This window comes from Bradyrhizobium acaciae (assembly GCF_020889785.1).
GTDB lineage: Bacteria > Pseudomonadota > Alphaproteobacteria > Rhizobiales > Xanthobacteraceae > Bradyrhizobium > Bradyrhizobium acaciae.
Genome location: NZ_JACMYK010000003.1, coordinates 113,916 through 171,586, shown reverse-complemented (window position 1 = coordinate 171,586; position 57,671 = coordinate 113,916). Strand labels below are relative to the sequence as shown.

Here is a 57,671-nt window from a genome sequence, read left to right as displayed (position 1 = left end):
GATGCTCCGCCGCCTCCCCGCGAGCGCAGGGCCTTTGCGCATTGCCTGCCTCCGCAGGGGCGCACTGCAAAATATCGAAAACAACCCCATGCAAAGGAGCCGGCGGCGTGCCGGCATTCGACATGGCGACTTGACATGTCGGGCAAATCAGCGATCTAATTCTATTAATCCGAAGCCTTGCGAGGCACTTCAGAAACCCAGCGCCAACCCGTCCTTGCGGTGGTCGGAGGCGCCGAACAGGACACCGCGCGCGTGGTCGATGCGGATCGCCTGGCAGCCGCCGATCGGCTCCTCGGAGAAGCGGGCCTCGTGACCACGGGCACGCAGCTCGTCGCGGATATCAGGCGATATCGTCGTCTCCAGCGATAGAGCGCCATCGAAGGCAAAGGAGCGCGGCGCCTCGGCGGCCGCCTGGATGTCCATCTTCAAATCGAAGATGTTCGAGATCAGATTGGCATGGCCGGCGGCCTGGTAGTGCCCGCCCATCACGCCGAACGACATCACGGTCCTGCCATCCTTGCGCAGCAGGCCCGGAATGATCGTGTGCATCGGGCGCTTGCGCGGCCCGAGCGAATTCGGATGTCCCGGCCTGGCGCGGAAGCTCCAGCCGCGGTTGTGCAGCAGGATACCCGACTTCGGCGCGTAGATGCCGCTGCCGAACGGATAGAACAACGAGTTGATCAGCGAGACGGCGTTGAGGTCACGGTCGACCACCGTGACATAGACGGTATCGCGATGCTCGATATCGTCCCAGGCCGCGGGTGCGGAGGCGCGGCCCATGTCGACCTTGCTGCGGATCCTGCCGATATAGTCTTCGGCCAGGAATGCAGCCGGATCGACCTTGCTGGTCGTTGGATCGCAGAAGAAGGCGTCGCGCGCGCGGTAAGCGGCTTTGGTCGCTTCGGCCAGCAGATGGATCCGATCGGCCTGCGCGAGTGCTGCGACATCGAAGCCTGCCAGCGTCCGCAGGATCATCAGCGCGGCCAGACCCTGCCCGTTCGGCGGACACTCGACCACGTCGTGATCATGGTAACGCGCCGAGATCGGCCGCACGTAATCCGAGCTCTGCGCCGCGAAATCGTCGGTGCTGTGGGCTCCGCCCAGGGCGCGCAGGACGTCCACCATCTCATCGGCGGCCTCGCCCGCATAAAACGCCTCGCACCCGTGCTGCGCGATCCGGCGAAGGGTGCGGCCAAGCGCAGGTTGGGTCCGGATGTCGCCGACGTCGGGCGCTTTGCCGCCTGGAAGGAACTGCGCCGCCGCATTGGGATCGATCTCGATCCGGGCCCGGAAGCGGCGCCAGTCCTCGGCGACGCGCGGCGTTACGCAAAAGCCCTGCTCGGCTGCCGCGATCGCCGGTCGGAAGATCTCCTCCAGCGACCTGCTGCCGTGATCGGCGACCAGCCGGCACCACGCGTCGATCGCTCCGGGCACAGTCACCGCCTCCGGAGCAGTCGGCGGAATGTCGCGCGCCCCGCTTGCGGAATATTTCTCGACATCGGTACCGGCCGGCGTGCGGCCGGAGCCATTCAGCGCGATCGGCTCGCCGGCTTTGGGCGAATACAGCGCAAAGCAGTCGCCGCCGATCCCGGTCATCTGCGGCTCGACCACGCCCTGCACCGCGATCGCCGCCACCGCGGCGTCGACGGCATTGCCACCGGCCTTCAGCATCTCGACTGCGGCCAGCGTCGCCTGCGGGTGCGAGGTTGCGGCCATGCCACGCTCGGCAACCGCCACCGAGCGGCCGATGGCCATGAAATCACGCATGTCGAATCCTCTGATATTGCGCGCGGCGGCCGCTCGCCAACATTGTCGAATACGACATCGGTCCTTGGGGGATTCTCGGTTGGCCGTGCGGTGAGCGGCAATCCACCTAACGGTGGATCGGGTGGATGCGCTGCGAGAATGCGGATGTATGATTCACCGGGCGTGCCACACACTCAAACGTCGTCCCGGCGAAGGCCGGGACCCATTACAACGAATGCGAATAGTTGCGCGGCGCCGTAGCCACAGCGTTCTTCAACAACACAGCCCTGTGGTTATTGGTCCCGGCCTTCGCCGGGACGACGTTGGAAAGAGCCGTGAACCCGCGCCCTAATGCGGCCGCGACATCAGCGCTACGACGGCGGAGCGGGTCTCGACGCCGAGCTTCTCGAAGATGTGGATCAAATGCGTCTTCACCGTCGCGAGACCGATGCTCAGGCACTCGCCGATCTCGCGGTTGGTCCGGCCGCAGCATAACAGCTCGACGACCTCCATCTCGCGCGAGGTCAGGCCGTAGCGCGGCGGTTCGTCGGCGCTCGGGGACAGGCGGCTGGTCAGGTTGAATTCGAGATAGTCGTGGATCTTCTCGGCAATGTTCATACTGCCGTCGGGGATGGTGCAGCCCGGCGCCCACAGCACGCTCATGCCGGCCACGATCCGGTCGTTGCGGCGGAAGAAGAACTCGATCATGTCGGCAACGCCGCATTGACCGGCGAAGGCACGATAGGTCGCCGCCTCCTGGGTCGCGCATTGACTCAGCGCGACGCTCAGCCGGGCAATCGGCCGGTTGCTCGCCGAGCGCGGATGCAGCGGATCGAGCCGGTTCATGCCGGCGAGATACTGGTCGTGGAAGCTCGGCGGGACGTTGCTGCTGAGCACGAACCGATTGAGGGTCAAATTGCCGTCGACCTCGTAGAACGCGGTCGCGGATCCCTCGAGAATTCCTCGCGCGAACTGAATGGCTTGCGTGGTTGCCGGATCCGGTCGGCCCAGAAGCGCGATCATGACCTACCTCCCGATGTTTCCCGATGGCGAACGTCTGCGCGTCGCGTGCCCGTCACGCTGGGGCAGCCGCAGGCCATAGTCAAGCAAATTGCGGGCCAAGCGCACATCCTGAAACGGTTACGCCGAAGTAACCCGGGGCCCCCCTCCACCATCCGGTTGATTGCGAGTGACACGGCGCATGCGGAACTTTCGCACGTCCCCCAATGGCATCGCTGGAACAAGAATGAATTCGCGTCGCATCATGGCCGCCTTCCCGTCAGCGGCCGACGAACAGGTCACGCTCGCAAACTGGCGTCAGCATCCGTTCAACGAATGGGCATTCCGCAATGTCCGCGAACTGCTGCCGACCGCGAACATCGCACGCGCGGCCGCACCCGCCCCGCTGTCGTTCGCACCGCGCTATCTCGACGACGTCAGCTTCGCCGACCCGCGTGGCGAGACGGTTGATGTCGCAAAGGCGCTGCGCACGAGCCACACCGACGGCATCGTCGTGTCGCATCGCGGCGAGATCGCGTTCGAATGGTATGCGCACGGCCTGACCCCGGACACGCCGCATCTGATCTTCTCGGTCAGCAAGTCGGTCGCCGGCACGCTCGGCGGCATCCTTGCCGATCACGGCAAGCTCGAACCCGACGCGCCGGTGACGCGCTATATCCCGGAGATGGAAGGATCGGTCTATGGCGGCAGCTGCACGGTGCGGCATCTGCTCGACATGAGCGTCGGCATCCGCTTCGACGAGGACTACATGGCGCGCGATGGCGACGTCATGAACTACCGGCGCTCGACCGGCTGGGAGCTACCGGATCCGGCCGTCCCGCCGAGCAATCTGCGCGACTATCTGCGCACGCTGCGGCCAAACGGCGCGCCGCACGGCGAGACTTTCCACTACGTCTCGACCAACACCGACGTGCTCGGCTGGGTCTACGAGCGCGCCTGCGGCATGTCCTATGCGAAGATCCTCTCGCACTATCTATGGCAGCCGATGGGTGCCGAGCACGACGCCTACATCACGGTCGACTCGCGCGGCGCGGCGCGCGTCGCCGGCGGCATCTGCGCGACGCTGCGCGATCTCGCCCGGTTCGGAGAGATGATGCGCAATCACGGCATCAGCAACGGACGCCAGGTCGTGCCCAGCTGGTGGGTCGACGACATCAGGCAGAACGGCAATGCCGAGGCCTGGTCGCGCGGCGACCTGACCAAGGTGTTCCCGAACGGCAATTACCGGAACAAGTGGTACACGCTCGACCGGCGCGAAACGCCGTTTGCGGCCGTCGGCATCCATGGCCAGTGGATCTACGTCGATCCGGCCAGCGAGACCGTGATCGCGCGCGTCTCCTCGCAGCCGCTGCCGATGGATCTCGATCTCGATCATATGTGGATGCGCGGCTACCGCGCGATCGCGGCGAGGCTCAGCGACAAGGCCTGACGGCTTGCGACGGGGGCATCAGCGACGACGCATCACTCGATCGGCGGCCGCCGTGTGTGCCAGTCCGTCGCCGACTGGAACGCGACGCCGGCGCGGACCAGCACGTCTTCCGAGAGGTGCGGGCCGACCAGCTGCATGCTGAGCGGCGTCTGGTCCGAGGCCATCCCCATCGGCAGCGTGATGGTCGGGCTGCCCGAGAAGTCGAACACCGCCGTGAAGCGCAGGATGTTCAAGAGCACGTTGGGGTCGGCGCCGTATTCGCTCATCTTCGTCAGCGTCGGGATCGGCACCGGCATCGTCGGGATCAACAAGAGATCGATATCCTCGAACATCGCAGCCAGGCTGCCGCTGAACTTCAGCCGCTCGTGATGGATCGCGGCAATGTCGACGCCGCTCGTCGCCCTGCCCTGCTCGATCAACTGTGCGAGATCAGGTCCGTATTCCGACTTCCGCGACGGGTAAGTGTCCAGATGCGCCTCCGCCGTCTCCACCGAGCACATCGCAATCCATTGGCTGACGAGCTTCTGGTAGGGCGGGAAATGCACCTCGCGGATGTCGGCACCGAGATCGGCGAGCGTGCGCTCGGCTTGCACCAGGGCGGTCACAACCTGCCGGTCTATACCCTCCTGGGTGTATCTGCGATCGACGCCGATCCTCAAACCCCGGATGCTCTCACCAACGCCGGCCAGATAGTTCGGCACCGGCGCCTGCAAGGCGGTCGGGTCGTTGGGATCTGCGCCTGCGATGACGCCGAGCATCGCCGCGGCGTCCGCAGCGCTGCGGCACATCGGTCCGACGTGATCGAGCGAGTCCGCCAGCGGGAAGACGCCGTGCCGGCTGACGCGGCCCCAGGTCGGCTTGATGCCGGTCAAGCCGCAGGTCGCCGACGGAAACCTGATCGAGCCGCCGGTGTCGCTGCCGATCGACCCGTAGCAAAGACCTGCCGATGTCGCGACGCCCGATCCGCTCGACGACGAGCCGACCCAATAGTTCACATTCCAGGGATTGAGCGGCGCCTGAATTGACGGATGGTGGCTGGTATAGGCCCCCTCCGTCATCTTGAGCTTGCCGAGCGTCACCGCGCCGGCGAGTTCGAGCCGGTCCACGATCGTGGCGTTGAAGGACGGCACGAACCTGGCGTGGATCGCGGTGCCGCCCGCGGTCGGCGCGAACGTGGTGTAGCAGAGGTCCTTCAGCCCGATCGGAACACCATGCAGCGGACCACGCCAGATGCCCTTGGCGATCTCCGCGTCGTGCTGCTTCGCCTGGCCCATGGCCCGCTCCGCAAGCACGTGCGCGTAGCCGCGAAACTGGCCGTCCAGCTTCGCGATCCGGCCGAGGATCGCCTCCGTGATCTCCGAGGATTTTGCCTCGCCGCGGCGAATGAGCTCGGAGATCTCGGTGATCGACTTGTAATGCAATGGATCCGCTGACATGTCGCTGTGGCCCCGCCTAGAACTGCACACCGCGCGTCAAGGCGCCGTCGACGACGAGGTTGGTCCCCGTGATGAAGCTCGCCGCCTTGCTCGCCAGGAACACCGCTGCGTTCGCCATCTCCTGCGGCGTGCCCATGCGGCCGGTCGGGTTGAGCGCCAGCGCGGTCTTGTACAGTTCGGGATTGCCGTCCTTGATCATGTTCCAGACGCCGCCCTCGAAATAGGTGTTGCCCGGCGACACCGAGTTGGCGCGGATACCCTTGGCCGCGAGCTGATAGGCAAGGCCCTGGGTGTAGTGGATGATCGCGGCCTTGAACGTGCCGTAGGGACCGCTGGCGAAATCGACCTCGCGCCCCGAGACGCTGGAGATGGTGACGATCGCAGCGGCGCCGCTCTTCTCGAGATACGGCATCGCCGCGTTGACCAGCCGCACCGTGCCCATCATGTCGGTGGAGAATTCCTTCTCCCAGCTCTCCTCGTCCTGCCCGATCGAGAGCGCGCTGACATTGGCGACCACGACATCGATACCGCCGAGCTTCGACGCCATGTCGGCCACCCAGGCCTTCAGCGCCGGCCCGTTCGAGACGTCGACGGCGCTACCGAACGCCGCCACGCCCTTGGCCTTGATCGCGGCAACCGCCGTGTCGACATCCGCCTGATTGCGCGCGCAGATGCCGACATTGGCGCCCTCGGCCGCAAACGTGTCGGCGATCGCCCTGCCGATGCCCTTGGTGCTGCCGGTGACGAGAACCTTTGCTCCCTTGAGTCCCAGATCCATATCCATTCCCTCCGTTATTATCGATTATGGAACGCGTACTTCCTCACCAGGTGGCGCGGCCGATCACAGTAACAGCTGCGCGCGGACATTGTCGGCATTGACCTCCTCACCGGCCAGCGATCGCATGATCTTGCCCTTTTCCATGATGTAGCAGCGCTGGGCGATCTCCAGGATGGTGTCGAGATTCTGCTCGACGAACACGATCGTGGTGCCGAGCTCGGTGCGGAACGACTTCAGCGCCTCGCAAATGTGCTGCACGATCGACGGCTGGATGCCCTCGGACGGCTCGTCGAGGATCATCAGCGCCGGATTTCCGATCAGCGCCCGGCCGATCGCAAGCTGCTGCTGCTCGCCGCCCGACATGGTGCCCGCGATCTGCCGCCGGCGCTCCTTCAGGCGCGGAAAATACGCGTAGACCAGCTCCGGCAGCTTCTTGCCGTCGGGGCCGCCGATCAGCTCGCCGACCTGCAGATTCTCCTCGACGGTCATTTGCGGGAACACGTCGCGGCCCTGCGGGATGTAGCCGAAGCCGGCACGTGCCCGCGCATCGGCCTCGAGCTGGGTGACGTCCTGGTCCATGAAGCTGATGGTGCCACGCCAGGTTTGCAGCAACCCGATCAGGCAGCGCATCAGGGTCGATTTGCCGACCCCGTTGCGGCCGATCACACCGACGGTCTCGCCGCGCGAAACCGACATGCTGACGCCCTGCAGGATCGGCGTCGCGCCGTAACCCGCCCAAAGTCCCGATACATCCAGAATGCGCTCAGTGGGCATGGGTCTTACCCAGATAGATTTCGGCGACCTTCTCGTCTTCCAGAATGGCGTCGAGGCTGCCGCGCGCAAAGATCTTGCCGAGATGCAGAACGGTGACGCGTTGCGCGACCTGACGGACGAACGCCATGTCATGCTCGACCACCAGCACCGTCATGCCCTCGGCATTGAACGACTTGATCAACTCGCCGGTCTTGTAGGTCTCCTCCGGCGACATGCCCGCGGTCGGCTCGTCGAGCAGCAGAAGCTGCGGCTGCAACGCCAGCGCCATCCCGATCTCCAGCCATTGCTGCTGGCCGTGCGACAGCGCGCCGGCGAGCTTGCCGCTGTCCTCGGCCAGATTGAGCAGCGACAGCAGCCGTTCTTCTTCGGCCGCGCATTCCGCGCCCGAAAGGCGTTCCTGCAACGCGATCTGGATGTTCTGCCGCACCGGCAGTTCCTTGAACACGCTCGGCGCCTGCATCTTGATGCTCATGCCCCGTTGGACCCGCGCAAACGGCCGTTCCGCGGTGATATCGATGGAGTCGAAAAGGATGCTGCCCGCGGTCGGCGGATAGAGGCCGACGATCAGCTTGAACAGCGTGCTCTTCCCGGCCCCGTTGGGCCCGATCAGGCAGTGGACCTCACCGGCGTTCACCGTCAGGTCGACCTCGGAGACGGCGGTCAATCCGCCGAAACGCTTCGATACGCCTTTCACCTCGACGAGTGCCATGGGTCAGGTCTCATCCGATTGCAGACGGCCGGTATCGGCCAGCGCGGGGCCCTCGTCGCGCCGTCGGCGCCTGGTCCACCAATCGACCACGAGCTTGCCGATGCCGAGCACAAATCCTTGCGGCGCCAACATCACGGTGGCGAGCAGAAGCACGCCCATCAGCACCAGCGCCGCCTGCTGGCTGTAGACCGTGATGGTCTGGAAACCGAACAGCAGCAGGAAAGAGCCGACCAGCGTCGCGGTCAGATCGTTGCGTCCGGAGAACGCGACCCACACGATCGGCATCGCCGCCGCCGGCAGGCCGATGCTCGACGGCGTGATGAACTGCCCCCAGGACGTGTACAGCGCACCGCTGAGGCCGGCGAGGCCGCTGCCGATCACGAATGTCAGGAGCTGATACTTTCGGACGTCATAGCCGAGCATTTCGGCGCGTTGCGGATTTTCACGCGTCGCCACAATCACGTTGCCGACGCTCGAGTTCACCAGCATCCGCAGCGCGATGTAAACGATCACGATCAGCGCGATCATGAGATAGTAGAGCGCCGAACCCTCGATATCGAAGCTGCCGACGGTGAGCGGGTCCATTCCCTTCATGCCGTTGAAGCCGTTCAGCCGCGCCGGACCGATATGCCATTCGGGTCCGGCGGTCTGCCCGAGGAAGAACGCAAGCACCAGCGTCGCCGACAACGTCACGATGCCGAAAAAGATACCGCTGATCCCACCCCAGATCATGAAATAGCCGAGGATTCCCGCCGCGATCATCGCAATGACCACCGAGAGGACAAGCGCTGCAATCGTGGCCGTTCCGCCGCCCATATCGATGGCAAGCACGCCATAGCCGTAGCCGGCGATGCCGAAGAAGAAGGTCTGGCCGAACGACAGCATGCCGCCGTACCCCCACATCAGGCACAGCCCAAGCGCCATGAAGATCCAGATCAGGAAGTAAGCGAAATTTCCGACATCATAGGAATCGGCGAACAGCGGATAGATCAGCGCGCCCGCCAGCACGGCCAGAAAGCACGACCAGAAGATTTTCCCGCGTCCGAGCGTCTGCGGGCCGTCGAGCAACTTCAACATCAGAAATTCCCGTTTAGCGCCCACGACGAACCAGCACGCTGGAAAGCCCTTCAGGCAGCACACGTATGATCAGGATCACGGCAAACAGCATGCCGATCTGCCCGATGATCTGGCCATAGCTCGCATTCAGCGCCATCCGGATCATCGCCAGGAACACCGCGGCCGGCGCGGTTCCGAGCAGAACATTGGCGCCGCCGATCACCACGGTGACAAAGCTCTCGACCACGAAGGTCGCGCCCATGGTCGGGATCAGCGTCATGGTCGGCGCGTAGAGCGCACCGCAGAGGCCCGCCAGTGCGGTGCCGATCCCGAAGCTGATGGAATAGATCCGCCCGGTTCGTGCTCCCAGCGCCTTGGCCATCGCCGCGTTCTGCATCGTGGCGCGCGCAACCACGCCGAAGCGCGTCTTCATGAAGATGATGTAGAGCCCGGCCAGCACCGCCACCGCAGCGCCGAACAGCACCAGGCGGTAGGTCGAGAACGTGTAGCCGCCGATCGCAAAGCTTCCCTCAGGCGTGCCGATGCCGCGCACCGCGGAGCCGACGATCAGCAGCATCGATTGCGTCACGATCAGGCTGAGGCCCCAGGTGGCAAGCAGCGAGTCAAGCGGACGCTTGTAGAACCGCCGCACGATCAGCAACTCGACGATCATGCCGATGATCCCGGCCGTCACCGCGGCCAGGATCTGGGCGATCGGGAGCGGCACGCCGAGATTCACGAGGCCCACGGTGACATAGGCGCCGCACATGATGAACTCACCATGCGCCATGTTGATGACGCCCATCATGCCGAACACGATGGCAAGGCCCGCCGCGGACAGGATCAGGAACGCGAACACGTCGGCGAACTGATAGAATACCGAGAAGAGTTCAGCCGACATTCCGCTCTCCGTGATCACGGCGCCGCATCATTGCGGCGCCGGTTCGCCTGGAAGTCATGACGCACGACACGAGCAAGATTCGTGCCCGCGTGCGTCACGATTTGCTGGGAAGATGACTCGGCGTGTACTGATCCTTGTCGTTCTTCTTGGTGAGGTCGCAGCCGATCTCGCCCAACCAATACGGCTGGATCGTCCCGTAGTCCTTCTCGACGGTCACCTCATGCTTCGGCCCGACCGAGATCAGGCGCATGCGGTGAGACGTATGCTGGCTCTTCGGATCGATGCAGACCTTGCCTTCGGGAGCGTCGATACAGGCGTCGCCTGACGCGATCACCTTGCGCATGTCATCGAGCTTGGTCGATTTCGCCTTCTCGACCAGCGCCTTGTACATGTAGAGCGCGTTATAGGCGTTGTAGCCCATATCGTTGATGTAGAGCTCGTCGGGGAACTTGGCGTGCCAGCGCTTCTTGAAGTCGTTGGCTTCGGGGGTGTCGATCTCCTCGAACCAGTTCGCAGTCGCATGCATGTTGTTGAGCGCCGGCGGCTTGAACCGCTTGTGCTCGAAGCCGAGCATGACCTTGATCGACGACCCCATCGGCAGGTTGAGATTCGCGGCTGCCGCCTGCTCGAAGAACGAATCCTGCGCGGCGCCGACATTGATCGTCAGCAACCAGTCCGGCTTCGCCTTCTGGATGTTCTGGATCGTCTGCGCGAACTGCGACACACCGAGCGGGATGAATTCCTCGCCCACCACCTCACCGCCGAGGTCCTTCATGATCTTCCGATTCCACTCTGCGGAGATCTGGCCGAAATTATAGTCTGCCGCGATAACGTAGACCTTCTTGCCGAACTTCTGGACCATCCAGGGGATCAAGGTCGAGAACTGCTGCTCCGGCACCGCGCCCATGCTGACCATGCTGGCGTCGCAGACGCCGCCTTCATACTGGTTCGTATAGAAGTACGGCGTGGTGGTACGATCGACGATCGGACGCAGCGCCTCGCGCGAGGCAGAGGTGATGCCGCCGATCAGCACGTCGACCTTGTCGCGATTGAGCAACCGCCGGCCGAATTCCTGATAGCGGGCATTGTCACCTTGGGGATCAAGGTGAATCAGCTCGATCTGCCGGCCGAGAATGCCGCCGCTCTTGTTGATCTCCTCGACCGCCAGCTGCGAGCCGTGCAGCTTCGGCATGCCCATGAACGCGAGGTCACCGGAGACGTCCTCCAGCAAGCCGACCTTCAGCGGCGGTTCTGCCGCCTGCGCGCTACCTATTGCCGCCGTTCCGAGCACGGCAGCAAACAAAACCATTCCGACTATACGCCCCGAATTCATCGCAATGTTCCCTGTCGTTGAGGATGTTGGAAGTCACGCCTTGAGGTAATTCTTCAGGATCGACGCACCCATCGTGTATTTGGGGTCGACCATGTTGCCGAGCCGCATGCGGCCGGCCTGACTGAGCAGCATGTAGGCATCGATCTCATCGAAGCCGTAATCGGCGCTCATCCACCGCACCAGCTCGCGATAGGCGATCCGCGCCGCGTCTTCGAGCGGCCGCGCGCTGCCGATCGTCATGATGAAGTCGCGCGTCTCGAGCCGCGGCCAGGCGAAGCTCCAGTTCTTGATCAGGTCGACCTGCAGCGTCACGGTCGCGCGCTGCTCGAGCGCAACGCCCGAGAGTTCGCCATCACCCTGGGTGGCGTGGCAGTCGCCGACATAGAGCAGCCCGCCTTCGGTGTGCACCGGAAAATAGATGATCGCGCCGGGGGCGACGTCGGGCAGGTCCATGTTGCCGCCGTGATAATCGGGCTGCAGCGAGGAGATCGCCTCGATCTCGGGCGACACGCCGATGGTGCCGATGAACGGCTCATAGGGCAGCGTGATCTTGTCGTTCCAACGCACACCGTTGCGGTCGACATGCAGCTTCTTGACGCGTTCGGGCAGCGGCGGATTGAGCAGCGCCGTCGACGCCGTCCCGACCAGGCCGCCGAACTCCGGAATGATGCAGGTGGTCCCGGCGGGCTGCGCGCCACGGGTCTCGACGTCGCGGATATAGACGGCGAGGCAATCGCCCTTCCTGGCGCCCTTCACCGCGATCGGCCCGCATTGCGGGTTCAGATAAGGGAAGTTCAGCTTCGCCGTGGGGCTGTCGCTTTCGCTGGTCAACACACCGCCGAAGGCATCTTCGGTCTCGACGACGACAACTCCGCCGGGATCGATCGACAGTGTGGGCTTGGCATAGGGTCCATAGACGTAGTGGAAACCGCCCTGTTGCTCGATCGTCAGACTATGGGTCGTGCCGGTCGCGCCCTTGGCAACGGCGCGCTTGGCCATGATGGAACTCTTCAACCAATCTTCGGTCATGCGAACGGCTCCTCCTCAACTCAGATCGCGGGATGGCGCTTGTGCCAGTCGGTGACGCGCTGGAAGGCATCGCCCGCGCGGACGAGGCTTGCTTCGTCGAAGTGCCGTCCGACGAACTGGAAGGCGACGGGACCGCCGTTCGGCGCGAAGCCGCCGGGAAGCGTCACGGTCGGGCTCCCCGTCATGTCGAACGGACAGGTGAAGCGCAGCAGCCCGGTGATCAGCGACGGGTCCTCACCCAGCGCCGCCATCTTGGCCAATGTCGGCGCAGCGAAGGCCTGGGCCGGAACCGCGATCAGATCGACCGTCTCGAACAGCAGCCGCACGGCGCCGCGGAACGCTTCGCGCCGCAGCACGATCTTCTGATAGTCCATGCCGGACTGCGTCCGGCCGAGGTCGAGCAGGCCGGCAAGCGCCGGACCGTATTCGTCCTTGCGTGCCGGATAGGTTTCTTCGTGCGCGACGGCCACCTCGATGCCGCACAGCGGGAACCAGTCCTCTATCACCGCCTTCGGATCTGGGAACGTGATCTCCTTGACCTTCGCGCCGAGATCGGCGGCAACACGCAGGCCTTCGCTGAGCACCTTGCCGGCCGCCTCGTCGGTGCCCTCGCTGGTCCAGCGCCGATCGACCCCGATCGTCACGCCGCGCAAATCTCCGGTTAGACCAGCAAGATAGTCGGGCACGGGCAACGGCACGGACGTGGTGTCCTTCGGATCCTGGCCCGCGATCACGGCGAGGATCGCGCCGCAATCGGCCGCACTGCGCGCCATCGGGCCGATGTGATCGAGCGTCGCTGCGAGTTCGAAAGCGCCGTAACGGCTGACGCGGCCCCAGGTCGGCTTCAGCCCGGTGATGCCGTTGGCGGCCGAGGGAAAGCGGATCGAACCGCCGGTATCGGTTCCCAGCGAACCGAAACAGAGCCCCGCCGCGGTGGCGACGCCGGAACCGCTCGAAGACGCGCCGGACCACAGATCGGCGTTCCACGGATTCTTCGGCGGATCGATCTTCGGGTGATGATCCGCATAGGCACCTTCGGTCTGCTGCAGCTTGCCGAGGATGACAGCACCGGCCTGCTTCAGTCGCGCGACCACCGTAGCGTCCTCGCTCGGACGGAAGTCCTGGTGAATGGTCATGCCGTGAGCGGCCGGCGCGCCCTTGGCCCAGCACAAATCCTTGACGGCGATCGGCACGCCGTGCAGCGGCCCCTTGATCTTGCCGGATGCGATCTCCTTCTCGGCTGCGGCGGCTTCGGAAAGCGCTGCATCACCCATCACATAAGCGTAGCTCTTGAGCCGGCTGTCGAGCTGCTCAATCCGCCCGAGCATCGCCTTGGTCACCTCGACCGGCGAGAGCTTCCTGGACTGGATTTGCTGCCCGACCTCGATGAGCCCGAGATAGTAAAGATCCGTCGTCGACATCGTTTCTCATCCCCGCACTTGGCACGACGCAAGCGCAGGCACTGCCCACCACCGCGCATGCGCCTCCGGCTTGGCGACACGGGTGTGTCGCCAATTGATTTGGCGGCAAAAGCAAAAAGCCACCCGCCCCTCCAAAACGAAGGTGACGAATGGCCCAAATGCCGCGGCTATGATCTATCGCTAGGGTCCAGGATCGAACGGAGCACTCTGCGCGGCGATCGGGACGTCATCGGCCAAATCGACGCACGCAAGGTTCGACAGGAAGCCCTGTAGGAGAAAATTCTAAGGAGGTGTGCAGCGCGTTGTCAACGAGGCCGGCTGCACAAATTTCGCAACGTGCATGCGCAGCAAAACGGCATGACCACTTGCACCGACCTCTGCGAAGATGGTTTCCTTCGAGAGTTGCACTGAAAGTCGTCGATGACAAAGCCGTCCGTTCCCGTTGGCATCATCTGCTCGCAGCACGGGCCTTATCAGGCCATGGGGCGCGAGATCCTCAAGAGCGCCATGATGGCGGTCGACGAAATCAACGGCCAGGACGAGTTCGACTTCGCGATATCTGCGCATGTCCGCGATCCCCGCGGAATCATTTCGGAATACCATACGGTCTGCGACGACCTCATTCGCAATGTCGGGGTCGAGCACATCATCGGCTGCTACACCTCGGCGTCGCGAAAGCAGGTGCTTCCGATCGTCGAGCGCACCGACCGCCTGCTGTGGTATCCGGCGCGCTACGAGGGCTTCGAATGCTCCGACAACGTCATCTATGTCGGTGCCTCGCCCAATCACAACGTGCTGCCGCTGGTGCGCTACGTGCTCGACAATCTGTCGCGCGAGATCTTCTGCGTCGGCTCAAACTATGTCTGGACCTGGGAAACCAATCGCGTCACCCGCGAGCTGGTGACGGCGGCGCGGGGACGTATTCTCGCCGAGCGCCTGCTCGAACTCGGCGAAAGCGCGGTCACGCACATCGTCGACGAGATCGTGCGGCGCCGGCCGCCGGTCGTGTTCAACACGCTGGTCGGCAGTTCGAGCTATGACTTCATCCGCGCCTTTCATGCCGCAACCGCCGCGGCAGGCCTCGACATCCCGATGCTGAGCTGCAGCCTGTGCGAGCCCGAGCTCAAGATCGCAGGCCCGGCATCGGCCGGCTGCATCACCTCGTCGGCCTATTTCGAAAGCATTCGCCTGCCCGAAAACCGGGCCTTCGTCGCGCGCTGGAAGGCGCGTTACGGCGAACACAGCAGCCCATCCGTGGACGGGCAATCAGCCTATGTCGCGGTCTATCTGCTGGCCCGCGCACTACAGCGCGCCGGCACATCCGACATCGGCGAGGTGCGGCGCGCCGCGGCCGGCCATCGCTACAATTCGCCGCAAGGTCCGGTCTGGATCGACGGCAGCAACAACCACTGCGTCCTGACGCCGCGGCTCGCGGTCTCCAACGCCGAAGGACAGTTCGACATCTTCTGGGAAGCTGAAGCTCCTGTTAAGCCGGATCCCTATCTGACGCAGCTCGACATCGCCGCCAGCCCCGCAAGGGATGGAACGTTGCCGAATGCGCCGCACTTGCGGGTTGTGAAATGAGCAAGCCGTCTTCATTTTCGCTGCGCGGACGCAAGGCGCTCGTTGCCATCAAGGACGAACGCGACGCCACGATCGTTAGGCGGCAGTTCGAGCGTCTCGGCATCGACATCGTCACATGGGATGGCGGCGCCCACATCGACTGCCGTCCGGACGTGGCGCTGATCGACGACGAGTTCCTGCCGCTCACCTCGCCGGCCCAACGCGCGGCGCTTGGACGAAGCCCGGTCATCGCCCTGCTCGGCACCGAGACGCCGAGCCGCCTGAAGCTGGTGCTCGACCTCGATCCGGCCTCGTTCCTGGTCAAGCCGTTGCGCTCCGCCGGTATCTATGCTGCGCTCGTGCTGGCCTTCGAACGAAGCGAACGCACCAGCGAGCTGAAGCAGCAGGTGGTGAAGCTCGAACAGCGGCTTCGATCCCGTCGCGTCGTGCTCGCCGCGGTGCTTCAGGTCATGCATACCCATGCACTGGCCGAGCCGGCCGCCTTTGCGCTGATCCGGCGGGCCGCCATGGAGCAGCGCAAGACGATCGAGGAGCTCTCGGCCGAGATCACGGCAAACGGCTCCCTGCCCCGGGCAACCGGCTAGACCGGCATCGCCGGTCTCTCCACGCGCACCGGTCACCGCTTCGCCCGAAGGCGATCTAGTTCACGACCTGCCGGCGTTCATCCGGCGTCAGCTTCTTCAACTGCTCCGCGTTCAATTGGCCGTCGCCGATCAACTGGAAGGCGCTGTTCGGATCGTATTGGCTTTGCTTGTCGTTGCCGCGCCGCTTTTGTTCATCGCCACCGTCGCCGCCGCCGTAGCCGAGCACTTCGACGATGATGACGGAGGGCTGCTCGTTGGTGCGCGGCGGCAGCATGGCGGCTTGCTGGGCGGCTGCGCCCGCCGTGTTCGAGGCTTCGCTCAGGGCGCCCATGTTGGGCGCCTGGACCTGCGGCACGCCGATGACGCCACCCTGCGCCTGAATGTTGGCGGCGTTGACGATATGCAGCGCAGCGATGTTGACGAAACTCGACGCGCGGATACCCGCCTCGCCGGCATCGACGGTACCGAGCGGCGCGATCAGGTCGACCGTTCCGCGCGGTACGTCCGGAATCGGCTGCAGCGTTGCGATGCCGGCGCCGCTCGACGGCACCACCGGCGATATCGTGATGTTGCCGTAGCTGTCGTAAGCGCGCTTGGGCGGCGTGTAGATCACGGTCGTCTTGGCGCCGCGGCCCGCGTTGATGTCGCCCTCCGCCGACCAGATGACGATGTTGCCGCCGAACGTCGTCATGATGCGCGAGAGCCCCATCAGCACGCTGTTCTGCGAATAGAGCTGGATGTTGCCCGCGCCTTGCGTGATGAGGCCCGCGTCGGCACCGGGAACCAGCCCCTCGGTCCCGATCGTGACCCCTCCGCCCGGCGTGAGGAACTGGATGTCGCCGCCGAAATCGGTGTGAACGAAGCCGCTTTGAATCGCGTAGTTCGCGTTGCCCGGCGTGCCGGTTGCCGCGGTGAATATCGTGATGTCGCCGCGATAGGCCGCTCGGTCCGGGAACAGCGCGGCGATCGCCTCACGCCCGCGCAGATAGGAGCCGGCGCGCGGGCCGCCGACCTCGTTGTATTCGCGCCCACCCGCGGTCAGCTCGGCATAGTAGACCTGCCGCAGGAAGATGCGTTGCTGTTCGCCCGGCAGCGCGAGGAAGTAACCGAGCGCATCGCCCTTGGCTCCGCTGTAGCCGAAACGCTCGGTCAGCCAGGCATAAAGCTCATCCCCGTAAGTCTTCGCCACCTTGCCGTGCTGGTCGGCAAGCGGCCCGGCGCCAGCGAGATTACTCGGATCGAGATAGAGTTTGGCAAAGCCGGTCCAGTCGACCTGGCCGACACCGACCTCGCCCGCCCCGACGCCGGCCTGCATGACGACACCAGCGCCGGGCCGCTTGTCACCGGCGGCCAGCGCTCCGATGCTTTCGACTGTCGCCGCCGATCCCTGGTAGATGTTCCTGGCCGCGGTGATTTCGAACGTTCCCGGGCCGGCGATCGCCCAGCCGCCATTCACCCCGGAATCGAGTCCGGGCCAGCCTGCATAGATGATGTTGCCGCCGGCCGCGATGGTGGACACATCGTTGGGATCGTTGTGGAGGATCAGGCCCTTGGTATTGACGATGTCACCGCCCGCCAGCATCCGCAGCGGTCCCGCCGCCTGATAGTAGACATTGTTGACGCCAAGGCCGCCGATGGTGTTGCCCACCGTAATGGCCTGCCCATAAGTGATCCCGGTGATGTCGCCGCTCACCGCGTAGATGCGCGCGGGATCGCCCTGGTTCTGCGCAGGATTATCCTTCACCGTGTTTGCACCAAAGGCGAAGGGGTACCCGCCCGTCGCGTAGGAGTAGACACCCAATCCACTAATCATGTCGTTCACTTGAGCGAAATTGCCCCAGTAATTGGAGCCTGTGATGACCAGTCCCCCCGGTTGGTTGATCGAGATCGCCCAAGCGGGCCGGAATGGTGTCGCGAGAGCCGACGCCGGCGCCATCGACGCCCCGATGGCGTTCGTGGTGCTGAAGATCGATCCTTCCGCCAGCATTTCGAACGCGCTGCCGTTGTCTGACGGCAGCAACATCCCACCCATCGAATTGTAGATGTTGCCGTTCGCGGCGATCGCCCGCACGTGCGACGGCAGGAACTGGAAGCCGAATGCCGCACTGCCTGGCGCGAGCGAACCGCCCGCGGCGAACATGTTGACGGCGGTTTGGCCCGTCCACAGCGTGAACCAGCTGGCGCCCAGGCCGCTCGTGCTGCCGTTATTGGCGGCCGTCACGCCGGTGACACCGACAAGGCCGGGATCGAGGATGGTTCCGACAGCCAGATCGCCGCGTGCACGGATGTTGATCGCGCTATCGCCCGGTGCGAAATCCCCACCAGCGGCCGTGATCATGGAATAGGACGTCAACGGATTGATCGGCCGCGGATCCGCTCCGTTATCATTGCGGAGGTTGTTCGAGACGAGGCTGCCGAAATCGCCCGTCGCGACATCCATCGCACCGCGCAGATTGACGAGTTGATTGCCGCCCGTGCCGATATCGCCCGCTTTCACCGAAAGCGTGCCGCCGCCGGTCTGCACCAGGCTGCCGTCGGCCATCACACGGCCGCTGCCACCGACAGCGACGACCACACCACGACCGGCGCCGCCAATCGTGCCGCCGGCCTGCAATGTGGCATTGCCGCCGCCGAGCGTACCGAGGCCGGAGAAGGCTGAAAGTCCCAAGGACAAGATGCTTGGGTCACGGATTTGATCGAGCGTATAGCTGCCGAAATTGATGCCCCAGGCGGTCGTCTGACCAATCTCCGAGCCACCCTGGCGCCATAGCCACGACCCAATCTGATTCGTACCCTTCGTCAGCGCGCCGCTGACATCGCCTTGCGCCACCAGCAGGAAATCGCCGCCACGCTCGGGATAATACATTCGCTGCGAGCCGAGCGTCGCTTCATAGCTGGCATTTGCCGATCCCAGCACGGTGCCATCGGTCACCGTGCCGCGGTCAAGGTTGTAGTCAGCATTCGCTGCCGTCCCGGTCTCCCTGATCGCGGTGCCGGCCGTGTAGACGCCGAATGGTGTCTGCTGATCGTAATTGCCCCCGGCCAGAATCTCGAGGTCACCTGTGCCGGTGCGCACGACGCTGACGCCCTGCGTGGTCGGTTTGTTGACGGTGACGTTATACGGATCGTTCAACACCACGTTGCCCGAGCCGGCCAATGCGGCGACCGTTTGCAGCGCGCGGCTGTCGGCGCTCGCGAGATCGGCACCGCCGACCAGGCGCATCGACCAGGACTGCGTGCCCGCCGCAAGCATCGGGGCGATCGGCCAGACCTGGCGATCGCCGGAACCGATCAGGTTGACGTTCGTCATGCCGGCCGGCAACACGGTGCCCTTCGGAAGCGGCGTATCCGCGGTGAATGTGTAATCTCCGAACAGGGTAAGGCTGGTCCCCGCCGGCAGTGTCACAGGCTCAATCACCAGACTGAGCGATGCATTGATGAAGACCCTGCCGGTGAGATACAGGCCCTTTTCGAACACGGTGCCGGCCGGAAACACCGTTCTGGTGGGGATCGTATCACCCGGGTTGTAAATCCTGTCCGGCGTGATGATGCGCCCGCCATGCACTATCCTTGCGGGATTTGGAGGTCCCAGCACCGTGAAGTCCTCCGCCAACGTGATCGCGACGGGAAGCGGATTTGCGGCGTCGGGGCTCGTCTGGACACTGCCGCCGACGAGATTGAGCTCCATGTTGATCGTGCCATCGCTCGGAATGGTCGAACCTTTGCCGAGGACCTCCCCACCCTTCGTCACATAGGCGTCCGACAGCGTTCCGGAGGCAATCACCGTCACCGCATCGGGCGATGCCGGCGGCGGTGCGAAACCATCCGTGATGCTGCCGTTGATCTTGAGATCGCTGGCGGCGCGGACCACCAGCACGCCCGGTTCGCCCGAACCACGCACGGCCGGATCGGCATTCGGCCCATAGCGATAGGCGGAGAAATCGAGATCGCCCTTGGTCGACAGATCACCGCTCGAGGTGATGGCGACGCCGGGCCGCAGATGGAAGGCCGAGCCATAGGCCGCAAGCCCGGCCAGGCGGTTCTGCAAATCGCCATTCTGGAGCGCAGCAATGATGAATGCCGTGCTGTCATTATGCAGGCCGTCGAGATAGGCCTGGTCGATGATGCTGCCGCCCGGCAGGTCGTAGGTGCGGAAGCCGTTGATCGCGATGCTGCCGGCACCGCGAAAATTGAGCGGGCCACGCGCATCGATGGCGATGTCGTTGGCGCCCGCACCGTCGCCGCCAGCGCCGCCGCGGCGCGGCGCGTTGAGCTCGATCTTGCCGCGCGAGACGCCGTCCGGTGAGCTCATGTCGATGGTCGCACCGGCAGCCAGCGTCATGGTGCCGTGCGTGGTGGTGAGTTCGACATGGGCGGTGTTGTTGGCCTCGATCGGCGCGCCGTAGCGGTCGGCCTGCAGCACATTGCCATGGACATCGAGCACGGCATTCGCGCTCAGTCTGAGATCGTCGCGCGCGGACAGACGGATGGTGCCCGGCCTGGCCCCGCTTGCGTCGATCTTGCCGTCGACCGTGAGGCTGCCCTGATCGACCGAGATCGTCAGGTAGCGCGCCTTGACGCTGTCACCGATCACAAGGCTGCCCTGCCGGAGGTCAAAGCTGCGGGCACTGAAGAAACCGGCATCGTTGAGCTTGGCATTCAACGCGGCGAAATCGCCGAAATTCTGCGCCGCGACCGTGAACTGTCCGCTGTCGTAATCGCCGGTCGACGATCCCCTGAGCGTGCCGGCGAACGAGACCTGCCCATGCGCCGCTTCGATCGCCTTGGCCGTGATCGAGCCCGCGGCATTGTAGGCGGCGGAGACATCGATCACCGAACCCGCGTTCTGGATGATATTGCCGCTGGTGGAGCTCAGGATGAGATCGCCGCCCCAGCTGAACCTGGTGACGTCGAAGAAGGCAATGCCGCGGCCCGACAGGTCGACGGTCGCGTTTGCGCCGAGCACGACGTCATGCGTCGCGTTCAGCGTCAGCTTGCCGGACGGCAAGGCGAACGCGGTGTCGACAAAGACGCTGTCGCCGGTGAAGGAGAGCGTGCCGCCGAGATCCGTCACACCACGCGTATCGGCAGGAGCGGCCCCCGCCGGCGCGACCAGCCGCAAGGCGGCGCCCGCGCTGACATCGAGCTTGGCCCCATTGCTCGCCGTGATCAGCGGGGTTGCGATGGTGAGGGCGCCGCCTTGCAGGGCGCCGCCAGCGTCCTGGCTGAGCGCCACCTTCAGCGTGCCATTGCTGTTCGAGGTGATGCTTTTCGCGGCCGTCAACGTCACATCGGTGAAGCCGAGCGCAAGGCGGCCCGGCGTTGCGCCATCGGTCGGCCTGCTCAGCGAAGCATCGTAGCCGAACAGAATCTCGTTTGCCGTGATCGCGAGATGCCCCGCCCCCGTGCCGGGTCCGCCGGGCACGACAGCGCCGGGCGCCTGGCTGCCGTAAGGGATGGTACCGCCGTTGCCCGTGCGAATGCCGTTCCAGACCAGTATGTCGGCAGTGATGCCGGCGGTGTCGCCAGCGGCGCCGAGGCCATAAATGGCCGGCGTGTTGAGAACGAATTTGAGGGAGCCTGAGGAGGCGCTGCCCTGGCGCGTGGTGTCGAGATCGACCGTTCCGATCAGGTTGAAAGCGCCGCTTGCCGTGATGATGAGCTGTTCGAGCGCAGGGCTGCCGGCGGTCGTCGACGGCCGCAGCAGCTTGTCGAGCACGCTTTGGGTGAGATTCCATCCCGCCGGTAGCTGGCCCGCAGCCTGCGCTGCCGCCAGTGTTGCCTCGGTGCCGACATTGACCCGCTCTTGCGTGACGTTGAGATAACGCGCGCCGAAATTGACGTCGCCCATGGAGAGGCCGCCCGGCGCGGCTAGCACCACACTGCCATCGGTCAGCAGCGACGCGCCGCTCGCGATATTGATCTTGCCGGATCCGACAGCATCCAGGAACTGGAATCGGCCGTTGGCGACGGCGAGCACGGCCGGCCGACCGTCCGTCGGACTGGTCGACGTGGAGTCTACGTTGCCATACGTGTAGCCAAGCGTGGAATCGATCGTATTGCTGCTCAGCCCGCGCGTATCGATGATTGCGCTGCCTGCCATATTGACCGTGCTGCCAACCAGGAACACCTGCCCGGCCCGGATGCTGGCGCCATCGAGCAGATTTACGGTCACGTTTCCGTCGAAATAGATTTGGGCACCCGCCCCGGGATTGTTCTGCACCGAATACACGCTGGTGCCACCCAGCAGGAGTGTGGATGCCCTGAAGGCATTGATGTCGACGCTGGAGATCGACGTATGACCGGCTATCGGCGTTGCGCCCGGCGCCGTGATGTCAAGCGCAGCGGTCGACGAATCGAGAGTCGACGGCCTGACCACCAGCGTGCCGTCGACGCCGCCCTTGGCGCCGTTGAACAGGGCCGTACCGGCGAACGTCAATGCTTTCGCATTATCCAACTGAGGAAGGAGACCGATTTCGAGAACCTTGCCGTCCTCCGGCAAACGCGGCCGGAACCCGCCGAATGTGGCAGCCTGCGTGCGTTCGAAATCGGCATAACCGATCTCGTTGTATTGCGAATAGAGCCGCGTGGCCTGGCCGGAGGTAACGATTACCCGCGTCGGCAGCGTGTCCTGGATTGCGGTGTTGGCGACGCCGAGATAGCCCGACGTGACGACGGTACCATTGCCCGCAGCGACGGGGCGCATCACGGTTGTTCCGGTCGAGCCGAGCTCGACGCGATAACCGCCGGGCAGCAGTGCATAGCTCGACGGCAACAGCGTGTAGGTGCCTGCGGGCAGTCCGGGCACACCTGAAGGAAGCGTGATCTGCTGGCCGATCACAGGATCACCGGCGCCATTGGTCGCAATCGACGGTGCGTATTCGGCCGCATAACCGGGCAGGATGGCATAGACCTTGTTGCCGGGAGCGCTATAGCCGTTGATCGGGTTGGCATTGACGAGGGCTGTCTTCAGCACATCGACCGAGCCGCCACGACCGGAGATGAAGCCTGCTCCGGTGAGCGTCCCACCACCGGACAGATCGAGCACGGACCCGGGCTCGCCGACAACAGAGGCGGCGTTGATCGAAATGCCGCTCGCAATCATGAGGCCGCTGACATGATCGTCGTAGGAGGCGCTCGCCAGATTATGCAGCGTGCCGTCCGCGCCTTGATAGGTGATGCCATCGGAGGTGCCGCCAAACGGCATAATCAATCCGGCCGCGCTTGCGGAGGTGATGCTGCCGCTGCGGAAGGTGATATGCGCGTCAGGTGCCGGGGGATAGAACGGACCCTTGTCGAGGCGTGAATTGTTGAACCAGATGCGACCAAGCGGTGCGCGAACAACGCCGCCCTGATCAATGTCGGCGGCAATGAGAACCAGATCGCCAAAGGCCGAGGCCGGTACCGGTGGCGTTTCGTCGTTATTGCGCCGGATGACGAGACGGGCGTCTGGGTCATACGCGGCGATTGCCTCATTCGGACGGAGCCCAACCTTGATCAGCGCCAGCGCGCCGCTCAGCGGATAGATCTGGTCTGCGGTCAGTGCGAGATTTTCAACATTGAGCTCGCCAGTGCCGAACCTGATATCGCCCTTGCTCTGCAACGCGACCTGATGAAAGCCGCGGGCATCGAATGGAAGGCTGACGGGACGCCCGATGTCCACGGCCCCGCTGCCCTGTTGGCCGGTGGCGCCGAACTGGACCGGCCCGTACACATCGATCAGGTCGCCTGCGATGGTAAAGCTTCCGCCAGCCGCCGGATTCCGGACGCCGACATTGTTGATCCCGGGGGAATATCCCACCGCCGTCTGCGAGTCCTCGGCGTTGTAGACGCCATCGAGACGGACATAGGGCGCGGACAAATGAATCGTGCTGTTCGGCGTGTTGGGTGCCGATGTGATGACACCGCTCGACAGACGAAGGCTGCGCGACAGGCTGAGGCCCACATTGCCGTCGAAGACGAGAAGATCGCGCGTATAGAGCGCGAGAGCGCCGAAGCCGCCCTTCTGGACCTGGTTGACGCCAATCACCGCCCGCCCGAATTGCAGCGCCGGATCGGCCTGACCGGGCGACAGATCGGCACTCAAGCCGCTGCCCGGAGCGTTTTGCACGAGCGTGATATCGCGCGACCGCTGGAATTCCGGAGGCAGGTCGGTGCTGGCATGGGGCGAACTCGCGTTCGGCTGCCCGACGATGTAGCCACGCCACGACATGGTCAGGTTCAGCGCGCCGCCGGACGCGCCGCTGCCGCCGGCCGCCGCGCGCAAGGTGCCGTCGAGGGCCATGCCGAAGCTGGAATAGAGCGAGATCGTCCCGCCGTCACTCGCGGCAGGTGTCGGGACATAGTTGTTGCCGCTGAGCACGTTGACCACCGCAGACGACCCTGACGCGTCGATCAACGCGCCGGGGCGAACGATCACGAAGGCGTCGCTGACGACGGGGTATTTTGGATCCAACGCGCCGGTGCCGCCGATGCGGATCGTGCCGCCATCCGGCACTGCCGTGTAGGAAACCCCGCGGACATCACGCCCCACCGCGTTGCGCGCCGAGACATCCAGCACCGCGTCGTCGCCGATCCAGAACGAGCGGGTCAGGCCGAACTCGCCGTAACCCGAATTATACCGGCTGTCGCCGGGCGCATCCTGGAGGCTCGTGATCAGGATATTGCCGGCGGGCGCCGTGATCGCGCCGTCGATGACGGTCTGGCGATTGGCGAAGATCGAGACTGAACGTCCCGGATCGACGTTGATGGACGCGCCCTTGGCCAGCGTGAAATCATGCAGGCTCCAGAACGTTACATCGGCGCCGACGCGCTGCGTGGCGCTGCGCTTGAAGGAATCGATCGTGAACCTCTGTGGCGTCCAGAGCTCCGCAGCATCCGAGACGAGGCTCCCGCTGGGCGCGGTATAGCTGCGCTGGGTAAAGCGATAGACCGGCACCTCGGCGTCCACGCGCATGCCTTCGCCGATCTCGATGCCCGTGTTGCTGCCGATGTTGTAGGTAGTGAAACCGGACCGGAATATCGCGGGATCGAGCACCAGCGCATCGGCCGGCGCTTCGCCGATCGCAATCTCCTGGCCTGCGTTCAGCGTCAGCGTGCCGCCGCCGCTGAATCCATACGCGCGAATTGCGCCATCAAGGATGAGCGGGTTGGTGAAGAACTGCGTCCAGGCCAGATGCGAATAGTCATTGGCCACGAGGCTGACATTGCCGCCCTTGCCGCCCTGCGTCTTGCCGGTCGTCAGGATAGCGCCACCCGACGACACGTCGATGAGCGATCCGCTCGCGAGCGTGATGCCGCCGGTCGTCGAAACGATGAAGTTGCCGCCATCCAGATGCGCCCGGCCCGATCCATCCGTTCCGGTCTGTTCGTTGCTCCACAGCCCGCTGAGATCAACGGCAACGTTCTGGCCGACCGTAGCCTGCGCCTTGCCGTTCGCGTCGTTCAGCGCCCACCATTGCTCGTTCTGGTTCTGGCCGAACACGGCGTGCATGAGGTTGGTCAGCGTCACACTGCCACCATGCGCCGTGAGGTTTGCGCCGAGTTCGACGTGCGGCGCCGCGAAGATCACTTGCGCGCCGGGCGCAAGCTCCAGCGGCGCCTCGACCAGGATTTCCTTGCTGCTCGCAAAGTTGAGACCGCCCAGTTTGGCGGCATTGAGCGCGTCAGAATTGAAGAATGCAGTCCCGATGCGATCGTCGGGCAGGACCGACGTGGCGTTCAGCGCCTCGGTGATCCCGGGCGTCTGGCCGAAGACGACGCGCGCGGCGGATGCAGCGGTAAGGCCAAGCCCGGAATAGCCGCCCAGCGCGAGCTTGCCCTGGAGCGGCGCAACATACTGCGACAGCTTGTAGCCGTCGGTGACGCCGTCCGGCCGTGCCGTCGTCTGGCGTGAGCCTGTGACGACGTCGGCAACGATGTTGGCCTCGAACAGCGCCGTCGGCGTCGACAGAATCAGAGAGCCGGCATCGCGGCCGATGGTGTAGCCATCCTCCCAGCGGCTCGTCACGCGACCCTTGCCGAACGGGCTGGTCCAGATTTCAGTCAGATTCGACGCAACCTTGCCGCCGAGCTTGTGCTCGTGAACAAAACCCCCGCCGAAGCCGTAGAACTGCACGTCGGCGCGTGCCTGCCCGACACCGTAGACGCGGCCGTCCGCCCCAAGGAAATTGGTGGTGCGGATATAGCCGCCTTGATAGCTCACCGAGCCGCCGGAGACGTCGAACACCGCTCCCTTCTGCGCCACGACTTCCTGCGCCGACAGCGTGACGGAGCCGCCGACCGCGGCCCATTCGCCGATCCGATGGGCGGTATTGGCGAGATATCCGGAGACCTCGAGCAGGCCGCCCGGCGTGTAGTAGCGGTCGGTCGCATAACCGCCGGTGCCTGCCGGCACCAGCACCAGGTCGCGCGCGTCGATCCAGACGTCCGCGTTCTTCAGATTGCCCTGATCACGATTGGCGGGCGAGTCGCGCAGCTCATTGCCTTGTACGTTGATCGGCAGGTTATTGGCCGACATCGGCAGCAGCACGCCGCGCACGCCCGAGACGTCGACGATGGATCCGCTCTCGGCGAAGACGCGATGGCTGGCGCTGACCGCAACCTGGCCGCCTTGCGCCTGCGTGGTCGAGCTGTCCTTGAAGTTGACGGTGCCGCCGCTGACGATTTCGATCCGTCCCTGGTCGAGCCGGTCGGCGAGCTGTAACAGGTTATCGAACTGGGCGTTGGCGACCGGGGCGTGGGTGAAGGCCTTGGAATCGGCGACCAGCTGGCTGCGCTGGCTGTCGAGCGCGGTGTCGCTGCTGTCGAGCTCGGGCAGGATTGCGGTCAGGCTGCCGCTGCCGAGCGTGATGCTGCCGGCCGCATCGGAGGCTGAATTCAGCAGGTGTATCGTGCCGCGGGTGTTGACTGAGGTGGTGGCGACAAGCAGCCCGCTCTGGGTGATGCTGCGGCCCGCGAGCGTGATGTCGCCTTGCTGGGTGAAGATCAAACCTGAGTTGCCAACAGCCGCGATCGCGTCGCGAACGATCGGCGAGATTTCGTTGCCGCGCGTGGTCGAGGCCTGGTTGGCGTCGGTGCTGTAGCCCGGGCGCAGCAGGAAGTCGTTGCCGGCGGCGAGTTGCACCTGGCCTCGCGGCGCGCTGATCGAGCCGGCGTTGTTGACCTCGGTTCCCATCAGCAGGACGAAACCGCCGCCTTGCGTCACCGAGGATGGCGCGTTGGTCGTGATCAGCGCGCCGGCCTCGACCGTCACGGCACCGCGGGCCCCGGTGAAGCTCGGCACGTATTGGCCGCCGGCTTGCTGCGCGTAGATGCCGTTGGTGAGGAACTGGGTATCGGCGATGTTTGCAGTCGAGGCGATCAGGGAGCCGACATTCACCTGGCTCGCGCCGCCGAAGATGATGCCGTTCTGGTTGATCACATAGACCGAGCCGTCGGCCTTGATATTGCCGAGGATCTGGCTCGGCGCCGTGCTGCCGACCACGCGGTTGAGCGCCACCCAATTCGCATTGCCTTGCTGGTCGAAGGTCAGCGTAGTGCGTGCGCCGACGTTGAACGAATTCCAGTTGAGGAGCGCCTGCGCCCTGGTCTGCCGGATGCCGACCTGGGTCTGGCCGGCGGCATCGACCGCCTGCGTCGGCGCATTGGCACCCTGCCATCCCGGCGCCGCCTGCAGGCCACCGGGCGTGAGACCGTTGGGTACGGCGACCTGCGGCAGCGTCGCCGAGCGCTGCGAGGCCTGCGCGGAGCTCCGCGCCGCATTCTGCAGGGCCTGCATCGCCTGGATGGCGCGCGTGGCCCGCGCCGTCGCATCCTGACCTTGCTTGGCCGCTGCTGCCGCATCCTGCGCAGCCGATTGCGAAGCTGCCATCGCCGCAGCCGATGGTGATGCTGTCCAGGCCGATCCAAACGGGCGCGCGGCGACCGGCGCATTGGCAAGAAGGGCCGCGACGCTGACGCTGCCAAACAATGCAGCGCGAACGGTTGCGCCGGATAGAGACCTGGAGAAGCGGGGAACCATGGAATCGCTTTCTTGCGCGGGGCGACGTCGAGCCGAACATTCGTGTCCCGGCGCCGGCACCGAGACCCTTGCGGCTGTGACGATCCCCAACGGGTCGACCCGCACGCCGGACTCGAACTTTTTTCGCACCCCCCGTTGGCCGCCTCCTCAGCTCAGCAGCACAATGCCGCCGGGAAGTGTTTTCGCTTTCACGCCAAAGGCTTGCTCCAGCTGCAGAAGAACCTCGTCGATCCGATCGATATGGAAGCGGCCGTTGATCAGATGCGCGTTCAGATCGGCATTGACGATGAAGATCCGGCCCGATCGGTACCGGTTCACCTCTTCCACCACCTTGGGCAGCGGCGTGTAACGGAAGACGAGCAAGCCCTCTTGCCAGGCCGCTTCGACCGCCGGATCGATTGCGACGATATCGCTCAAGCGCCTTTCGTCGTAGGCGATCTGCTGCCTCTCACGAACAGTGCGGGCAATCCCCTGATGCTCGACGCGAACCTCGCCTCCCAAACAGGTGACACGCACCTCGGCGCCGAGGTAGCGCACGTCGAACGAGGCTTGCGTCGCAACCGTTTGACCGCTGGACGCGATCACAGTCACAGGTCTCGACAGCTGCGGAGTTGTCGCGATCGATGCCTGTCCGGTGATCAACTCGATCCGGCTGGTGTCGCCGTGGTCCGGCCGCAGCGCGATGCTGGTTCGCGAGTCGAGGTTGATCGAGACGCTGTCGCTCAAGGCAAGCTTGCGCTGCTCTCCCGCACCCGTCCGGTAATCTGCCGCAAGCTCGGACCATGACGGCCAGAGCTCGAGCGGGGGACGCAGCGCGACTGCCCCGGCAGCCACCGCCGCGGTGGCAAGTCCGCCGCGAAGGACCAGCCTGCGGTTCATCACGCGCCTTGCTTCGCCATCAAGCAACGCGCCGAGCGATGCAGGGTCGTACCGGAGGTTATGACCGGCGTTGCCAACCGTCTCCCAAAGCTTGCTTGCACTCGCAAAAGCAATCGCGTGGGCTGCGCTCTGCCGCCGCCACACCTGGAACGCATCGGCGTCCTCGACCGTCGCGTCTCCGGACGTCAGGCGCCTCACCCAGGCGTGTGCTTCCCGCTCCATCGCGCCGAGCCCCATGGTCGATTTGCCGCCTTCGCTGGTCATTCGGACTTGCCTCGCAGCGCACGCCATCGGCGGCCTCCGCAGCCGGGTCGTCCGCTTGTCCATTTGACGTTCGCCATAGCCATAAACCGCACAACTATTTTCCCAGCCTCAGCGCGCAGTGTTCCTGGGCGAGGCGGAGCTCCTTCTCGACCAGACGCAACGAGACCCCCAGCCGGCTGGCAATTTCCCGCTGCGGCATCCCCTGAAGCCGCGCCGCCAACAGGATGACCCGGCGCCGTGGCGTCAGTTCCGCAATCGCCTTCTCCAAGGCCTCGATCTCGAAGCGGGCCTCCGCAATCTGACCCGGCCCCGGCGCTTCGTCCACGATATGCAGCAGATCCTGGACCTCGTTGCGGGCCAGGCGCCGCTTCTCTGCCCGCTGCCGATCGATTGCGACATTGAAGGCCATGCGGAACAGATACGCGGCCGGGCTTTGGACCGAACCCACCACCTCCGCACGTCCGAGACGCACATAGGTGTCCTGCAACGCATCACTGGCCAGCTCCGCCGATCCCAAACGACGGCTAAGCCGCAGCTTGAGATCATCGTAACGGGCAGCCAGGAAGCTGCGGAGCATGGTCCGGGTTGCGTCACTCATTGCGGCACGCTCAATTCGCCTGGCCGCTGGTTGCGGATTGCGTCGATGCCGGCGCAATCCTTCGCCTGTTCCGACGGGCGCGGCGCAACAACCATGGTGAGGGGTTGCGAGATCCCCGGCGGAGGCGCCTCCTTCATTCTCAATCCGCGAAGCGTGGTCTCGATCGCACCATCGACGCGCCCATCGCCGGTCTTGCTCAGAAGCCTGGTCTGCTGGACGGTTCCGGTTGGAGCGATCCAGAACTGCACGGCGATCCGATACCGGCCCGGCCGCAGCACTGTATCCCGGCAGAATGCGTCCCTCACGTGCTCCTGCACCACGGCATAGTAACGGGCGCGAATGATTGGATCGCCCTTTAGCGCTTCGGCGTCGGGCGTCGTCCGCTGCCCGGCAGCCGGAGACGAGGGCACAATCACCACTGCATTCTCAGACGTCAGACGGCCGACAAGGCCGGTCCCATCGAGCAGCATCTGCAAGGCTTCAGATGGCGCGAAGACTCCCCTCACCTCGCCCGAGAGCCGGCCGGTCGCAAGCCGCGCATCGTAAAGCACCTCGCGCTTCGACGTGGCGCCATAGCTTTCCAGCGCGGATGTCAGGGGTTGCGAGGGAATATCGAACGTGATGCGCATTGCAGAGGCGCTCGGCCCCTCTTGTCCCACGGCGACATCGGTGCCGGCGGCCAGCATGCAGAGGCAGATCAAGACGCACAATCGACGAGGAGCGTCTGAGGGGCCTCCCGCCAAGCCCCTCGAAAGAAATCGAATGCCCATCGTATCCGCGTCGATTGTTTCCCAAGCGGGCCGCTGTGTCCAATCTGCAACGTTAGCGCCGAAGTGTGACAGCGGTGCGTAGGCTCGCGGAGGAGGATCTGAACCGTCCCGGGACGGCAGCACCCTCTATTTCTTCAGTTCGGCGTAAAGCTGCATCACCCGTTGCGGCAGCACCTCGATCCGCGGCACGCGGAGGGCACAGCGTTCACCGAAAATGCGATCGAGCTGGGGAAACCTGTCCTCGCCGACACCAAAGGCGAAAATATCGGTGCCGCGCCGCCGCAGCTGCTGCGCGGCACGGCGTGCGTCCTCCACGAGATATTGCGGATCGGGCACGTCGACATCGGAAGGCTCGCCGTCGGTGAGGACCAGCAGCACCTTTCGGAACGCGCGCCGGCCTGCGAGATAGCCCCCGGCATGGCGCAACGCCGCCCCAAGCCGGGTGGAATGGCTGCTGCCAAGCCCCGCGAGGCGCGCACGAACGACGGCGTCCATCGGCTCCTCAAAGCCCTTGATGCGCAGATAGCGGACGCGCTCGCGGCCGTCGGAGCTGAAGCCATGCACCGCGATCGCGTCATTGGCGGCGTCGACCGCCGTCGCCATGATCGCGGCCGCCTTGCGCTCGACATCGAGAACCGTCCGGCCACGGCGATCACGATCGGCGGTCGATTGCGACAGGTCCAGCAGCAGCAGAATCGCCAGATCGCGCGGTCCCGGCGCATCACGCTGGTAGACTCTTGGTTCGCTGATGCTGCCGGCGCGCCGCTCGATCGTCAGTGCGATCGCCGCGTCGATGTCGAGCGCATCGCCATCACGCTGGCCTTTATGCCGGACGCGGCGACCAATCGACGCGTCGCGGGTCAGCTCGGTGATCCAGCGCATCGCCTCGGTGTCCGTCGAAGGATCGAACGGCGGCGCGGAAACGTCGGCATCGGCTTCCAGAATCGTGGTCCAGTCCGCCCGTTCGGTACGCGCCGCATAATCCCATTCCGGGTAGGTCGCGACCGGAAATCCGTCCAGCAGCGTCACCGCGCTGGCCTTCGCGCGCAGCGTCTCGTCCGGTTTGGCGCTGTTATCGATTGATAGACCGCTCGGATCGTCACGTCGTTCGATCCGTACCGAATCGATCGCAAGTTCGATCGTCTCGGTCGGGCTGTCCGGCTGGTCGCCAAAATCCCACAGTGCCAGATTGTCGTCGCGATAGGCCGGTTCGACGACGTAGCTCTTGGCATTGAATTGCAGCCGCATCTGCCCGATGTCGTTGCCGAGCAGCCCGCCGATCTCGCGGCTGATGGCCGGATCGGTCCAGCGGCCGGCGGCATCGGCAAACAGCTGATGTCCCTTGGTCACCCACGCATCCGGATCTCGATAGTCCGGGTCGATCAGCGCCCGCGCCAACCGCATCATCAGTCCGGCTGCTGTGGCCTGCCCCGATGGCGTCACAGTGTGGAACGGCAGCCACAGCCGGCGGAGGCCGGGCATCTCGCGCAGCGTCAACGTCTCGACCCTGGCATCCTCGATCAGCGAGATCAGCGCAATCTGCAGCGCCTTCAGTCGCCCGACAGGAAAGCGGACGGTGGAAAGCGCCAGATGCGCACCGGCATGCGCGACGGCTGCGAGATAGACCGCGTCCGCCGCCTCACTCTCGAAGCCGGGAAAGGTCTCGGGAAGGCCGATCAGGCCGGCGACGAGCGACGTGCGCCGCGGCACCGGTGCCGGCGCAACGGCTAGCTTGCGGAAGCGTGGCTTCCTGTTCCACAAGGCGATCGTTGTGGCAGCGAGGCGTTTCTCCAGCCGTGCGAAATCGTCGCCGGTCCGGCCGACGGCGAACAGCCGCGCCGAGAGCGGATCGTCGAGCGCGAAATAAGTGCGCCGCCGCGCCGCGCGGCCGCCGCTTGCGCGCAAGCCGGCGGAAACCCAGGCGGAGAAATCCTCGCCGCCTGCATGCGCAAGCAGTTGCCCAAGGCGGCCGATCGCAAGGCCGACCGATTCCGGCCCCACATCGGCGAGCTCGCCAAGCGCGGCAAGAACGGTCGAGAGCTCTCCAGCCCCCGAGAGCCGGGGTAGCACCTTGGACATTTCGGCCAGCAGCGCATGGGCAGCGCGGCTGCCGGCGTTGCGGCCGATATCCCCAGCGGCGCGGCCGATCGCGATCAGGTCATAGGTCGATCGCGGCGCTCGCCATTGCTGCGACAGTTGCAGAAAGCCCGACAGCACGGCCTTGCCGAGATTGGCCTCGAACAGGTCGTGCACAGCCTCGTCCCAGGCCGCGAGATGATCGGGCGGAGCCATCCGGTACAATGCGGCCCGGGCCGCCTGCACGGCCGCGCCGATGTCATCGTGGCCACGCAAGAGCGCCGCAAGCCGGCGTCCGGATCGGAAGCTATCGAGCGAACTGATTTGCGCGACCGCCACCTCCGAGTTTCCATTCACGCACAGGCCGAGATCACGTCGCGCAACGTGTTCCTGGTGTCAGCGTCATCGGTCAGCGGAACGACGATCGTGGTCTCGCATGCCTTCTCGAGGCTGATGCCGCATCCGATCAAGCGGCCGGCATTGACCAGCATCCGGGTCGAGGCGCCCTCGTCGAGACCTTGGCCCTTCAGGTTGCGGCTGTGCTGGGCGATCTTCACCAGGAGATCGGCGAGGTTGGGTTCGATGCCGGCCTCGCGCGACACCACCTCGGTTTCGGCCGGCCGGTCGGGGTAACCGAAATCCAGCGCCGCGAAGCGCTGCTTGGTGGATTCCTTGAGGTCCTTGATCGCGCTCTGGTAGCCGGGATTGTAGGAAATCACGAGCTGGAAGTCGGAATGCGCGTGGATCAGCTCGCCACGCTTTTCCAGCGGCAGCACGCGCCGATCATCCGTCAACGGATGGATCACGACCGTCGTGTCCTGCCGCGCCTCGACGATCTCGTCGAGATAGCAGATCGCGCCAAGACGTACCGCTGTCGTCAGCGGCCCGTCGCTCCACACCGTGCCCTCTGCGTCGAGCAGCCACCGCCCCACCAGGTCAGCCGCCGTCATGTCCTCGTGACAGGCCACCGTGATCAGCGGCCGGCCGAGCCGCCACGCCATGTATTCGATGAAGCGGGTCTTGCCGCAGCCGGTGGGACCTTTCAGCATCACCGGCATGCGGTTCGCATAGGCTGCGCCGAACAGTTCGACCTCGTCCTTGAGCGGCCGGTAGTACGGCTCTTCCCGGATCCGGTACTGGTCGAGCAGCAAAGCGGGATTGGACAAGCTCACGCCTCCCATGATCGCGCAGGCAGTCGTTCGCAATCGTTTGAGATCACGATGCGAGCAATTCCTTGAGCTTGGTGTCGATGAAGGCGACATCGACCGGATTGGTTCCCGGCCCGCCCGCGAAATGGCCCCAGATCGACGGCACCGGCACGAACTTGGCGTTCGGCATGTTCGCGACCTCGTTCTCGCTGTCTTCCGGCGGGAAATAGAGGTCGGTCTGACCGGGCATGACGTAGGTCTTGGCCTTTATCGCCCGCAACGCCGCCTTCAAATCGCCGCTGTAGATCTCGTTGGCGCTGATGTCGCCGTTCTGCCAGGTCCACAGCATGGTGAGCAGGTTATTGGCGTCCTTCGGCAGGAAGAAGCCCTCCCAGAACGCCACCAGGAAATCCTCCAGCGACGAATACCCCATCGTCTTGATGTCGAGCTGCTCGCGATAAAACGCCTGCGAAAAGCCCCAGCCGGCATAGACCCGCGCGGCGGCGCGCAGGCCGCGGGCCGGCTTGTCGGTGTACCAGCCCTCCTTCCAGGCGGCGTCCGCCGTGAGTGCGGCCTTGACGCCTTCGAGGAACACATAATTGTGCCGCGAGCATTTGGCCGAGCCGCAGAACGGCGCCAAGAGATCCATCATGTCGGGATAGAGCGCGCCCCAATGGAAGGTCTGCAAGGCGCCCATCGACCAGCCGACCACCAGGCGGATGTGCTTGATGCCGAACTTCTCGGTCACCAGCCGGTGCTGGGCGCGCACATTGTCATAGGCGGTCACCTGCGGAAAGCGCGGCCCATTATACGGCTCAGGCGTGTTGCTCGGCGACGACGACAGACCATTGCCCAGCATGTTGGGAATGATGATGAAGTACTTCGCCGGATCGAGCGCCATGCCCGGCCCGATCAGCCATTCGTTGTCGTAGTGCTGGCCCGAGTACCAGGTCGGATAGACGATCACATTGTCCTTGGCCGCGTTGAGCTGGCCGAACGTCTTGTAGGCGAGCTTGCAGTCGCGGATGGTCGCGCCGCGCTGCAAGGTCAGATTGCCGAGATCATAGATCTGATAGTCGACGCTCATTGATGTACCCTTCTTGCTTGATTGAGCTGATCGCTTACGCGGGACGCGCCACCTTCTCCGTCGACGACTCCACCCGCGCGATCGCCCCGTACACGATACCGGCGACCAGCGCGGCTGATATCGCAGTGGACAGCCCCGGCATCAGATTTTCAACCGCAAAGGCGCACAGCGACCCGATGCCCCAGGCGATGAACGGCTTCGCACGCCAGTCCACGTCCGCTCGCGCTCCGGCCCGCAACAGGTATTGATCGACCAGGATGATCGCGCCGATCGGCGGCACGAGGATGCCGAGCAGCGACAGCCACTGGATGAAGAACGCCCAGACATTGCCCGCGGCGACAACGATGCCGATGGCGCCGAGGATCACGGCCATCAGGCGCATGTTGGTGCCGAGGATGCGCGACCAGCCGGTGGCCGCGTTGTACAGGCAGTGCGAGCAGACCGAGCCGAGATTGGCGTAGAGGAAGATGAACGCGAGGATGCTGAGCCAGGTGAGCTGCTTGCCGTTCATGTAACCGAACATGTTATCGACGCCGAACGGATTGGCGTTCGGCACCGCGAGCGCAGCCGTCATCACGCCGCCAACCAGCATCGCCACCAGATTGGCGAACGGAAATGCGCTGAACGTGGCTACCAGCGATGCCCGTGGACTCGGTGCCCAGCGGTTGAAGTCCGCGGTCACCGTGCCGGCGTCGATAAACAAGGCGAGCACCACCGTGAGACCGACGCCCATCGACATGCTGGTTACGCCGTTATTGCCGGCATAGCTGAAGATGGCTGTGGCTGTCGTGGTCGAGGCGGCATCAGCCGCGACCCAGAGGCCGAGAACGACGAAGAGCGGCACCGATGCCAACCCGATATAGTGCAATCCCTTCACACCGACGAAGGTGATGGCGATATAGAGCACGCCTGCGACGATCGTCATCGCCACATAGTTGAGGCCGTAAGTCGAGGAGATCAGAGCGCCGGTGATGCCGGTCTGCACCGCGTACCAGCCCAGCAGCAAGGTCGACAGCAGGCCGGACGCCAGCACATAGCCCTTCTTTCCGAACACGATGCTGGCGATCAGCGCGAAGTTCATGCCGCGCCGCGTGCCGATCAGACCGAGCGCGCCGACATAGGCGAACATGATCAGATTGCCGACGATCATCGCCACCAGTGCATTCTTGAAGCCCATGCCGAGCACCAGCAGCGATCCGGTCATCGCGCCGGTGATGATCATGGGAAAGCCCAGCCATACCATCATGACCGAGAAGGCGCTGCGCCTGGCGCTGATCGGCACCGGCTCGTGTTCGAATTCATGGCCGAGAAGATCGTCGATCTGCCCCTCGGTCTGCTGAACCAGTCCGTTGTCCGTTTGGCTGCTCATGGTAACCCCCGTTTCCCTTTGCAACAGTTTCGGAGCCACGCCGGCGCAAGCGATCGCGCCGGCGCAGCCCGGTTTTTCCGATCAGCGATGCGCGACCTTCTGGTTCGGAATGCCCTCGATCGGACATTCGTCGGTTCCGACGGTCGGCCGGGTCATGGCTTCGACCATCTCCCGCGTGCCCTCAGGGTCCGTGATCCAGTTCTTGTAGAATGTGTAGGGGCAGACCGCGTGACCGCGATCACCTTCGCCTGAGTTGATCAGGCCGGTATAGCCGCGGTGCATCAGCTTGAAGAGATGGTTCTGCGACTGCATGTTGCGGCGGGCGTCGCGGATCAGGGAGACCGACAGCTGCGCATACTGGATGCCGTTCTCCTCGGTGCCGCACTCGCCGAGCGTGCGGCCGTCGAAGCCGATCAGCGCGGAATGGCCGAAGTAGGAATAGACCCCGTCGAAACCCGAGGCGTTGGCGACCGCTACGTAGCAGTTGTTGGCCCAGGCCATCGACTTCGAGATCTGGATCTGCTGCTCCTTGGCCGGATACATGTAGCCCTGGCAACGGACGATCAATTCGGCGCCGCGCATCGCGCAGTCACGCCAGATCTCCGGATAATTGCCGTCGTCGCAGATGATCAGGCTGATCTTCAGTCCCTTCGGGCCATCAGAGACATAGGTGCAATCGCCGGGATACCAGCCCTCGATCGGCACCCACGGCATGATCTTGCGATACTTCTGAACGATCTCGCCCTTGTCGTTCATCAGGATCAGGGTGTTGTACGGCGCCTTGTTCGGATGCTCCTCATGGCGCTCGCCGGTCAGCGAGAACACGCCCCAGACCTTGGCCTTGCGGCAGGCGTCGGCGAAGATGCGGGTTTCCTCGCCCGGCACCGACGAAGCCGTCTCGTACATCTCCTTGGAGTCGTACATGATGCCGTGGGTCGAGTATTCCGGGAAGATCACGAGATCCATGCCCGGCAGACCGAGCTTCATGCCCTCGACCATCTTGGCGATGTTGCGCGCGTTCTCCAGCACCTCGGCCTTGGTGTGCAGACGCGGCATCTTGTAGTTGACCACGGCGACGCCGACCGTGTCCTTGCTGCTCGATATGTCTCCATGCAACATGTCTCGACTCCCTTTCTTGAATATTCCCGCTACACGGCCATGTGCAGCTGGATGAGATCATCGGTGAGCTCACCGATCGCACCCTTGGCGACGACGCGTCCCTTTTCGAGCAACGCGAAGCGGTGAGAGGCGCGCCGCGCGAACGCGACATTCTGTTCGACCAGCACGACCGTGATGCCGCGCTCGCGGTTGAGGCGGGTGATCACGTCTTCGATTTGCTCGACGATGTTCGGCTGGATACCCTCGGTCGGCTCGTCCAGCAGGATGACCTTGGGCTGGGCGAGCAGCGCACGGGCGATCGCAAGCTGCTGCTGCTGGCCGCCGGAGAGATTGCCGCCGTAACGATTGAGAAAATCCTTGAGCACCGGAAACAACTCGAGCACCCATTCCTCGATGCCGTTGGCCGATTTCGCGGCGAAGGTTCCAAGCGTCAGATTCTCCCGCACGGTGAAGCGCGGCAGGATTCCACGCCCCTGCGGCACGTAGGCGATACCGGCCTTGGCGCGCTGATGGGTGCGCAGCGGCGAGATGTCGGCGCCGTCGAGCGACAGCCGTCCGGTGCAGCGGTCCATCAGGCCGAGGATGCTGCGCATCAGCGTGGTCTTGCCGACCCCGTTACGGCCGAGCACCGAGAGGAATTCGCCGTTGCCGACTGCCAGGTTGATGCCCTGCAGGGCCCGGCTGTTGCCGTAGAAGGCGTCGACGTCGGTCAGCTCAAGCATGGCTGATGCCTCCCGATCCCAAATAGGCGCGGCGGACTTCGGGATGCGCCTCGACTTCCGCGGCGGTGCCTTCGGCGAGCATCTGGCCCATATGCATCACCGAGATGACGTCGCCGATCGCCTTGACGAAGCCCATGTCGTGCTCGACCACGATCAGCGTGTGCCTGCCTTTCAAGCGCGCGAACAGCTCGGCGGTCTTGCGGGTCTCCTGCGCCGTCATGCCGGCGGTCGGCTCGTCCATCAGGATCAGCTCGGCGTCCTGGGCAACCAGCATGCCGATCTCGAGCCACTGGGTCTGGCCGTGCGACAGATAGGCGGCGGGGCGGTCGAGCTCGTCGGTGAGCCCGACCAGCTCGGCCAAACGTTCGACGTCCGCGCGCCCTGTATTGCCGATGTTCCAGCGCAGATTGCCGAGCACGGAGGTGCGACGCGCCCGTGCCACTTCGAGGTTCTCGCTCACCGAAAGCTCGCGGAACACGCTCGGCACCTGGAACTTGCGGCCGACGCCGGCGCGGGCGATCTCGTATTCTTCGAGATCCTGCAGCGCGGTGCCGTCGAAGCTGACGGTACCCGCGCTCGGCTTGACCTTGCCGCAGATGATATCGAGCGCCGTGGTCTTGCCGGCGCCGTTCGGCCCGATCAGGCAGCGCAGCTCGCCCTTGCGCACGCTCATGTTGAGCGCGTTGAGCGCCTTGAAGCCGTTGAAGCTGACCGAGACGTCGCGAAGATCGAGATGGGAGTTCATGTGCTGCCCTCCGTCTGGCCGACGCCTTGCGCAACGCCGCGACCGGCAGCCTGGCGGCGCTGCACGATCCAGCGCAGGACGACCTGCGCGAGGCCGGCGAGCCCCTTCGGCAGGAACAGCACCACGAGCACGAACAGCGCGCCCATCACCAGTGTCCAGGTTTCCAGGAACGCTGCGGATTCCGACAGCGCGCCCTGCATGCCTGCCACCAGCACCGCGCCGAGGAACGCACCGACCAGGCTCTGCCTGCCGCCGACGGCGCACCACACCACCACCGAAAGCGAAAGCTGCACGCCGAGGAAGGTCGGCGAGGCAAACTCCATCACCACCGTGTAGAGCATGCCGGCAAGGCCTGCGATCGCCGCCGACAGCGCGAACACGAAGATCTGGTAGAGCGCAACGTCGTAGCCGAAGTAACGCACCCGGCTCTCGTGATCGCGGATCGCCTGCACGATCAGGCCGGCCTTGGTCCTTGTGAAGGCAAAGGCCACCAGCAGGCTGAGCAGGACGCAACCGGCGACGAGATAGTAGGTTGCGCGGCCATAGGCATCGAACGCGACGCCGAAAATCTCGAGCTGCGCCAGATCGGTGATGCCGTTGAAGCCCCCGGTGTAGCTCTGCTGGTCGATGATCACGAGATTGATCACCACCATGGTGGCGAGCGTGATGATCGAGACATAGACGCCGGTGACACGTCCGCGAAACATGAACCAGCCGAGCGCCGCCGCGACCAGCGCCGGCACGACGAGGCCCGCAGCGATGGCGAAGGACAGCGAGCGGAACGGCTCCCAGAACCACGGCAGATGCTGGACGTTGTTCCAGACCATGAAGTCCGGCAGCCCGCTCGCGCCGGTATGCACCGGCACGGTCTTGAGCTTCAGCGCCATCGCCATGGCGTAGGAGCCGAGCCCGAAGCTCATCGCCTGGCCGAGGTTCAGGATGCCGCCGAAGCCCCAGGACAGGCCGAGCGACACCGTGAGGATGCCGAGCACCAGATAGCGCGCGACCTTGTTGAGCAGAAAATCATTGTTGAGCAGCACCGGGAGCGCGAACACCACGGCGCAGACGATCAGCAACGGTGCAAGCTGCGCGATCAGGCGCTGCAATCCGCTGGAGTGAGAAACATGCGACGGCATAGATGAGCGATCTGTCTCAGGCCCGCACGCGTGCGGTGAAAAGCCCTTCGGGGCGGAAACGGATGAGGACGACGATGGCGAGCAGCACGATCGCCTTGGCCACCGTGTCGTTCTGCAGGAAGGCGATGCCGCCGGAGAGCTCGCCGAGGATGAAGGCGCTCGCGACGGTTCCGGCGAGGCTCTGCACGCCGCCGAGCACCACCACCATGAAGGCATCGACCACGTAGCCGGTGCCCATGTCAGGCGATACGCTCTTCAGCGGCGACACCAGCGCCCCGGCAAGTCCCGCGAGGCCCGCGCCATAGGCGAAGGTCAGCGCATAGACCCGTTTGGCGTTGATGCCGAAGGACGCTGCGACCGAACGGTCCTGGATGATGGCGCGGAGCTTCATCCCAACCGTCGTGCGATTCATCAGCAACCAGGTCGCCCCGAACAGCGCGATCGACACCACGAACAGGAACACGCGATATGACGACACCGGGATGCCGAACACGCTCATGCTGCTCGACAGTGCCGGGGGCAGCTGCACGTAGCGCAGCTCGCTGCCAACCATCAGCCGCACCGCCTGTTGCAGCATGATGCCGACGCCCCAGGTCGCAAGAATCGTATCCAATGGCCGGTTGTTGAGCAGGCTCAGAACGTAGCGTTCGATAACCCAGCCGAATGCGGCAACCACGAGGAAGATCGGAACGAGGCTCGCCAGCAGGCCGAGTCCGAGATAGGTGTGAAACACCCAGGCTGCGTAAGCGCCGAGCATCACGAACTCGCCGTGGGCGAGATTGATGATGCCCATCGAGCCGTAGATGATCGACAGGCCCAGCGCGACCAGCAGCAGGATCGATCCGATGCTGAGGCCGGTGACGATTTGTTCGATGAATTGGTCCACGTCGGGATCCGCTTTCGATATTCGTTGGCAGGCACTGCTCTCGCACGCGCTGTGCGAGAGCGGCATTCGTTGCGGGGATGCTGGCCGCCGGCGCCGCACGCCGACGGCCGTTGTCGCCCCCATCGTCAGCTCTTCTCGACCAGGCCCTTCTCGGTGCAGGACTGCCCGGGATAGGCCGCGTAAGGCACCGGCTTCAGCCAATCCTTGGCCTCGACGAGAATCTCGAACTGGCCGTTCGACTTCGCCTGCGCGATCTTGGGCCACAGCCAGGTGTGCAGATTCTCCGGCTCGATCCGGACCTTGCCCTGCGGCGCAACCATTTCCTGGCCCTTGACCGCGTCGCGGATGTTCGGCGGCGTGAGGTCGCTGGTCGCAAGCTTCTCGACCGCCTGCTTGAACAGATAGGTCTGGAAGTAGCAGGCCTCAGACACGAAATGCGTCACCTTGTCGGCGCCCCAGCGCTTCTTGTAGGCCTCGACGAACTTCTCGTTCTCCGGCGACTTGTGCACCATGAAGTAGGGTGCCGAGGTGAAGTGACCGGCGGCAGCCTCCCCGCCCATCGCCGCGACCTCGTTCTCGGAGGTCGTGAGACTCGCCATCGGCATCTTCTCGGGATCGAGGCCGGCAGCCTTGTACTGACGATGCAGCGCGACCACGGAATCGCCGACCACTGTGGAGAAGATCACGTTCGGCTGCGTCGAGCGGATCTTGTTGATGACGGAAGAGAATTCGGAATGGCCGAGCGGCACATATTCTTCCGCCACGACCTCGCCGCCGAGCTTCTCAAGCAGCTTCTTGCAGTAGTTGTTCTCTTCTTTCGGATAGATGTAGTTGGAGCCGATCAGATAGAACTTCTTGCCGAATTTCTTGACCAGCCAGGGCACGAACTCGTCCTGCTGCTGGTTCGGCACCGCGCCGGTGTAGATCACGTTCTTCGAGCACTCGCGGCCTTCATAGAGCGTCGGATACCAATAGAGATTGTTCTGCCGCTCAAACACCGGAAGCACCGCCTTGCGGCTGGCCGACGTGTAGGAGCCGAACACGCTGACGCATTTGTCGCCGACGACGAGCTTGCGCGCCTTCTCCGAGAAGGTCGCAGGATCGGACGCAGGATCCTCGACGATCGGCACGATCTTGCTGCCCTTGATGCCGCCGGCGGCGTTGATTTCCTCGATCGCAAGCAGCGTCGCCTTGTTGAGCGACTCCTCGATGATCGCGGTCGTTCCCGTCAGCGAGAACAGCACGCCGACCTTGATCTCGCCGCCGGCGGCATAAGCGAGGTCGGCGTTCTTGATCCAGATGTGCGGCAGTCCGGCGCCGGCAAACGCGCCAAGCGCCGCGGTATTCCTCAGCAAAGTCCGCCGTGAAATGCTCATCCCTAGCTCCCTTCAGGACTGAAAAAAACAAAAAGCCCTCCCGATGCGCGCTTACGCGAGCATTGGGAGGGCTTTGTTGCCGGTTTTGTCGAAGGCGGCGCTGTCGCCGCCGGCCCCGCTATTGGGGCTTACTGTTGATGATCGTAGCCAAGCAGTTCGAACGAGTCAACAATCGCCGCAGCGACTGCACTTGCGGATACGCGGCGATCCATCGCCTGCCGTCGGATGAAGCCATAGGCTTCGGTTTCCGGCATCTGCCGCGTCGCCATCAGAATCGCCTTAGCGCGTTCCACCGTGCGCATCGAGCGCAGATTGTCGTCGAGCTTCTCGATCTTGCTGCGCAGACGCCGTTCGTAGCTGAACTGGCTGCGCGCCAGCACGAGGCTCGACAACACGGCATTCTGCGTGAACGGCCGCGGCAGAACGGCGTTGGGCGTCGCATGACACAGCGCGTCGGCGTGAACCGCTTCCGTCGCCGGCAGGATCACCACCAGCGCCGAACGCGCATCGCCGGGAATCCACGGCAGGCGCCGCGCCAGATCCGGCGAATATTCGCAATACACCACGTCGGCATCGGCCGGCACGCTCTCCGGCATCGGCCAGATCTGACGCACCCGCATCCTGAACCGTTGCAATTCTCGCAGCAACATGCCGACCTGATCGTCGACCGGCGCGACCACCACGGCCGACAGATCGGCAAGTTCCTGAACCATGGTCTTGCGCCCGCCGACGTCTCGGCTCAGCGTCGGCTTACGCGACATTTCGTTCATTGGACGCTTCCTGTTTGCGTTGCACGACCATATCCGATCAGGAACGGATCGGCATGCACCGGCTCTTTTGACTGACTGACGACATCGAACTGGCCCTGACGGTTGGCGCGCCCGATGCGGGTCCACAGATCAGTATGCCCCGACATCGGGTTGACGGTGACAGCACCTTGCGGTGCATCAAAGCTGGTGCCGAACACCATGGAGCGGAGCACTTCGGTGTCGAGCGAATTGACCTGCTGAAGCGCTTTCGCGAACAGATGCAGCTGGAAATAGGATGCTTCGGCGCACATGTTGGTGGAGATATCGGCGCCGAACCGCTTCTTGAAGCGCTGCACAAACACGTTGTTGGCGCTGCCCTCGACGCCCTGGAAATACGATGCCGCCGTCACGTGTCCTTCACCGACGTCGAAGCCCATGGCAGCTATTTCGGCTTCCGTCGTGGTCAGACTGGCGATCGGCACCTGCTTTGGATCGAGCCCGACATTCGCGTAGGCCTGATAGAGAAAGACGGTGCCCTCGCCAACGACGGTCGAGAAAATCACGTCCGGCCTGACACGCTTGATGTCCTGGATGATCGGCACGAAGTCCTGCCAGCGCGCATAGACGTTGACGTAGCGTTCGCCGACGACCGAGCCGCCATTGCTCTTGAGCAGTTCCCGCATCACCCGGTTGGATTCGCGCGGATAGATGTAATCCGATCCCACGAAATAGAACCGTGTTCCGAACGTATCCATCAAATAGCGGCACAGCGCGAGGCTGTTCTGGTTCGGCGAGGCGCCGGTATAGATGACGTTGGGTGACGCCTCGAAGCCTTCATAAAGCGTCGGGTACCAAAGCAGGCCGTTCAGCCGCTCGACCACCGGCAGCACGGCCTTGCGGCTCGACGAGGTGTAGCAGCCGAAGATGGTGCTGACCTGATCCTCGACCATCAGCCGCTTGGCGTAGTGGCCATAGGCCGCCGAATCCGATCCGGGATCATAGGCAACGGGAACCAGCTCGCGGCCGCAGACGCCGCCCGCCTCGTTCACCTCCTCGATCGCGAGCTGCGTGCCCTGATACTGAGTCTCCTCGATCACCGACATGAAGCCGGTGCGCGAGAACAGCACGCCTATCCGCCAAGGAGCGGAGGTTGTTTGGGTAGGGTTCGACATGATCAGGCCCTCGACAGAATTGGAGGGACGAGAGGGATTATTGTTCTTGTTGCTCTCGAACAGCATTGCCGGGAGCGGAAGATTGCATGTCATCTGTCGCGAGACAAGGACCCTCGCCGCTCATCCTGTCAGCGACGCTGACGCGAAAGCAGGCAGATGAGGAAAAGTCGCCAGCAATCGATCACAGGTGCAGCGCGCCACGGATCGTCTATCTCCGGTAGCTGTACCACCGGTTGCAAGACACGTCCGGCCGGTTACCGCGCGTACATCAACCGGAAGGTTGAGAGCTGCAAGGAGATTGCTCGCTAAGCTCCACGCCCCAGATCAGGAGATACAGCCGGCGGCGAGCAACTCCCGAACCATGGACCCGCATCAGCGCAGGCTCGGCAGATCGAGCCCGTTGGCGCGCGCGCAGTCGATCGCGGTGTCATAGCCGGCGTCGGCGTGACGCATCACACCTGTCGCCGGGTCGTTCCACAGCACGCGCTCGAGCCGGCGCGCCGCCTCCGGCGTGCCGTCCGCAACGATCACCATGCCGGCATGCTGCGAATAGCCGATGCCGACGCCACCGCCATGGTGCAGCGACACCCAGGTGGCGCCGCTCGCACAGTTGAGCAGCGCATTGAGCAGCGGCCAGTCGGACACCGCATCGGAGCCGTCGCGCATCGCCTCGGTCTCGCGGTTCGGGCTCGCCACCGAGCCGCTGTCGAGATGATCGCGGCCGATCACGATCGGCGCCTTGAGCTCGCCGCGCGCCACCATCTCGTTGAAGGCAAGGCCGAGGCGATGACGGTCGCCGAGACCGACCCAACAGATTCGCGCCGGCAGTCCCTGAAACTTGATGCGCGCCCTCGCCATATCGAGCCAGTTGTGGAGATGGCTATCGTTCGGCATCAGCTCCTTGACCTTGGCATCGGTCTTGAAGATGTCCTCGGGATCGCCCGACAGCGCCGCCCAGCGGAACGGACCGACGCCGCGGCAAAACAGCGGACGGATATAGGCCGGCACGAAACCCGGAAAATCGAACGCCTGCTTCAGGCCCATGTCCTTGGCCATCTGGCGGATGTTGTTGCCGTAGTCGAGCGTCGGGATTCCCTGCGCGTGAAAATCCAGCATGGCCTGGACGTGATCGACCATCGAGGTCTTGGCGGCCGTCTCGACCGCCTTCGGGTCGGCGGCACGCCGCGCGTCCCAATCGGCGAGCGTCCATCCCTTCGGCAAATAGCCGTTGATCGGATCATGCGCGCTGGTCTGGTCAGTGACGATGTCCGGCCGCACGCCGCGGCGCACCAGCTCCGGAAAGATCTCGGCCGCATTGCCGAACAGGCCGACGGACACCGGCTTCCGGGTCTTGGCGCCGTCGGCAATGATTGCCAACGCCTCGTCCAGCGTCGCCGCCTGGCGATCGAGGTACCCGGTGCGCAACCGCATCTCGATGCGGCTCGGCTGGCATTCGACGGCGAGCATCGAGGCGCCGGCCATGGTCGCGGCCAGCGGCTGGGCGCCACCCATGCCACCGAGTCCCGCCGTGAGGATCCATTTGCCTGCAAGACTGCCGCCATAGTGGCGGCGGCCGACCTCGACGAACGTCTCATAAGTCCCCTGCACGATCCCCTGGCTGCCGATATAGATCCATGAGCCCGCCGTCATCTGGCCGAACATCATCAGGCCTTGCCGATCGAGCTCGTTGAAATGATCGAGCGTCGCCCAATGCGGCACCAGGTTCGAATTCGCGATCAACACGCGCGGCGCGTCCGCATGCGTGCGAAAGATTCCGACCGGCTTGCCGGACTGCACCAGCAGCGTCTGGTCGCCTTCGAGCTTGCGCAAGGAGGCCGCGATCCGGTCAAAGCTCTCCCAGTCGCGCGCTGCACGGCCGATGCCGCCATAGACCACGAGCTCGCTGGGACGCTCCGCGACATCAGGGTCCAAATTGTTCATCAGCATGCGCAGCGGCGCTTCGGTCAGCCAGCTCTTCGCGCTGATGTCGGCGCCGCGGGGAGCACGGATGATACGTTCGTTATCCAGTCGGCTATTCATGACGGATGTCCCTGTCGGCTAGCAAGTTTTGGAAATGGATCGGTCGAAAGGGCCGCAATCGCGGCAGCGGGCAACGCGTCGGCCTCGATCAGCCTCGCTGCGCGCGCCAGATCATCGGCCATGTAGCGGTCCGCCGCGAGCGCCGGCACCTGCGCACGCAACGCGGCGATAACGGCGGCGAGCGGCGCGCTGGTCGCATGCGGCGCGCGCAGTGAGATGCCCTGCGAAGCAACCAGCAGCTCGATGCCGAGGATGGAAGCGAGGTTGTCGGCCATGTCGGACAGCCGGCGCGCGGCATGCGCGGCCATCGAGACGTGGTCCTCCTGGTTGGCGCTGGTCGGCGTGGAATCGATCGAGCACGGCATCGCGCGCTGCTTGTTCTCGGCATAGAGCGCCGCCGCCGTGACCTCGGCGATCATGAAGCCGGAATTGATGCCGGGCTCGGGCGTCAGGAACGGCGGCAGGCCGAAGTTCAAGGCGGGGTCGACGAGGGTCGCGATCCGGCGCTCGCTGGTCGCCCCGATCTCCGAGAGCGCCAGCGCGATCTGGTCGGCGGCGAACGCCACCGGCTCGGCATGGAAATTGCCGCCCGAGACGATCTCGCCGGTCTCGACCAGAACCAGCGGATTGTCGGTGACGGCATTGGCTTCGATGGTCAGCCCGCGCGCGGCTTGCGCGAGCAGATCGAGCACGGCGCCCGCGACCTGAGGCTGGCAGCGCAGGCAATACGGGTCCTGCACGCGCTCATCACCTTCGAGGTGCGATTGCCTGATATCGCTGCCGTCCAGCAGCGCGGTCAGGGTCGCAGCTGCCGCGATCTGACCGTCATGGCCGCGCAGGGATTGAATTTCCGGGCGAAACGGCACCGTGGACGCCATCGCCGCATCGACCGATAGCGCACCGGTCACCAGCGCGGCACAGGCCAGACGATGCGCGCGCAGCAGGCCGGAGATGGCGTAGGCGGTGGAAAATTGCGTGCCGTTGATCAGTGCGAGCCCTTCCTTGGGACCGAGCGTCAGCGGCACGAGGCCGGCAGCGGCCAGCGCTTCACCGCCCGGCACGACCTTGCCATCAAGAAACGCCTGCCCCTCCCCGATCATCACGGCGGTCATATGGGCGAGCGGCGCCAGATCGCCGGAAGCGCCGACCGAGCCCTGCTGCGGCACCAGCGGAGTGACGCCGCGCATCAACATGCCCTGCAACTGCTCGATGACGTCACGCCGCACGCCGGATGCGCCGCGGCCGAGCGAAATCACCTTCAAAGCCATCATCAGGCGCACGATCGGCTCCGGTGTGGCGGGGCCTACCCCGCAGCAATGCGACAGGATGAGGTTGCGTTGAAGCAATGCGGTCTGGTCGGGCGCAATCCGCGTCGATGCCAGCTTTCCGAAACCGGTATTGATGCCGTAGACGGGAACGTCGATATGGGCTGCCTTCGCCACGATCGTTGCAGCGGCCTCGACGCGCGGCCAGAACGATGGATCGAGCACAATGGGTGCGCCGGCGAGCACACGCGCCAGCACGTCGAGGCCAACCGTTCCGGGGGTTACGACATCAGGCGCGCCCGGATCGCTCATTGCCCCCTCCACACCCGGCGGTGCAGCGGATTGAATCCGATGCGGTAAACCAGTTCGGCCGGCCGCTCGATGTCCCAGATCGCCAGGTCGCACCATTTGCCGGCATCCAACGTGCCGGTCTCGGCGAGCACGCCGAGCGCGCGCGCGCCTTCCCGCGTCACGCCTGTGAGGCATTCGGCGACGGTCATCCGGAACAGGGTTGCACCCATGTTCATCGCCAGCAACAGCGAAGTCAGCGGCGAGCTGCCGGGATTGCAGTCGGTCGCCAGCGCCATGTGCACGCCGTGCTCCCGGAACAGCTCGACCGGCGGCTTCTGCGTTTCGCGAATGAAATAGAACGCGCCGGGCAGCAGGACCGCCACGGTCCCCGCCTTCCCCATCGCGACCGCACCGGCTTCATCCGTGTGCTCCAGATGATCGGCTGACAGCGCGGAGAATTTTGCGGCGAGCGCCGCGCCGCCGAGATTCGACAGCTGATCCGCATGCAGCTTGACGGGCAATCCAAGCGCGCGCGCTGTCGCGAACACCCGCGCCGTCTGCTCGGCCGAAAACGCGATGCCCTCCATGAAACCGTCGACCGCATCGGCAAGACCGGCCTTGGCCACCGCCGGCAGCATCTCGTTGCAAACCAGATCGATGTAGCGGTCCTTGTCGCCATCGGCCTCTGGCGGCAGCGCATGCGCACCGAGAAACGACGTGCGGATGGCAACCGGCCGCTCGCGGCCGAGCCTGCGTGCAGCTGCCAGCTGCCGCATCTCGGTCTCGGCATTGAGGCCATAGCCGGACTTGATCTCGACGGTGGTTGCGCCCTCACCGATCAGCGCGTCAAGCCGCGGCAGCGCGCCGGCAACGAGCTCAGCTTCGGTCGCCTTGCGCGTCGCGGCAACGGTCGAGACGATGCCGCCGCCCGCGCGCGCGATCTCCTCATAGCTCGCGCCCTTCAGGCGAAGCTCGAACTCATGCGCGCGGTTGCCGCCGAAGACCAGATGGGTGTGGCAATCGACCAGTCCCGGCGTAATCCAGCGGCCGGCGCAATCGATCCGTTCAACGGCGTCCGCATCGACGGGAAAATCCGACTGCGTGCCTGCATAGACGATGCGGCCGCCGCGCGCTGCGATCAGGCCCTGCTCGATCTCACCGAGATCGGCGCGATCGCCACGCATCGTGGCGAGCCGGGCGTTGTGCCAGATGCGGTCGAAACGCTCTGCCATGCGATCGTCCCCTCGAGCTGGGATGCTTGACTTATATGTCTAGACATATAATCGTGTCGCGGTTCTGTCCAGCCGGCGTGGAAAAATGAAATGACACGACTGCATTTCGCATGCGCGCTGCTGCCTTCGGGCTGGGCCGATGACGTGCAGGTCGTTGTCGCCGACGGCGAGATCGCCTCCGTATCAGCAGGTGTCGCGCCGGCCGCCGGCGACGAACGCCACCAATTGGCGGTTCCGGGATTGGCGAGCCTGCACAGCCACGCCTTTCAGCGCGGCATGGCCGGCCTGGCCGAACTGCGCGGCGATACGACCGATACGTTCTGGACCTGGCGCGAGACGATGTATCGCTTTGCGCTGACGATGACGCCGGACGATGTCACAGCCGTTGCGACGCTGCTCTATGTCGAGATGCTCGAGCGCGGCTTTACCCGCGTCGGCGAGTTTCACTATCTCCACCACGATCGCGACGGTTCGCCTTACGCTAATCCTGCCGAGATGGCCGTGCGCATTGCGGAGGCAACTGAAGCCTCCGGCGTCGGGCTCACGCTGCTGCCGAGCTTCTATGCCCACAGCACGTTCGGTGGCGCAGCACCGCATGCCGGGCAACGTCGCTTCATCTGCTCGGTCGATCAGTTCGCCGCGCTGATGGCAGCTTCGCGCGAGGCGATCCGGACTCTCCCTGGCGCCAACATCGGCATTGCCCCGCACAGCCTGCGCGCAGTGGCGCCCGACGAGCTCGCGGCGATCATCCCGCTTGCCGGGGCGGAGCCGATCCACATCCACGCCGCCGAACAGGTGCGTGAGGTCGACGATTGCATGGCCTGGTCGGGACGGCGGCCGGTGCAATGGCTGCTCGAAAACGCCCCGGTCAATCAGCGCTGGTGCTTGATTCACGCAACCCACATGACGGAGCAGGAAGTCACGGCGCTCGCCCGCAGCGGCGCCGTGGCCGGCCTCTGCCCCGTCACCGAAGCAAGCCTCGGCGACGGCATCTTTTCCGCGCGCGAATTCCTCGCCGCCGGCGGCCGGTTCGGCATCGGGACCGATTCCAACGTGCTGGTCGGGGTCGCGGACGAGCTTCGCCAACTCGAATACGGCCAGCGGCTGAAGCACCGCGAGCGCAACGTGCTCTCGGGGCGTCCTGGCGCGTCCACCGGCCGCGCTCTGTTCGATCACGCACTCGCCGGCGGCGCGCAAGCCCTCGCACAATCCAACGCCGGGCTTGTGTCCGGCGCGCGCGCCGACATCGTCAGCCTCGACACCACGCACCCGTCCCTGGCGGGGCGATTGGGCGATGCCGTCCTCGATGGCTGGCTGTTTGCAGCCGGAGGCGACGCGATCGATTGCGTCTGGGCCGGCGGCGACAAGGTTGTCGCCGGCGGACGGCACCGGTTGCGCGACATGTCACGCGAGCGGTTCAATGCGTGCGTCCGGAGGCTTGTGGCATGAGCCTCGCTTCCGATCAGGCTAGACCGGGCGCGGCCGAAAAACCGACGCTCTACAAGCGGATCCGGCTCGACATCGAGACGCGGATCCTGACCGGCGAATGGCCGCCGGGCCACCGCATTCCCTTCGAGCACCAGTTGATGGCGCGCTATCGCTGCTCGCGCATGACAGTGAACAAGGCGCTGTCGGAACTGGCGCAGGCCGACCTGATCGAGCGGCGGCGGCGCGCCGGCTCATTCGTGCGCCGTCCACAGCATCTGTCGGCGGTGCTCAAGATCTCCGACATCCGCGCGGAGATTACCGCGCTCGGCCGCAGCTACGGTTATCAGCTGATCGATTGCCGGCGACGCACCGCGACCGCAGCCGATCGCGCCCGGCTCGGCGTGAGCACGGCCGGCAAGGTGATCGCGATCGCCTGCCGGCACAGCGCCGACGACGTGCCGTTCGCGGTTGAAGACAGGCTGATCGATCTCTCCACGGTTCCGGAGGCCGCAACTGCGGACTTTGCACGCGAACCGCCGGGATCGTGGCTGCTGCATCACGTGCCGTGGACCGAGGCCGAACATACGATCAGCGCTGTCGTCGCAGACGATCGCACAGCCAAGGCGCTCGACATCGCTGTCGGCTCGCCCTGTCTCGTGATCGACCGCTACACTTGGCGCAGCGCACGCACGGTGACGGCGGTGCGGCTGCATTATCCAGGCGAGACGCACCGGCTGGTCGCTCGCTTCAAGGGAGGCTGAGGACGCCTTGCGCGGCATATTTCATGCAATGCATCATGGGCCACCATCCGCCGACGGGCTTCGTGCGGCAATCCGCCGCGACTGTCGTGAAGACATCACTGACATGAAGACATCAACTGGGTTCAATCCATCGTTCAAGGGGTCGACAATGCGTTCCTTCAAGCTATTGCCTGCAATCGCCGTGTTGCTCGGGTCCACCGCCGCGTTCGCAGATGACGTCAAGGTCGGCGTCGGCATCTCCGGGTGGACCGGCTTCGCGCCGCTGACGCTCGCCAAGGAAGCCGGCATCTTCAAGAAGAACGGCCTCGACGTGACCTTGAAGAAGATCCCGCAGAAGGACCGGCATCTCGCGATCGCCTCGGGCGACATCCAGTGCGCCGCGACGACGGTGGAGACCTGGATCTCCTGGAACGCCAATGGCGTCGCGACCAAGCAGATCTTCCAGCTCGACAAGAGCTATGGCGCGGACGGCATGGCCGTGCGCAACGATGTCGCGGCAATCAAGGACCTCAAGGGCAAGACCGTCGCGGCATCGGCGCCGGGCACCTCGCCCTATTTCGCGCTGGCCTGGATGCTGAAGAAGAACGGCCTCACGGTAAAGGACGTCACCGTGGTCAACCTGGAGCCCGCTGCTGCGGCGCAGGCCTTCGTCTCCGGCCAGAACGACGCCGCGATGACCTACGAGCCTTATCTATCGACGGTGCGGGCCGCGCCCGACAAGGGCAAGATCACCGCGACGACGCTCGACTATCCGATCGTGATGGACACGTTCGGCTGCACACCGAAATTCCTGACCGACAATCCGAAGGCGGCGCAGGCGCTGGCCAACAGCTATTTCGAGGCGCTCGACATGATCGCCAAGGATCAGGCCAAGGCCTACGAGATCATGGGCGCCGACGTGAAGCAGTCCGGCGAGCAGTTCGGCAACTCGGCAAAGTACCTGCGCTGGCAGGACAAGGCCGCCAACCAGAAGTTCTTCGCCGGTGACTTCCTCACATTCAACAAGGACGCCGCGGAGCTGCTGCTCGAGGTCGGCATCATCAAAGCCGCGCCGAAGATCGAGGACATCTACGACGCGAGCTTCATCAAGTAGCGCAACAGCGAATTTGGCCGGTCCCGCCTCGCAACATTGCGGGCTGGATCGGCGCATGAGATACGCCCGGATCAATTGATGCGTCCCCTCGAACCCACCACATCGAAGCAGCGCGTGGCCTATGGCCTGGCCTTCTTCGTGCTGTTCATAGCCCTCTGGTCCTGGGCGACCTTCGGCGGCCATGTGTCGAAGACATTTCTCGCCAACCCGCTGACCATGGTCCAGGAGGGCTACGAGCTGCTTGCCAAGCAGGGCTTCCTGTTCGACATCGGGATGACGATCTGGCGCGTGATCGGCGGGTTTGTGCTTGCTGCCGTGATCGCGGTGCCGCTCGGGGTCCTGATGGGGGCCTACAAGCCGGTCGAGGCCTTCCTCGAACCCTTCGTGTCCTTTGCGCGCTATCTGCCGGCCTCCGCCTTCATCCCGCTGTTGATCCTGTGGGCCGGTATCGGTGAGCTGCAAAAGCTGCTCGTGATCTTCATCGGCGCGGTGTTCCAGATCATCCTGATGGTGGCCATCACCGTCGGCGCCACGCGGCGTGACTTGGTCGAGGCCGCCTACACGCTCGGCGCGCGCGACAGCGGCATCATCCGCAGGGTGTTGCTGCCCTCCGCCGCGCCCGAGATTGCCGAGATCCTCCGGCTGGTGCTCGGCTGGGCCTGGACCTACGTGATCGTCGCCGAACTGATCGGCTCATCGTCGGGCATCGGACACATGATCACGGACAGCCAGGCGCTGCTCAACACCGGCCAGATCATCTTCGGCATCATCGTCATCGGGCTGATCGGCCTGATCTCCGACTTCCTGTTCAAGGCCTTCAACGCCTGGCTGTTCCCGTGGAAGCTCGCATGACCCTGCTTCGGATCGATCGGGTCTCGCGAACTTTCTCCGCCCGCACCGGCCACGCCCCGACCCGGGCGCTCGAACCGACCACGCTCGATGTCGGCGACAACGACTTCGTCACCATCCTCGGCCCCTCCGGCTGCGGAAAGTCCACCCTGCTCCGGATCATCGCCGGGCTCGACCGGCCGACCAGCGGGCGCGTCACGCTCGACGGGCGTGAGGTCACCGGCCCGGGTGCCGACCGCGGCATGGTGTTTCAGTCCTACACGCTGTTTCCCTGGCTGACCGTGCGCGAGAACATCGCCTTCGGCCTGCGTGAGCGCGGCGCGTCGCAAGCCGAGCGCCATGAGATCGCCGACGCCTTCATTCGCCGGGTCGGGCTATCGGGCTTCGAAAACCACTGGCCGAAGCAGCTGTCGGGCGGCATGCAGCAGCGCACCGCGATTGCCCGGGCGCTGGCCAACGATCCGAAGATCCTGCTGCTCGACGAGCCGTTCGGCGCGCTCGACAACCAGACCCGGGCGCTGATGCAGGAGATGCTGCTCGGGATCTGGGAGCGCGACCAGAAGACGGTGCTGTTCGTCACCCACGACATCGAGGAAGCGATCTTCCTCGGCAGCCGCGTCATCGTCATGAGCGCCCGTCCCGGACGCATCAAGGCCGAGATTGCGGTCGACCTGCCGCATCCCCGCTCCTACAAGATCAAGACCACGCCTGAATTCGTCGCGCTCAAGGAGCGGCTGGTCGAGGAAATTCGCACCGAGGCCTTGAAGGTTGCCGAACAGGCCTGAGAGCCTGTTTCGAAATGCGATCAATGACGTCGAGACTTCCTAAACTAGCTCCGTCGTGCCCGGCCTTGTGCCGGGCATCCACGTCTTTGCTCCAATCGGGCAAAGAAAGACGTGGCCGCGACAAGCCCGGCCATGACGAAGCAGCGCCAGTTTGAGGAAAGCTGACGATCAGCCACGTGCTCAGTGGCTGATCATCCAGGGGCGCGCGGTTGGAAAGCCTTTGGCGCCGCTCTTGGTCTTGGTCATCAGCCGCGCCGGCTTCTTCTTTCCCGATGTGGAGCAACAGCCGCAGCCGGGGCCATGCGCCGCCTTGTACTGATCGAGCGTCTTCGGCGCGTGCCGGCTCTGCTCGTTGGTGGCATGCGCCTTGCGCTTGTCCGAGGGCATGCAGAAGAACGCCGGCGCGGTGAGGATCACCCGCGGCGACGTCGTCTCGCATTGCGGACAGTCCTGCGGCAGGTCGCATTCGGCCATCGGCCGCATGTCGGTGAAGGGCCCACAGTCGTTGCAGAGATATTCGTAGATCGGCATTTCCTTAATCCTTGCGCAGTCGTGAGATCCGGCGATGGATGCGGGGCGGCCAATACGCAGCCGTCCCGCACCCTTCGCGCAGGGATCACCTAAAGCATCACTTGTCGGGCGAGATCGGCATCTGGACGTCGCCCTTGATGTGCTTGATCGGTCCCGCCGACGACGGCATCACGTCGAAGTCGAATATCTCCGTCGGCAGCCACAGCGTGGCACAGGCATTGGGCACGTCGACCACGCCTGAGATATGGCCCTGGCACGGCGCGGTACCGAGGATCGAATAAGCCTGGGCGCCGGAGTAGCCGAACTTCTTCAGATATTCGATCGCGTTCAGGCAGGCCTGGCGATAGGCGATGTGGACGTCGAGATAGTGCTGCTTGCCGGCCTCGTCGACCGAGATGCCCTCGAAGATCAGGTAGTCTTTGTAGTTCGGCGTGATCGGCGACGGCTTGAACACCGGGTTTTTGATGCCGTATTTCGAGACGCCGTCCTTGATGATGTCGACCTTGATGTGCAGCCAGCCGGCCATTTCGATGGCGCCGCAGAAGGTGATCTCGCCGTCGCCCTGGCTGAAATGCAAATCGCCCATCGAGAGCCCGCCGCCCGGCACATAGACCGGGAAGTAGATCTTCGAGCCGCGCGACAGATCCTTGATGTCGCAGTTGCCGCCATGTTCGCGCGGCGGCACGGTGCGGGCGCCCTCAAGACCGATCTTGGCCTTAGTGTCGCCCTTGGCCTGGCCGGCATGCGCGGTCGGCGCGAACGGCGGATTGGCGAGGCCCGGCACGCGGGTCGGGTTGGTCGCGATCAACTCGGCCTCGCGCTTGTTCCAGGCCGCCAGCATCTTGGCATCGGGCAGACAGCCGATCAGGCCGGGATGGATCAGGCCTGCGAAGTTCACGCCGGGGACGTGACGCGACGAGGTGTAGAGGCCTTTGATGTCCCAGATCGACTTCTGCGCCAGCGGGAAATGATCGGTGAGGAAGCCGCCGCCGTTCTGCTTGGAGAAGAAGCCGTTGAAGCCCCACAGGCTCTCCTTCAAGGGACCGACGTCGAGCAGGTCGACGACCAGGAGATCGCCAGGCTCGGCGCCCTTGACGCCGATCGGGCCCGACAGGAAGTGCACGATCGACAGATCGATGTCGCGCACGTCATCGGCGGAATCGTTGTTCTTGATGAAGCCGCCGGTCCAGTCGACGGTCTCGATGATGAAGTCGTCGCCGGGGCTCACCCACTCGACGATCGGAACCTCTGGATGCCAGCGGTTATGGATCTTGTCGTTCTCATAGGCCGACTTGCTGAGATCGACCTTGATCAGTGTATCTGGCATCGCATTGCTCCCCTTCGTTTACCGGTGGTGGTTACACAGACAGATATTTCGAGATCTGCGCGGCATCGACGCTGTCGCGCGGATCGTCGCGGACGATCTCGCCGTTCTCGATGACGAGGACGCGGTCGGCGATGTCGAGCGCGAAGCTCAGCACCTGCTCGGAGACGACGATCGAGAGGCCCCGCTCGTCGCGGATCCGCTTCAGGGTCCGCGCCATGTCCTTGATGATCGAGGGCTGGATGCCTTCGGTCGGCTCGTCGAGCAGCAGCACCTTGGGCTTGGTCGCGAGCGCACGGGCGATCGCAAGCTGCTGCTGTTGTCCACCCGAGAGATTGCCGCCTCGGCGACCCCTCATTTCGAGCAGCACCGGAAACAGCTCGTAGATATCGCCGGGCACCTCGGAGCCGCCCGACACCACGAGCCCGGTCTCGATGTTCTCCTTCACCGTCATGGTGGAGAAGATCATGCGGCCCTGCGGCACATAGGCGAGCCCCTTAGCGACCCGCTCGTAGCTCTTCATCGCGCCGAGCTCGGCGCCGTCCATCGACACCGAGCCGCTTTTCGCCGGCAGGATGCCCATCAGCGACTTCATCAGCGTGGTCTTCCCCATGCCGTTGCGGCCCATGATCGCAACGATTTCATTGGCCGCGACCTTGACGTTGAGGCCGTGCAGCACCTCGCTCTGGCCGTAGGCGACGTGAAGATCATTGATTGCCAGCATGCGATGCTCCTACGTATAGATGCTTGTCTTCACCTCTCCCCATCGGGGAGAGGTCGGCGCGCAGCGCCGGGTGAGGGCCTTCAGGTCCCACGAGAGAGCATCTCCCCTCACCCGGATCGCATCTGGCGATGCGATCCGACCTCTCCCACAGGGGGAGAGGTGCACCGAGTTCGCGGCTCGTCCTACCGTGACCATCGTTCAATGCCCCAGATAGACTTCGATCACCTTGGGATCGTTCTTGACGTGCTCCATCGTCCCCTCGGACAGGATCTGTCCCTGGTGCAGCACCGTGACCTTGTGGGCGATGTCCTCGACGAACTTCATATCGTGCTCGATCACCAGCACCGAACGGTCCTTGATGATGCGGTTGAGCAACTCGGCGGTCTTGGCGCGCTCGGAGACGCTCATGCCGGCGACCGGTTCGTCGAGCATCAGCAGGTCCGGGTCCTGGATCAGCAGCATGCCGATCTCGAGCCACTGCTTCTGGCCGTGGCTGAGCTGGTCCGCATAGGTATTGAGTCGGTCCTTCAGGAAGATCATCTCAGCGACCTCCTCGACCCGCTGCTTGACGGCGTCGTCGCGCTGGAACGTCAGCGAGCCGAACACGGTGCGGCCGCGCGGGAAGGAAATCTCGAGGTTCTCGAACACGGTGAGGTCCTCGAACACGGACGGCGTCTGGAACTTGCGCCCGACGCCGGCCTGCACGATCTCGTTCTCGCGCAATCTCGTCAGCTCCTGGCCGCGGAACTGGATTGAGCCTGAGGTGGCCCTTGTCTTGCCGCAGATCAGGTCGAGGACCGTGGTCTTGCCGGCGCCGTTCGGGCCGATGATGACCCGGATCTCGTTCTCCTCGACGTAGAAGGAGAGATCGTTCACCGCCTTGAAGCCGTCAAACGACACGGTGAGACCGGAGACCGCGAGCAGGAATTCCTTGGGCTGATGGCCGACGAGCATGATGGTCCCTCCTCACTCGGCCGGTGCGCCGTCGGCGATCATGCCGGTTGCCGATTTCGATTTGCGCGATGACAACAGGCGATCGATGCGGGGCTGGATGTGATCCGCCCAGATGCCGGACAGCCCGTTCGGGAAGGCCAGCACGACCGCGATGAACAGCGCGCCGAGGCCGAACAGCCAGAGCTGCGGGAAGGATTCCGAAAGGCTGGTCTTGGCGAAATTGACCAAGAGCGCGCCCCAGACCGCGCCGAAGATCGACATCCGGCCGCCGACCGCGGTGTAGATCACCATCTCGATCGACGGCACGATGCCGACGAAGGACGGCGACATGAAGCCGACCTCGAGCGTGAACATGGCGCCGCCGATCGCAGCGAACACCGCCGCGGCACAGAACGCGAAGATCTTGAAGTTGGCGACGCTGTACCCGGAGAAGCGCACGCGATCCTCCTGCTCCCTCATCGCCACCAGGATGCGCC

General features: G+C 64.5%; 43 protein-coding genes (1 of these 43 only partly in view). 8 read left to right on the top strand and 35 right to left on the bottom strand.

The window, feature by feature from the left end; genetic code table 11:
- Window positions 1-189: 189 nt before the first annotated feature.
- Both H8A92_RS03070 and H8A92_RS03065 read right to left on the bottom strand, forming a co-directional pair.
- The gene (locus H8A92_RS03070) at window positions 190-1,767 is read right to left on the bottom strand and encodes a gamma-glutamyltransferase family protein (protein WP_229194385.1); all 1,578 of its coding nucleotides are present in this window, start codon (window positions 1,765-1,767) and stop codon (window positions 190-192) included.
- Window positions 1,768-2,094: 327 nt separating this feature from the next.
- Window positions 2,095-2,769 (bottom strand): helix-turn-helix transcriptional regulator, encoded by a 675-nt coding sequence (locus tag H8A92_RS03065; protein ID WP_229194384.1) that lies wholly within the window; start codon window positions 2,767-2,769, stop codon window positions 2,095-2,097.
- A gap of 223 nt (window positions 2,770-2,992) precedes the next feature.
- Here H8A92_RS03065 and H8A92_RS03060 point away from each other — a divergent pair, with 223 nt between their 5' ends.
- Window positions 2,993-4,195: a serine hydrolase domain-containing protein gene (locus H8A92_RS03060; protein WP_229194383.1), complete on the top strand. Its 1,203-nt coding sequence runs from the start codon at window positions 2,993-2,995 to the stop codon at window positions 4,193-4,195.
- 32 nt (window positions 4,196-4,227) lie between these two features.
- Here the strand turns inward: H8A92_RS03060 and H8A92_RS03055 are convergent, their stop codons facing one another.
- The 9 genes from H8A92_RS03055 to H8A92_RS03015 form a co-directional block, all read right to left on the bottom strand.
- Complete coding sequence (locus H8A92_RS03055; RefSeq protein ID WP_229194382.1) at window positions 4,228-5,631, bottom strand: amidase; 1,404 nt, start codon at window positions 5,629-5,631, stop codon at window positions 4,228-4,230.
- 16 nt (window positions 5,632-5,647) lie between these two features.
- Complete coding sequence (locus H8A92_RS03050; RefSeq protein ID WP_229194381.1) at window positions 5,648-6,409, bottom strand: SDR family NAD(P)-dependent oxidoreductase; 762 nt, start codon at window positions 6,407-6,409, stop codon at window positions 5,648-5,650.
- Window positions 6,410-6,472: 63 nt separating this feature from the next.
- Window positions 6,473-7,183, bottom strand: a complete 711-nt coding sequence (locus H8A92_RS03045; protein WP_229194380.1) for an ABC transporter ATP-binding protein — start codon at window positions 7,181-7,183, stop codon at window positions 6,473-6,475.
- Complete coding sequence (locus H8A92_RS03040; RefSeq protein ID WP_229194379.1) at window positions 7,173-7,892, bottom strand: ABC transporter ATP-binding protein; 720 nt, start codon at window positions 7,890-7,892, stop codon at window positions 7,173-7,175. The genes H8A92_RS03045 and H8A92_RS03040 overlap by 11 nt, the downstream gene beginning before the upstream one ends.
- 3 nt (window positions 7,893-7,895) lie before the next feature.
- Window positions 7,896-8,969, bottom strand: a complete 1,074-nt coding sequence (locus H8A92_RS03035) for a branched-chain amino acid ABC transporter permease (protein ID WP_229194378.1) — start codon at window positions 8,967-8,969, stop codon at window positions 7,896-7,898.
- Between the two features lie 13 nt (window positions 8,970-8,982).
- Window positions 8,983-9,849: an ABC transporter permease subunit gene (locus tag H8A92_RS03030; protein WP_229194377.1), complete on the bottom strand. Its 867-nt coding sequence runs from the start codon at window positions 9,847-9,849 to the stop codon at window positions 8,983-8,985.
- Window positions 9,850-9,943: 94 nt separating this feature from the next.
- Window positions 9,944-11,158: an urea ABC transporter substrate-binding protein gene (locus tag H8A92_RS03025; protein WP_229194376.1), complete on the bottom strand. Its 1,215-nt coding sequence runs from the start codon at window positions 11,156-11,158 to the stop codon at window positions 9,944-9,946.
- 57 nt (window positions 11,159-11,215) lie between these two features.
- Window positions 11,216-12,211 carry an acetamidase/formamidase family protein gene (locus H8A92_RS03020; protein ID WP_229194375.1) on the bottom strand — a complete coding sequence of 332 codons (996 nt, stop codon included), beginning with the start codon at window positions 12,209-12,211 and terminating at the stop codon, window positions 11,216-11,218.
- A 20-nt stretch (window positions 12,212-12,231) separates the two neighbouring features.
- Window positions 12,232-13,632, bottom strand: a complete 1,401-nt coding sequence (locus H8A92_RS03015) for an amidase (protein WP_229194374.1) — start codon at window positions 13,630-13,632, stop codon at window positions 12,232-12,234.
- A gap of 420 nt (window positions 13,633-14,052) precedes the next feature.
- Between H8A92_RS03015 and H8A92_RS03010 the strand changes: the two genes are divergently transcribed.
- Both H8A92_RS03010 and H8A92_RS03005 read left to right on the top strand, forming a co-directional pair.
- Window positions 14,053-15,216 (top strand): transporter substrate-binding domain-containing protein, encoded by a 1,164-nt coding sequence (locus H8A92_RS03010; protein WP_229194373.1) that lies wholly within the window; start codon window positions 14,053-14,055, stop codon window positions 15,214-15,216.
- Window positions 15,213-15,800 carry an ANTAR domain-containing response regulator gene (locus H8A92_RS03005; protein ID WP_229194372.1) on the top strand — a complete coding sequence of 196 codons (588 nt, stop codon included), beginning with the start codon at window positions 15,213-15,215 and terminating at the stop codon, window positions 15,798-15,800. The genes H8A92_RS03010 and H8A92_RS03005 overlap by 4 nt, the downstream gene beginning before the upstream one ends.
- A gap of 55 nt (window positions 15,801-15,855) precedes the next feature.
- Here H8A92_RS03005 and H8A92_RS03000 read toward each other — a convergent pair whose 3' ends face one another.
- The 19 genes from H8A92_RS03000 to hutI form a co-directional block, all read right to left on the bottom strand.
- Window positions 15,856-27,672, bottom strand: coding sequence for a filamentous haemagglutinin family protein (locus H8A92_RS03000; RefSeq protein ID WP_229194371.1), 11,817 nt, complete (start codon window positions 27,670-27,672; stop codon window positions 15,856-15,858).
- A gap of 297 nt (window positions 27,673-27,969) precedes the next feature.
- Window positions 27,970-28,965: a FecR family protein gene (locus H8A92_RS02995; RefSeq protein ID WP_229194370.1), complete on the bottom strand. Its 996-nt coding sequence runs from the start codon at window positions 28,963-28,965 to the stop codon at window positions 27,970-27,972.
- Between the two features lie 94 nt (window positions 28,966-29,059).
- Window positions 29,060-29,563: an RNA polymerase sigma factor gene (locus tag H8A92_RS02990; protein WP_229194369.1), complete on the bottom strand. Its 504-nt coding sequence runs from the start codon at window positions 29,561-29,563 to the stop codon at window positions 29,060-29,062.
- Window positions 29,560-30,264 (bottom strand): STN domain-containing protein, encoded by a 705-nt coding sequence (locus tag H8A92_RS02985; RefSeq protein ID WP_229194368.1) that lies wholly within the window; start codon window positions 30,262-30,264, stop codon window positions 29,560-29,562. The genes H8A92_RS02990 and H8A92_RS02985 overlap by 4 nt, the downstream gene beginning before the upstream one ends.
- Window positions 30,265-30,459: 195 nt before the next feature.
- Window positions 30,460-32,748, bottom strand: coding sequence for a nitric oxide reductase activation protein NorD (locus tag H8A92_RS40935; RefSeq protein ID WP_229194367.1), 2,289 nt, complete (start codon window positions 32,746-32,748; stop codon window positions 30,460-30,462).
- Between the two features lie 14 nt (window positions 32,749-32,762).
- A complete protein-coding gene (locus H8A92_RS02975; RefSeq protein ID WP_274613199.1) occupies window positions 32,763-33,575 on the bottom strand; it encodes a CbbQ/NirQ/NorQ/GpvN family protein in 813 nt (270 codons plus the stop codon).
- Between the two features lie 49 nt (window positions 33,576-33,624).
- Window positions 33,625-34,644, bottom strand: coding sequence for an alpha/beta fold hydrolase (locus H8A92_RS02970; RefSeq protein ID WP_229194366.1), 1,020 nt, complete (start codon window positions 34,642-34,644; stop codon window positions 33,625-33,627).
- A gap of 34 nt (window positions 34,645-34,678) precedes the next feature.
- Entirely contained in the window at window positions 34,679-36,013 is a 1,335-nt protein-coding gene (locus tag H8A92_RS02965; RefSeq protein WP_229194365.1) for a purine-cytosine permease family protein, read from the bottom strand.
- An 81-nt stretch (window positions 36,014-36,094) separates the two neighbouring features.
- Window positions 36,095-37,132: an aliphatic amidase gene (locus H8A92_RS02960; RefSeq protein WP_212023070.1), complete on the bottom strand. Its 1,038-nt coding sequence runs from the start codon at window positions 37,130-37,132 to the stop codon at window positions 36,095-36,097.
- A gap of 29 nt (window positions 37,133-37,161) precedes the next feature.
- The gene (gene urtE / locus H8A92_RS02955; RefSeq protein WP_229194364.1) at window positions 37,162-37,854 is read right to left on the bottom strand and encodes an urea ABC transporter ATP-binding subunit UrtE; all 693 of its coding nucleotides are present in this window, start codon (window positions 37,852-37,854) and stop codon (window positions 37,162-37,164) included.
- Window positions 37,847-38,599, bottom strand: coding sequence for an urea ABC transporter ATP-binding protein UrtD (gene urtD, locus H8A92_RS02950; protein WP_229194363.1), 753 nt, complete (start codon window positions 38,597-38,599; stop codon window positions 37,847-37,849). Before urtD (H8A92_RS02950) ends, urtE (H8A92_RS02955) begins: the two co-directional genes overlap by 8 nt.
- Entirely contained in the window at window positions 38,596-39,735 is a 1,140-nt protein-coding gene (gene urtC / locus H8A92_RS02945; protein ID WP_229194362.1) for an urea ABC transporter permease subunit UrtC, read from the bottom strand. The genes urtD (H8A92_RS02950) and urtC (H8A92_RS02945) overlap by 4 nt, the downstream gene beginning before the upstream one ends.
- A 16-nt stretch (window positions 39,736-39,751) precedes the next feature.
- On the bottom strand, window positions 39,752-40,621 hold the full coding sequence (urtB, locus tag H8A92_RS02940) for an urea ABC transporter permease subunit UrtB (protein WP_229194361.1): 870 nt from the start codon (window positions 40,619-40,621) through the stop codon (window positions 39,752-39,754).
- Between the two features lie 125 nt (window positions 40,622-40,746).
- Window positions 40,747-41,997, bottom strand: a complete 1,251-nt coding sequence (locus H8A92_RS02935; protein ID WP_175068368.1) for a transporter substrate-binding domain-containing protein — start codon at window positions 41,995-41,997, stop codon at window positions 40,747-40,749.
- 128 nt (window positions 41,998-42,125) lie between these two features.
- A complete protein-coding gene (locus tag H8A92_RS02930; protein ID WP_229194360.1) occupies window positions 42,126-42,767 on the bottom strand; it encodes an ANTAR domain-containing response regulator in 642 nt (213 codons plus the stop codon).
- Window positions 42,764-43,918 carry a transporter substrate-binding domain-containing protein gene (locus tag H8A92_RS02925; protein WP_229194359.1) on the bottom strand — a complete coding sequence of 385 codons (1,155 nt, stop codon included), beginning with the start codon at window positions 43,916-43,918 and terminating at the stop codon, window positions 42,764-42,766. Before H8A92_RS02925 ends, H8A92_RS02930 begins: the two co-directional genes overlap by 4 nt.
- Window positions 43,919-44,290: 372 nt before the next feature.
- Window positions 44,291-45,958 carry a urocanate hydratase gene (gene hutU, locus H8A92_RS02920; protein WP_229194358.1) on the bottom strand — a complete coding sequence of 556 codons (1,668 nt, stop codon included), beginning with the start codon at window positions 45,956-45,958 and terminating at the stop codon, window positions 44,291-44,293.
- Window positions 45,955-47,535 (bottom strand): histidine ammonia-lyase, encoded by a 1,581-nt coding sequence (gene hutH, locus H8A92_RS02915; RefSeq protein WP_229194357.1) that lies wholly within the window; start codon window positions 47,533-47,535, stop codon window positions 45,955-45,957. The genes hutU and hutH overlap by 4 nt, the downstream gene beginning before the upstream one ends.
- Complete coding sequence (gene hutI, locus H8A92_RS02910) at window positions 47,532-48,746, bottom strand: imidazolonepropionase (protein WP_229194356.1); 1,215 nt, start codon at window positions 48,744-48,746, stop codon at window positions 47,532-47,534. The genes hutH and hutI overlap by 4 nt, the downstream gene beginning before the upstream one ends.
- Window positions 48,747-48,836: 90 nt before the next feature.
- On the opposite strand from hutI, the gene H8A92_RS02905 reads away from it, so the two are divergent.
- From H8A92_RS02905 to H8A92_RS02885, 5 genes are all read left to right on the top strand, one after another.
- Complete coding sequence (locus H8A92_RS02905; protein WP_229194355.1) at window positions 48,837-50,195, top strand: formimidoylglutamate deiminase; 1,359 nt, start codon at window positions 48,837-48,839, stop codon at window positions 50,193-50,195.
- Complete coding sequence (hutC, locus tag H8A92_RS02900; RefSeq protein WP_229194354.1) at window positions 50,192-50,935, top strand: histidine utilization repressor; 744 nt, start codon at window positions 50,192-50,194, stop codon at window positions 50,933-50,935. Before H8A92_RS02905 ends, hutC begins: the two co-directional genes overlap by 4 nt.
- A 148-nt stretch (window positions 50,936-51,083) precedes the next feature.
- Window positions 51,084-52,028 (top strand): ABC transporter substrate-binding protein, encoded by a 945-nt coding sequence (locus H8A92_RS02895; RefSeq protein WP_229194353.1) that lies wholly within the window; start codon window positions 51,084-51,086, stop codon window positions 52,026-52,028.
- A gap of 78 nt (window positions 52,029-52,106) precedes the next feature.
- Window positions 52,107-52,880, top strand: a complete 774-nt coding sequence (locus H8A92_RS02890) for an ABC transporter permease (RefSeq protein ID WP_229194352.1) — start codon at window positions 52,107-52,109, stop codon at window positions 52,878-52,880.
- Entirely contained in the window at window positions 52,877-53,662 is a 786-nt protein-coding gene (locus tag H8A92_RS02885; RefSeq protein WP_229194351.1) for an ABC transporter ATP-binding protein, read from the top strand. The genes H8A92_RS02890 and H8A92_RS02885 overlap by 4 nt, the downstream gene beginning before the upstream one ends.
- A 180-nt stretch (window positions 53,663-53,842) precedes the next feature.
- Here H8A92_RS02885 and H8A92_RS02880 read toward each other — a convergent pair whose 3' ends face one another.
- From H8A92_RS02880 to urtC (H8A92_RS02860), 5 genes are all read right to left on the bottom strand, one after another.
- On the bottom strand, window positions 53,843-54,193 hold the full coding sequence (locus H8A92_RS02880; RefSeq protein WP_229194350.1) for an FmdB family zinc ribbon protein: 351 nt from the start codon (window positions 54,191-54,193) through the stop codon (window positions 53,843-53,845).
- 97 nt (window positions 54,194-54,290) lie between these two features.
- Window positions 54,291-55,520: a formamidase gene (gene fmdA, locus H8A92_RS02875; RefSeq protein ID WP_212023055.1), complete on the bottom strand. Its 1,230-nt coding sequence runs from the start codon at window positions 55,518-55,520 to the stop codon at window positions 54,291-54,293.
- A 31-nt stretch (window positions 55,521-55,551) separates the two neighbouring features.
- On the bottom strand, window positions 55,552-56,241 hold the full coding sequence (gene urtE / locus H8A92_RS02870) for an urea ABC transporter ATP-binding subunit UrtE (protein WP_229194349.1): 690 nt from the start codon (window positions 56,239-56,241) through the stop codon (window positions 55,552-55,554).
- A 198-nt stretch (window positions 56,242-56,439) separates the two neighbouring features.
- A complete protein-coding gene (gene urtD / locus H8A92_RS02865) occupies window positions 56,440-57,195 on the bottom strand; it encodes an urea ABC transporter ATP-binding protein UrtD (protein WP_229194348.1) in 756 nt (251 codons plus the stop codon).
- Window positions 57,196-57,207: 12 nt separating this feature from the next.
- A protein-coding gene (gene urtC, locus H8A92_RS02860) for an urea ABC transporter permease subunit UrtC (protein WP_229194347.1) crosses the window boundary here: on the bottom strand, window positions 57,208-57,671 show its end. Its footprint extends 670 nt past the window's final position; the window shows 464 of its 1,134 coding nt (coding positions 671-1,134); its start codon lies beyond the right edge, outside the window; the stop codon is at window positions 57,208-57,210.

Bases quoted from the DNA above. Each gene is read 5' to 3' on its own strand.
- hutU (WP_229194358.1), bottom strand. From the start codon at position 45,958: ATGAATAGCCGACTGGATAACGAACGTATCATCCGTGCTCCCCGCGGC.
- H8A92_RS02995 (WP_229194370.1), bottom strand. From the start codon at position 28,965: ATGACCAGCGAAGGCGGCAAATCGACCATGGGGCTCGGCGCGATGGAG.
- H8A92_RS02880 (WP_229194350.1), bottom strand. From the start codon at position 54,193: ATGCCGATCTACGAATATCTCTGCAACGACTGTGGGCCCTTCACCGAC.
- H8A92_RS02930 (WP_229194360.1), bottom strand. From the start codon at position 42,767: ATGAACGAAATGTCGCGTAAGCCGACGCTGAGCCGAGACGTCGGCGGG.
- H8A92_RS03060 (WP_229194383.1), top strand. From the start codon at position 2,993: ATGAATTCGCGTCGCATCATGGCCGCCTTCCCGTCAGCGGCCGACGAA.
- H8A92_RS03000 (WP_229194371.1), bottom strand. From the start codon at position 27,672: ATGGCAGCTTCGCAATCGGCTGCGCAGGATGCGGCAGCAGCGGCCAAG.
- urtD (WP_229194363.1), bottom strand. From the start codon at position 38,599: ATGAACTCCCATCTCGATCTTCGCGACGTCTCGGTCAGCTTCAACGGC.
- urtE (WP_229194349.1), bottom strand. From the start codon at position 56,241: ATGCTGGCAATCAATGATCTTCACGTCGCCTACGGCCAGAGCGAGGTG.
- H8A92_RS03045 (WP_229194380.1), bottom strand. From the start codon at position 7,183: ATGCCCACTGAGCGCATTCTGGATGTATCGGGACTTTGGGCGGGTTAC.
- H8A92_RS02970 (WP_229194366.1), bottom strand. From the start codon at position 34,644: ATGAGCGTCGACTATCAGATCTATGATCTCGGCAATCTGACCTTGCAG.
- hutH (WP_229194357.1), bottom strand. From the start codon at position 47,535: ATGAGCGATCCGGGCGCGCCTGATGTCGTAACCCCCGGAACGGTTGGC.
- H8A92_RS03070 (WP_229194385.1), bottom strand. From the start codon at position 1,767: ATGCGTGATTTCATGGCCATCGGCCGCTCGGTGGCGGTTGCCGAGCGT.
- H8A92_RS03050 (WP_229194381.1), bottom strand. From the start codon at position 6,409: ATGGATCTGGGACTCAAGGGAGCAAAGGTTCTCGTCACCGGCAGCACC.
- H8A92_RS03035 (WP_229194378.1), bottom strand. From the start codon at position 8,969: ATGTTGAAGTTGCTCGACGGCCCGCAGACGCTCGGACGCGGGAAAATC.
- H8A92_RS02885 (WP_229194351.1), top strand. From the start codon at position 52,877: ATGACCCTGCTTCGGATCGATCGGGTCTCGCGAACTTTCTCCGCCCGC.
- H8A92_RS03040 (WP_229194379.1), bottom strand. From the start codon at position 7,892: ATGGCACTCGTCGAGGTGAAAGGCGTATCGAAGCGTTTCGGCGGATTG.
- H8A92_RS03030 (WP_229194377.1), bottom strand. From the start codon at position 9,849: ATGTCGGCTGAACTCTTCTCGGTATTCTATCAGTTCGCCGACGTGTTC.
- H8A92_RS03065 (WP_229194384.1), bottom strand. From the start codon at position 2,769: ATGATCGCGCTTCTGGGCCGACCGGATCCGGCAACCACGCAAGCCATT.
- urtC (WP_229194362.1), bottom strand. From the start codon at position 39,735: ATGCCGTCGCATGTTTCTCACTCCAGCGGATTGCAGCGCCTGATCGCG.
- H8A92_RS02990 (WP_229194369.1), bottom strand. From the start codon at position 29,563: ATGAGTGACGCAACCCGGACCATGCTCCGCAGCTTCCTGGCTGCCCGT.
- urtE (WP_229194364.1), bottom strand. From the start codon at position 37,854: ATGCTTGAGCTGACCGACGTCGACGCCTTCTACGGCAACAGCCGGGCC.
- H8A92_RS02960 (WP_212023070.1), bottom strand. From the start codon at position 37,132: ATGTTGCATGGAGACATATCGAGCAGCAAGGACACGGTCGGCGTCGCC.
- H8A92_RS03015 (WP_229194374.1), bottom strand. From the start codon at position 13,632: ATGTCGACGACGGATCTTTACTATCTCGGGCTCATCGAGGTCGGGCAG.
- H8A92_RS03025 (WP_229194376.1), bottom strand. From the start codon at position 11,158: ATGGTTTTGTTTGCTGCCGTGCTCGGAACGGCGGCAATAGGTAGCGCG.
- H8A92_RS02895 (WP_229194353.1), top strand. From the start codon at position 51,084: ATGCGTTCCTTCAAGCTATTGCCTGCAATCGCCGTGTTGCTCGGGTCC.
- hutC (WP_229194354.1), top strand. From the start codon at position 50,192: ATGAGCCTCGCTTCCGATCAGGCTAGACCGGGCGCGGCCGAAAAACCG.
- H8A92_RS02890 (WP_229194352.1), top strand. From the start codon at position 52,107: ATGCGTCCCCTCGAACCCACCACATCGAAGCAGCGCGTGGCCTATGGC.
- H8A92_RS02905 (WP_229194355.1), top strand. From the start codon at position 48,837: ATGACACGACTGCATTTCGCATGCGCGCTGCTGCCTTCGGGCTGGGCC.
- H8A92_RS02965 (WP_229194365.1), bottom strand. From the start codon at position 36,013: ATGAGCAGCCAAACGGACAACGGACTGGTTCAGCAGACCGAGGGGCAG.
- H8A92_RS03010 (WP_229194373.1), top strand. From the start codon at position 14,053: ATGACAAAGCCGTCCGTTCCCGTTGGCATCATCTGCTCGCAGCACGGG.
- H8A92_RS02935 (WP_175068368.1), bottom strand. From the start codon at position 41,997: ATGAGCATTTCACGGCGGACTTTGCTGAGGAATACCGCGGCGCTTGGC.
- H8A92_RS02925 (WP_229194359.1), bottom strand. From the start codon at position 43,918: ATGTCGAACCCTACCCAAACAACCTCCGCTCCTTGGCGGATAGGCGTG.
- H8A92_RS03005 (WP_229194372.1), top strand. From the start codon at position 15,213: ATGAGCAAGCCGTCTTCATTTTCGCTGCGCGGACGCAAGGCGCTCGTT.
- H8A92_RS03020 (WP_229194375.1), bottom strand. From the start codon at position 12,211: ATGACCGAAGATTGGTTGAAGAGTTCCATCATGGCCAAGCGCGCCGTT.
- H8A92_RS03055 (WP_229194382.1), bottom strand. From the start codon at position 5,631: ATGTCAGCGGATCCATTGCATTACAAGTCGATCACCGAGATCTCCGAG.
- urtD (WP_229194348.1), bottom strand. From the start codon at position 57,195: ATGCTCGTCGGCCATCAGCCCAAGGAATTCCTGCTCGCGGTCTCCGGT.
- hutI (WP_229194356.1), bottom strand. From the start codon at position 48,746: ATGGCAGAGCGTTTCGACCGCATCTGGCACAACGCCCGGCTCGCCACG.
- fmdA (WP_212023055.1), bottom strand. From the start codon at position 55,520: ATGCCAGATACACTGATCAAGGTCGATCTCAGCAAGTCGGCCTATGAG.